Source organism: Aureimonas ureilytica DSM 18598 = NBRC 106430 (genome assembly GCF_000382705.1).
Classification (GTDB): domain Bacteria; phylum Pseudomonadota; class Alphaproteobacteria; order Rhizobiales; family Rhizobiaceae; genus Aureimonas; species Aureimonas ureilytica.
The window spans coordinates 561,393-617,569 of record NZ_ARQE01000001.1; the positions used below are offsets into that span (position 1 = coordinate 561,393).

Annotated in this window: 56 protein-coding genes; 27 read left to right on the plus strand and 29 right to left on the minus strand. The window is 68.0% G+C overall.

Features of this window, described 5'->3' with window-relative positions; translation table 11 throughout:
• The first annotated feature begins 438 nt into the window (after positions 1-438).
• Complete coding sequence (leuC, locus tag B146_RS0102695) at positions 439-1,854, plus strand: 3-isopropylmalate dehydratase large subunit (protein WP_019994873.1); 1,416 nt, start codon at positions 439-441, stop codon at positions 1,852-1,854.
• Between the two features lie 84 nt (positions 1,855-1,938).
• Here the strand turns inward: leuC and B146_RS0102700 are convergent, their stop codons facing one another.
• The gene (locus B146_RS0102700) at positions 1,939-3,123 is read right to left on the minus strand and encodes a GGDEF domain-containing protein (protein WP_019994874.1); all 1,185 of its coding nucleotides are present in this window, start codon (positions 3,121-3,123) and stop codon (positions 1,939-1,941) included.
• Between the two features lie 259 nt (positions 3,124-3,382).
• Between B146_RS0102700 and B146_RS0102705 the strand changes: the two genes are divergently transcribed.
• From B146_RS0102705 to B146_RS0102785, 17 genes are all read left to right on the plus strand, one after another.
• Positions 3,383-3,853 carry a GNAT family N-acetyltransferase gene (locus tag B146_RS0102705; protein WP_019994875.1) on the plus strand — a complete coding sequence of 157 codons (471 nt, stop codon included), beginning with the start codon at positions 3,383-3,385 and terminating at the stop codon, positions 3,851-3,853.
• 393 nt (positions 3,854-4,246) lie between these two features.
• Entirely contained in the window at positions 4,247-4,636 is a 390-nt protein-coding gene (sdhC, locus tag B146_RS0102710) for a succinate dehydrogenase, cytochrome b556 subunit (protein ID WP_026358267.1), read from the plus strand.
• Between the two features lie 11 nt (positions 4,637-4,647).
• Positions 4,648-5,025, plus strand: a complete 378-nt coding sequence (gene sdhD, locus B146_RS0102715) for a succinate dehydrogenase, hydrophobic membrane anchor protein (RefSeq protein ID WP_019994877.1) — start codon at positions 4,648-4,650, stop codon at positions 5,023-5,025.
• Between the two features lie 5 nt (positions 5,026-5,030).
• On the plus strand, positions 5,031-6,866 hold the full coding sequence (sdhA, locus tag B146_RS0102720) for a succinate dehydrogenase flavoprotein subunit (protein ID WP_019994878.1): 1,836 nt from the start codon (positions 5,031-5,033) through the stop codon (positions 6,864-6,866).
• A 118-nt stretch (positions 6,867-6,984) separates the two neighbouring features.
• Positions 6,985-8,145 carry an App1 family protein gene (locus tag B146_RS24810; RefSeq protein WP_060577649.1) on the plus strand — a complete coding sequence of 387 codons (1,161 nt, stop codon included), beginning with the start codon at positions 6,985-6,987 and terminating at the stop codon, positions 8,143-8,145.
• 145 nt (positions 8,146-8,290) lie between these two features.
• Entirely contained in the window at positions 8,291-9,070 is a 780-nt protein-coding gene (locus B146_RS0102730; RefSeq protein WP_019994880.1) for a succinate dehydrogenase iron-sulfur subunit, read from the plus strand.
• Positions 9,071-9,162: 92 nt separating this feature from the next.
• A complete protein-coding gene (gene msrA, locus B146_RS0102735; protein ID WP_019994881.1) occupies positions 9,163-9,786 on the plus strand; it encodes a peptide-methionine (S)-S-oxide reductase MsrA in 624 nt (207 codons plus the stop codon).
• Positions 9,787-9,921: 135 nt separating this feature from the next.
• The gene (dps, locus tag B146_RS0102740) at positions 9,922-10,425 is read left to right on the plus strand and encodes a DNA starvation/stationary phase protection protein Dps (RefSeq protein ID WP_019994882.1); all 504 of its coding nucleotides are present in this window, start codon (positions 9,922-9,924) and stop codon (positions 10,423-10,425) included.
• Between the two features lie 156 nt (positions 10,426-10,581).
• Positions 10,582-11,046, plus strand: a complete 465-nt coding sequence (locus B146_RS0102745; RefSeq protein ID WP_019994883.1) for a GFA family protein — start codon at positions 10,582-10,584, stop codon at positions 11,044-11,046.
• 150 nt (positions 11,047-11,196) lie between these two features.
• The gene (locus tag B146_RS0102750; protein ID WP_155897322.1) at positions 11,197-13,425 is read left to right on the plus strand and encodes a primosomal protein N'; all 2,229 of its coding nucleotides are present in this window, start codon (positions 11,197-11,199) and stop codon (positions 13,423-13,425) included.
• A 31-nt stretch (positions 13,426-13,456) separates the two neighbouring features.
• Positions 13,457-14,128 carry a hypothetical protein gene (locus B146_RS0102755; RefSeq protein WP_019994885.1) on the plus strand — a complete coding sequence of 224 codons (672 nt, stop codon included), beginning with the start codon at positions 13,457-13,459 and terminating at the stop codon, positions 14,126-14,128.
• An 86-nt stretch (positions 14,129-14,214) separates the two neighbouring features.
• Complete coding sequence (locus B146_RS0102760) at positions 14,215-14,613, plus strand: AGROH133_08824 family phage infection protein (RefSeq protein WP_019994886.1); 399 nt, start codon at positions 14,215-14,217, stop codon at positions 14,611-14,613.
• 211 nt (positions 14,614-14,824) lie between these two features.
• Positions 14,825-15,385, plus strand: coding sequence for a F0F1 ATP synthase subunit delta (locus tag B146_RS0102765; RefSeq protein WP_026358269.1), 561 nt, complete (start codon positions 14,825-14,827; stop codon positions 15,383-15,385).
• Positions 15,385-16,914 (plus strand): F0F1 ATP synthase subunit alpha, encoded by a 1,530-nt coding sequence (atpA, locus tag B146_RS0102770; protein WP_019994888.1) that lies wholly within the window; start codon positions 15,385-15,387, stop codon positions 16,912-16,914. Before B146_RS0102765 ends, atpA begins: the two co-directional genes overlap by 1 nt.
• Positions 16,915-16,973: 59 nt before the next feature.
• Positions 16,974-17,867, plus strand: a complete 894-nt coding sequence (locus tag B146_RS0102775; RefSeq protein ID WP_019994889.1) for a F0F1 ATP synthase subunit gamma — start codon at positions 16,974-16,976, stop codon at positions 17,865-17,867.
• Positions 17,868-17,974: 107 nt separating this feature from the next.
• Positions 17,975-19,426, plus strand: a complete 1,452-nt coding sequence (gene atpD / locus B146_RS0102780; RefSeq protein ID WP_026358270.1) for a F0F1 ATP synthase subunit beta — start codon at positions 17,975-17,977, stop codon at positions 19,424-19,426.
• A 144-nt stretch (positions 19,427-19,570) separates the two neighbouring features.
• A complete protein-coding gene (locus tag B146_RS0102785) occupies positions 19,571-19,972 on the plus strand; it encodes a F0F1 ATP synthase subunit epsilon (protein WP_019994891.1) in 402 nt (133 codons plus the stop codon).
• A gap of 528 nt (positions 19,973-20,500) precedes the next feature.
• Here B146_RS0102785 and B146_RS29690 read toward each other — a convergent pair.
• The 17 genes from B146_RS29690 to B146_RS0102870 form a co-directional block, all read right to left on the minus strand.
• Entirely contained in the window at positions 20,501-21,016 is a 516-nt protein-coding gene (locus tag B146_RS29690; protein ID WP_019994892.1) for an RNA pyrophosphohydrolase, read from the minus strand.
• A gap of 146 nt (positions 21,017-21,162) precedes the next feature.
• Complete coding sequence (locus B146_RS0102795; protein WP_019994893.1) at positions 21,163-22,341, minus strand: divergent polysaccharide deacetylase family protein; 1,179 nt, start codon at positions 22,339-22,341, stop codon at positions 21,163-21,165.
• A gap of 262 nt (positions 22,342-22,603) precedes the next feature.
• Entirely contained in the window at positions 22,604-23,974 is a 1,371-nt protein-coding gene (locus B146_RS0102800) for a S41 family peptidase (RefSeq protein ID WP_019994894.1), read from the minus strand.
• Entirely contained in the window at positions 23,964-25,553 is a 1,590-nt protein-coding gene (locus tag B146_RS24815; protein ID WP_019994895.1) for a murein hydrolase activator EnvC family protein, read from the minus strand. The genes B146_RS0102800 and B146_RS24815 overlap by 11 nt, the downstream gene beginning before the upstream one ends.
• A 170-nt stretch (positions 25,554-25,723) precedes the next feature.
• Positions 25,724-26,206, minus strand: coding sequence for a 23S rRNA (pseudouridine(1915)-N(3))-methyltransferase RlmH (rlmH, locus tag B146_RS0102810; RefSeq protein ID WP_019994896.1), 483 nt, complete (start codon positions 26,204-26,206; stop codon positions 25,724-25,726).
• Positions 26,207-26,282: 76 nt separating this feature from the next.
• Positions 26,283-26,678, minus strand: a complete 396-nt coding sequence (rsfS, locus tag B146_RS24820) for a ribosome silencing factor (RefSeq protein WP_407638534.1) — start codon at positions 26,676-26,678, stop codon at positions 26,283-26,285.
• 100 nt (positions 26,679-26,778) lie between these two features.
• Entirely contained in the window at positions 26,779-27,408 is a 630-nt protein-coding gene (locus B146_RS0102820; RefSeq protein ID WP_407638533.1) for a nicotinate-nucleotide adenylyltransferase, read from the minus strand.
• A 5-nt stretch (positions 27,409-27,413) separates the two neighbouring features.
• Positions 27,414-28,685, minus strand: coding sequence for a glutamate-5-semialdehyde dehydrogenase (locus B146_RS0102825; RefSeq protein ID WP_019994899.1), 1,272 nt, complete (start codon positions 28,683-28,685; stop codon positions 27,414-27,416).
• Positions 28,675-29,832, minus strand: coding sequence for a glutamate 5-kinase (proB, locus tag B146_RS0102830; protein WP_019994900.1), 1,158 nt, complete (start codon positions 29,830-29,832; stop codon positions 28,675-28,677). Before proB ends, B146_RS0102825 begins: the two co-directional genes overlap by 11 nt.
• Positions 29,829-30,899, minus strand: coding sequence for a GTPase ObgE (obgE, locus tag B146_RS0102835; RefSeq protein ID WP_019994901.1), 1,071 nt, complete (start codon positions 30,897-30,899; stop codon positions 29,829-29,831). The genes proB and obgE overlap by 4 nt, the downstream gene beginning before the upstream one ends.
• A gap of 138 nt (positions 30,900-31,037) precedes the next feature.
• Positions 31,038-31,616, minus strand: coding sequence for a DUF3833 family protein (locus tag B146_RS24825; RefSeq protein WP_019994902.1), 579 nt, complete (start codon positions 31,614-31,616; stop codon positions 31,038-31,040).
• Entirely contained in the window at positions 31,607-32,191 is a 585-nt protein-coding gene (locus B146_RS0102845; RefSeq protein WP_019994903.1) for a GNAT family N-acetyltransferase, read from the minus strand. Before B146_RS0102845 ends, B146_RS24825 begins: the two co-directional genes overlap by 10 nt.
• 126 nt (positions 32,192-32,317) lie before the next feature.
• On the minus strand, positions 32,318-32,587 hold the full coding sequence (rpmA, locus tag B146_RS0102850) for a 50S ribosomal protein L27 (protein WP_019994904.1): 270 nt from the start codon (positions 32,585-32,587) through the stop codon (positions 32,318-32,320).
• A gap of 133 nt (positions 32,588-32,720) precedes the next feature.
• Positions 32,721-33,092, minus strand: coding sequence for a 50S ribosomal protein L21 (gene rplU, locus B146_RS0102855; RefSeq protein WP_019994905.1), 372 nt, complete (start codon positions 33,090-33,092; stop codon positions 32,721-32,723).
• Between the two features lie 193 nt (positions 33,093-33,285).
• The gene (gene lepA / locus B146_RS0102860; RefSeq protein WP_019994906.1) at positions 33,286-35,100 is read right to left on the minus strand and encodes a translation elongation factor 4; all 1,815 of its coding nucleotides are present in this window, start codon (positions 35,098-35,100) and stop codon (positions 33,286-33,288) included.
• Positions 35,101-35,120: 20 nt separating this feature from the next.
• Entirely contained in the window at positions 35,121-36,248 is a 1,128-nt protein-coding gene (locus tag B146_RS24830) for a GGDEF domain-containing protein (RefSeq protein ID WP_019994907.1), read from the minus strand.
• 106 nt (positions 36,249-36,354) lie between these two features.
• Positions 36,355-37,542, minus strand: coding sequence for a YeeE/YedE family protein (locus B146_RS0102870; protein ID WP_019994908.1), 1,188 nt, complete (start codon positions 37,540-37,542; stop codon positions 36,355-36,357).
• A gap of 335 nt (positions 37,543-37,877) precedes the next feature.
• On the opposite strand from B146_RS0102870, the gene B146_RS24835 reads away from it, so the two are divergent.
• Positions 37,878-39,089 (plus strand): GGDEF domain-containing protein, encoded by a 1,212-nt coding sequence (locus B146_RS24835; RefSeq protein ID WP_019994909.1) that lies wholly within the window; start codon positions 37,878-37,880, stop codon positions 39,087-39,089.
• Between the two features lie 95 nt (positions 39,090-39,184).
• Here B146_RS24835 and B146_RS0102880 read toward each other — a convergent pair whose 3' ends face one another.
• The 3 genes from B146_RS0102880 to B146_RS0102890 all read right to left on the minus strand — a co-directional run bounded on the left by B146_RS0102880 (position 39,185) and on the right by B146_RS0102890 (position 41,619).
• The gene (locus B146_RS0102880; RefSeq protein WP_019994910.1) at positions 39,185-40,024 is read right to left on the minus strand and encodes a pseudouridine synthase; all 840 of its coding nucleotides are present in this window, start codon (positions 40,022-40,024) and stop codon (positions 39,185-39,187) included.
• Between the two features lie 125 nt (positions 40,025-40,149).
• A complete protein-coding gene (locus tag B146_RS0102885; protein WP_019994911.1) occupies positions 40,150-41,112 on the minus strand; it encodes a CHAD domain-containing protein in 963 nt (320 codons plus the stop codon).
• 39 nt (positions 41,113-41,151) lie between these two features.
• The gene (locus B146_RS0102890) at positions 41,152-41,619 is read right to left on the minus strand and encodes a CYTH domain-containing protein (protein ID WP_019994912.1); all 468 of its coding nucleotides are present in this window, start codon (positions 41,617-41,619) and stop codon (positions 41,152-41,154) included.
• 285 nt (positions 41,620-41,904) lie between these two features.
• Between B146_RS0102890 and B146_RS0102895 the strand changes: the two genes are divergently transcribed.
• Positions 41,905-42,402 (plus strand): YciE/YciF ferroxidase family protein, encoded by a 498-nt coding sequence (locus B146_RS0102895; protein WP_019994913.1) that lies wholly within the window; start codon positions 41,905-41,907, stop codon positions 42,400-42,402.
• A 216-nt stretch (positions 42,403-42,618) separates the two neighbouring features.
• Positions 42,619-43,500, plus strand: coding sequence for a manganese catalase family protein (locus B146_RS0102900; protein ID WP_019994914.1), 882 nt, complete (start codon positions 42,619-42,621; stop codon positions 43,498-43,500).
• A 38-nt stretch (positions 43,501-43,538) separates the two neighbouring features.
• Here the strand turns inward: B146_RS0102900 and B146_RS0102905 are convergent, their stop codons facing one another.
• The 4 genes from B146_RS0102905 to B146_RS0102920 all read right to left on the minus strand — a co-directional run bounded on the left by B146_RS0102905 (position 43,539) and on the right by B146_RS0102920 (position 47,372).
• Positions 43,539-44,003 carry an HPr kinase/phosphorylase gene (locus B146_RS0102905; RefSeq protein WP_019994915.1) on the minus strand — a complete coding sequence of 155 codons (465 nt, stop codon included), beginning with the start codon at positions 44,001-44,003 and terminating at the stop codon, positions 43,539-43,541.
• Positions 44,000-45,790, minus strand: coding sequence for a stimulus-sensing domain-containing protein (locus tag B146_RS0102910; RefSeq protein WP_026358272.1), 1,791 nt, complete (start codon positions 45,788-45,790; stop codon positions 44,000-44,002). The genes B146_RS0102905 and B146_RS0102910 overlap by 4 nt, the downstream gene beginning before the upstream one ends.
• A 32-nt stretch (positions 45,791-45,822) precedes the next feature.
• A complete protein-coding gene (locus B146_RS0102915) occupies positions 45,823-46,536 on the minus strand; it encodes a response regulator transcription factor (protein WP_019994917.1) in 714 nt (237 codons plus the stop codon).
• A 356-nt stretch (positions 46,537-46,892) separates the two neighbouring features.
• Complete coding sequence (locus B146_RS0102920) at positions 46,893-47,372, minus strand: pyridoxamine 5'-phosphate oxidase family protein (protein ID WP_019994918.1); 480 nt, start codon at positions 47,370-47,372, stop codon at positions 46,893-46,895.
• Between the two features lie 304 nt (positions 47,373-47,676).
• Here B146_RS0102920 and B146_RS0102925 point away from each other — a divergent pair, with 304 nt between their 5' ends.
• From B146_RS0102925 to B146_RS0102950, 6 genes are all read left to right on the plus strand, one after another.
• Positions 47,677-49,290 (plus strand): phosphoenolpyruvate carboxykinase, encoded by a 1,614-nt coding sequence (locus B146_RS0102925; RefSeq protein ID WP_019994919.1) that lies wholly within the window; start codon positions 47,677-47,679, stop codon positions 49,288-49,290.
• Positions 49,291-49,518: 228 nt separating this feature from the next.
• A complete protein-coding gene (gene arfB / locus B146_RS0102930; RefSeq protein ID WP_019994920.1) occupies positions 49,519-49,956 on the plus strand; it encodes an alternative ribosome rescue aminoacyl-tRNA hydrolase ArfB in 438 nt (145 codons plus the stop codon).
• A gap of 104 nt (positions 49,957-50,060) precedes the next feature.
• Positions 50,061-50,624: a fasciclin domain-containing protein gene (locus B146_RS0102935; protein WP_019994921.1), complete on the plus strand. Its 564-nt coding sequence runs from the start codon at positions 50,061-50,063 to the stop codon at positions 50,622-50,624.
• Positions 50,625-50,754: 130 nt separating this feature from the next.
• Positions 50,755-51,249 (plus strand): peptide-methionine (R)-S-oxide reductase MsrB, encoded by a 495-nt coding sequence (gene msrB / locus B146_RS0102940; protein ID WP_019994922.1) that lies wholly within the window; start codon positions 50,755-50,757, stop codon positions 51,247-51,249.
• Positions 51,250-51,418: 169 nt separating this feature from the next.
• Positions 51,419-51,856: an Hsp20 family protein gene (locus B146_RS0102945; protein WP_019994923.1), complete on the plus strand. Its 438-nt coding sequence runs from the start codon at positions 51,419-51,421 to the stop codon at positions 51,854-51,856.
• A 44-nt stretch (positions 51,857-51,900) separates the two neighbouring features.
• Positions 51,901-52,161 (plus strand): BQ00720 family protein, encoded by a 261-nt coding sequence (locus tag B146_RS0102950; RefSeq protein WP_026358273.1) that lies wholly within the window; start codon positions 51,901-51,903, stop codon positions 52,159-52,161.
• Between the two features lie 119 nt (positions 52,162-52,280).
• On the opposite strand, the gene ptsN is transcribed toward B146_RS0102950, so the two are convergent.
• From ptsN to lptB, 4 genes are all read right to left on the minus strand, one after another.
• Positions 52,281-52,739, minus strand: coding sequence for a PTS IIA-like nitrogen regulatory protein PtsN (gene ptsN / locus B146_RS0102955; RefSeq protein WP_019994925.1), 459 nt, complete (start codon positions 52,737-52,739; stop codon positions 52,281-52,283).
• Positions 52,740-52,877: 138 nt separating this feature from the next.
• Positions 52,878-53,453: a ribosome hibernation-promoting factor, HPF/YfiA family gene (gene hpf / locus B146_RS0102960; protein WP_026358274.1), complete on the minus strand. Its 576-nt coding sequence runs from the start codon at positions 53,451-53,453 to the stop codon at positions 52,878-52,880.
• Positions 53,454-53,683: 230 nt separating this feature from the next.
• Positions 53,684-55,207 (minus strand): RNA polymerase factor sigma-54, encoded by a 1,524-nt coding sequence (rpoN, locus tag B146_RS0102965; RefSeq protein ID WP_019994927.1) that lies wholly within the window; start codon positions 55,205-55,207, stop codon positions 53,684-53,686.
• A gap of 139 nt (positions 55,208-55,346) precedes the next feature.
• Positions 55,347-56,123: an LPS export ABC transporter ATP-binding protein gene (lptB, locus tag B146_RS0102970; RefSeq protein ID WP_019994928.1), complete on the minus strand. Its 777-nt coding sequence runs from the start codon at positions 56,121-56,123 to the stop codon at positions 55,347-55,349.
• Positions 56,124-56,177 lie beyond the last annotated feature (54 nt).

Genomic DNA, 56,177 nt, shown 5'->3' on the forward strand with positions numbered 1-56,177 from the left:
CGAACCCTTCCTTTCTTTTGGAACTTTTCCGAGACCGGGGAGGGCCGCTGGCCCTCTCCGGTCTCGGACAGAATCCAAACGAACGAGGGGTCCAGGGGAAATCATTTCCCCTGGCCGGGGTGCAGGGGACGGCGTCCCCTGCCATGCCCTCACCGCACCCACGCAACAGGCATTGCGCAGCCGCGCGGGCGGGCGTATTTTGGAACGATGCGAAAGAGCGCGATGCACACGGGCCGTCTGCCGACCACGCTGGGGTTCTCCCCGGTGGAGGATCGCGCGCGGATGCCCGGCCGCTTTTTCTACCGGCAGATTTCGGCCGTTCTCCTGACGCGCTGACGCCGCGCGGCCTCGGGGCCGCCGCCTTTTTGTTTTCCCAGTTGATGATGTCAGGCACGGTGGCTTTCGAAGCCGACCGGCCGTTTTGAAGACTTGAAGCCCATGAGCCAGACTGTGAAACCCCGCACGCTCTACGACAAGATCTGGGACGATCACCTGATCTCGACCGACGAGAACGGCGGCAGCCTTCTCTATATCGACCGCCATCTCGTGCATGAGGTGACGAGCCCGCAGGCCTTCGAGGGCTTGCGCGTGGCGGGCCGCAAGGTGCGCCATCCCCAGCGCACGCTGGCGGTGGTGGATCACAACGTGCCGACCTATGACCGGCGCGGCGGCATCCACAACGAGGAAAGCCGCATCCAGGTCGAGACGCTGGCCAAGAACGCGGCGGAGTTCGGCGTCGAGTATTTCAACGAGGTCGACAACCGCCAGGGCATCGTCCACATCATCGGGCCGGAGCAGGGCTTCACGCTGCCGGGCATGACGATCGTCTGCGGCGACAGCCACACGTCCACGCACGGGGCGTTCGGCGCGCTGGCGCATGGCATCGGCACGTCCGAGGTCGAGCACGTGCTCGCCACGCAGACGCTGATCCAGCAGAAGGCCAAGAACATGCTCGTCCAGGTGGACGGGGCGCTGCCCGAGAGCGTGACGGCCAAGGATATCATCCTCGCCATCATCGGCCAGATCGGCACGGCGGGCGGCACGGGCTATGTCATCGAGTTCGCCGGCGAGGCGATCCGCGCGCTCTCGATGGAAGGGCGGATGACCATCTGCAACATGACGATCGAGGGCGGCGCGCGCGCCGGCCTGATCGCGCCCGACCAGACGACCTTCGACTATATCGAGGGCCGCCCGCGCGCGCCGCAGGGTGCGGCCTTCGAGCAGGCCGTGTCCTACTGGAAGACGCTGCACACGGACGAGGGCGCGCAGTTCGACAAGGTGGTGCGCCTCGACGCGGCCAACCTGCCGCCCATCGTCTCCTGGGGCTCCTCGCCGGAAGACGTCGTGTCGATCGACGGCGTGGTGCCGAATCCGGACGAGATCGCGGACGAGGCCAAGCGCGACACCAAGCGCCGCGCGCTCGACTATATGGGCCTCCAGGCCGGCACCAAGATGACGGACATCCCGATCGACCGCGTCTTCATCGGCTCCTGCACCAATGGGCGCATCGAGGATCTGCGCGCGGTGGCCAAGGTCGTGGAAGGCCGCAAGGTGGCCGATAGCGTCTCGGCCATGATCGTGCCGGGCTCAGGGTTGGTGAAGCTTCAGGCCGAGGCCGAGGGGCTGGACAGGATCTTCCGCGAGGCCGGGTTCGACTGGCGCGAGCCGGGCTGCTCCATGTGCCTCGGCATGAACGAGGACCGCTTGAAGCCGAACGAGCGCTGCGCCTCGACCTCGAACCGCAATTTCGAGGGCCGTCAGGGCTTCAAGGGCCGCACCCATCTCGTCTCGCCCGCGATGGCGGCGGCGGCGGCGGTGGCCGGTCGCTTCGTCGATATTCGCGAGTGGAAATAGGCCAGGGCGGCGGCGGGGCCTGTCCCGCCGCTTCGCTCGCCTGAAAGGGGAAGGGGCGTGGCCGGGGCCGCGCCCTTTTTCGTGTCAGGAGGCGGGCGCGAAGGCGGTGCGCGCGGGCGCCGAGGCGGGCGCGATCGCATCGGCGATCACCCGGTCGCGGCCGTGGGACTTGGCGACATAGAGCAGCGTGTCGGCGCGGCTCGCCGCGTCCCAGAGATGTTCGCCGGGCGCCAGCGCGACGACGCCGAAGCTTGCGGTCACGCGCAGATCGGCCAGCGCGAAGGGCCAGCGCACGGCGCGAAGGGCGCTCTGGAGCGATTGGGCGAAGACCTGCGCGCCGGCGAGGTCGGAACTTGCGAGAAATACGGCGAATTCCTCGCCGCCGAAGCGGCAGACGCAGCCGCGCGTCCCGACCATGCGCTCCAGAAGCGTGGCGAAGCCGCAGAGCACGGCATCGCCGGCCTCGTGCCCGTGCCGGTCGTTGATGCGCTTGAAGAAGTCGAGATCGGCGAGGATGATCGCGCCCGGCGCGAGCGGCCCGGCCGCGCGGCGCAGCTCCGCGACGCGCCGCTCGAAGCCGCGCCGGTTGCGCACGAGGGTCAGCGCGTCCATGTCGGACGAGGTGCGGTGGTGCTCGATCACGTCGAGCCCGATCGCCGCCAGGATGGCGAAGGCGATCAGGACGCCCGTCACCGCGCCGCTGAACTGGAACACGAAGGCCCAGGGCGAGTCCCGCCAGTTGGCCACCGTCATCGGCTGGTCGAGCGGGGTGGACAGGAACACGAGATTCTGGAGCCCGAGACTGGCCGCGACGAGGATGCAGAGCCAGAACAGGACCTGATCCATCATGCGGCCGGAGCGCCGGCGGATCGTGGTGGCGGCCAGAAGCATGAGAAGCGAGCAGCCGGCCTGGATCGAGAAGATCTCGAACTGCGCGCTGCCGGTGAGACGGAGCGCGAGATAGGCGCCGAGGAGGCTCGCGCCGACGATCGCCGCGATCACGCCGTAGCGCGGCCGCCGCCCGGCGCGCGAGGCGAAGGCGACATTGGCGCCCGACAGGGCCAGGAGAAACAAGGAATCCTCGAACAAGGGCTTGGCGATCGCGCCCGGCGGCGTCGGGATCACCGTCAGCGCATAGGCGAGGGCGGCGAGGCAGAAGCACCCGCTCCAGGCGTAGAGGCCCGCGCCGATCCGCCCCAGGAGGGCGAAGCCGATCCCGAACGTCAGGAAGGTGGCCGGAACGGCCCAGGCCAGGATGTCCGCCTGCATGAAACCTCAGTCGCCGGGTCGGAAGGCGGTATCGCCATGCGGGTCGGACAGGCCGTCCCCGTCGGATCGCAAGGAGCCAGACTTCTGGGTGAGGAGACTAGCGAGGGTTTGATTAACGCGCTCTTAACGAACCTTATCGCGGCCTGACGAAAGCGCCGCTCCCGCCGGGCCCGACGACGCTGCGCGGGGCGGGAGCGGGGCGGGTCGCGGCCCGCGCTTGCGGCTTGACCCCGGGCCGGTTCCGCCGCACATGAAGCGCATGAGCGCGAGCGAGTCCCTTCCCGATGTCGAGATCGGCCTGTTGAGGCTGAAGGATGCGCGCGAGCTTGCGCCGCTTCTGTCGGCCTACAACCAGGCGATGTTTCGCGGGGCGCCGGGCGCGCCCGACACGTTCTATGCCGAGCAACTCCTGCAGGATCGCACCGGCGAAATCCTCGGCGCGCGGGTGAACGGGGCGCTGGTCGGCTTTCTCGTCTTCTACGATCTGCCCGATCCCTGGACGGGGATGCGCGCCGGCATGGCCGATCATGTGTTCGTGGACCAGGGCCATCGCCGCAAGGGCATCGCCAAGGCCATGGTGGACCTCCTGGCCGACGAGGCGGACGGGCGCGGCTGGTCGCGGCTCGTGCTGCACGCGCCGCGTCATGGCGGCTCGGGCCGCCATCTCTACGAGAAGGTCGCCGAGCCGGCCGACTGGTCGAGCTACGTCATCCGGTTCCTGGATCGCTGAGAGTCTGTTTGACAACCCGACCGGGTCGGCCCGGCGGGTCCTTTTCGCCCCTGTTTCGTTGCTAATCCTCGCCGATGCCGCCGGCATTGACTGCGTTTAGCGCCTTACAGAGACAAAAATTCCCTCGCCGGTCCTCTGCCGGCGAGTTGTCAAACAGACTCTGAAGGCTCGCCCCCGAGCGCCGGGGACGCCGCATCGTCGCAGGGTCCGCCAAGTGGCCGTGATATAATCGGTTTGGATCGTCCAGTGCCCCGAAACCTCCATTCTGCGGCTTGATTTCGCGCTGCGAAGGGGGTTTTAGAAAAACTCCAGATGCTGGGGACGGCCAAGCGCCGACCGCGGCCGAACCGATTCGCGACCGCAACCCCTTCGCGACTGCTTCAGGAGTCGTCCTTGTCCAAGATCCAATCCCAGCGGCCCCTTTCGCCGCATCTGACGATCTACCGCTTCCGCCCGACCATGGCGATGTCGATCCTGCACCGCATCACCGGCGGCGCGCTCTATTTCGGCACGGCGCTCGTGGTCTGGTGGCTCCTGGCGGCGGCGAGCGGCCCGGCGGCCTTCGGCCATGCCTCGGCCTTCTTCGGGTCGATCTTCGGTCGCATCATCCTGTTCGGCTACAGCTGGGCGCTCCTGCACCACGCCGCCGGCGGCGTGCGCCACCTGATCTGGGACACGGGCGCGGGTCTCGGCCGCGAGGAATCCACCCGCTTCGCCATCGCCACGCTGGTCGCCTCGCTTGTCGGGACGGTCCTTCTGTGGCTCGTCGTCGCCATTTTCTAAGGAAGAGCGCCATGGACATGAGAACGCCCCTCAAGCGCGTGCGCGGTTCCGGCGCGGCCGGCGAAGGCACGGGCCATTTCTGGCTGCAGCGCGTCACCGCGATCGCCAATCTGTTTCTGATCGCCTTCTTCGTGGTGCTCGTCATCTCGCTGCACGACGAAAGCTACGAGACGGTCCGCGCGGCGCTTAGCCATCCGATCGTCGGCCTCGTCACCGCGCTTTGCGTCGTGGTGCCCTGCATCCATATGCGTCTCGGCATGCAGACGATCATCGAGGACTATTTCCACGGCGCGCTGAAGGTGCCGCTGGTGATCCTCAACACGTTCTTCGCGTTCCTCGTCGGCGCGGCCGCCGTGTTCGCGATCCTCAAGATCAGCCTGGGAGCTTGACCGCCATGGCGACCGCACAGCCGCACCGCACCGCGCCGGCCCAGAACGGCAAGGCCTACGAGTTCATCGACCACGTCTTCGACGTCGTGGTGGTCGGCGCCGGCGGCGCCGGACTTCGCGCCACGCTCGGCGCGGCGCAGGCCGGCCTCAAGACCGCCTGCATCACCAAGGTCTTCCCGACCCGCTCGCACACCGTCGCCGCACAGGGCGGCGTCGCCGCCTCGCTCGGCAACATGGGCGAGGACAACTGGCGCTGGCACATGTACGACACCGTCAAGGGGTCGGACTGGCTGGGCGATCAGGACGCGATCGAATATCTCGTGCGCAACGCGCCCGCCGCCGTCTACGAACTCGAGCATTTCGGCGTGCCCTTCTCGCGCACGCAGGAAGGCAAGATCTACCAGCGCCCCTTCGGCGGCATGACCACCGATTTCGGCAACGGCCCTCCGGCCCAGCGCACCTGCGCCGCCGCCGACCGCACCGGCCACGCCATCCTGCACACGCTCTACGGCCAGTCGCTCCGGTACTCGTCCGAGTTCTTCATCGAGTATTTCGCGATCGACCTGATCATGGACGAGGAAGGCGCCTGCCGCGGCGTCGTCGCCCTCAACATGGATGACGGCTCGATCCACCGCTTCACCGCCAAGAAGACCATTCTGGCGACCGGCGGCTACGGCCGCGCCTATTTCTCGGCGACCTCGGCCCATACCTGCACGGGCGACGGCAACGCCATGGTGCTGCGCGCCGGCCTGCCCTTGCAGGACATGGAATTCGTGCAGTTCCACCCGACCGGCATTTACGGCGCGGGCTGCCTCATCACCGAAGGCGCGCGCGGCGAGGGCGGCTATCTCACGAATTCCGAAGGCGAGCGCTTCATGGAGCGCTACGCTCCCTCGGCCAAGGATCTCGCCTCGCGCGACGTCGTGTCCCGCTCGATGACGATGGAAATCCGCGAAGGCCGCGGTGTGGGCAAGAACAAGGACCACATCTTCCTTCACCTCGACCATCTCGACCCGAAGATCCTGCACGAGCGCCTGCCGGGCATCTCGGAATCGGCGCGCATCTTCGCGGGCGTCGACGTCACCAAGGAGCCGATCCCGGTTCTGCCGACCGTCCACTACAACATGGGCGGCATCCCGACGAACTATCACGGCGAGGTGCTGACCAAGAAGGACGGTGATCCGGACGCGGTCGTGCCGGGCCTCATGGCGGTCGGCGAAGCGGCCTGCGTGTCGGTCCACGGCGCCAACCGCCTCGGCTCCAACTCGCTGATCGATCTCGTCGTGTTCGGCCGCGCCGCCGCGCTGCGCTGCGCCGAGACGGTGAGCGCCGGCGAGGGACAGGCGCCGCTGCCGCAGGGCGCCGGCGAGAACTCGCTCGCCCGCCTCGACCGCTTCCGCTACGCCAACGGCTCGACCTCGACCGCCGAGCTGCGCGACAACATGCAGCGCACGATGCAGTCCAACTGCGCCGTGTTCCGCACGGGCGAAGTGCTGGAAGAGGGCCACGAGAAGATTCATCAGGTCTGGCGCTCGTCCGACGACGTGCGCGTCACCGACCGCTCGCTCATCTGGAACACCGATCTCGTCGAGACGCTGGAATACGACAACCTGATCTCCCAGGCCGTCGTCACCATGGACTCGGCGCTCGCCCGCCAGGAATCGCGCGGCGCCCATGCGCGCGAGGACTTCCCCGACCGCGACGACGCCAACTGGATGAAGCACACGCTGTCCTTCTGCGACACGCAGAACAAGACCGTGCGCCTCGACGACCGCCCGGTCCACACCTACACGATGTCCAACCAGATCGAGTACATTGCGCCCAAGAAGCGCGTCTACTGATCGGGCGATCCATCGCCGCCGCATCGAAGGCCGCCCCTCGGGGCGGCCTTTTTATTGAGCCGGGCGGCACGCCACCTTCCCGACGCCGGGTGTCTTCGCTATTTCGCGTGGAATGAGTGTGAGGGCGCTGAGCGCGATCGGTGAGAGTCTGCTGCGGCGAAGCCGAATCCTGCGCTTCGCGGTGAAGCAGCGCCTGCGGCTGACCGACCAGCCGACGCTCGTGGTCTATCCCGGCCATCTCACCGGCGGGCGGCTGACGCTGCTCGGGCGCGTTCTGGAAGACGAGGGCGTGTTCGGCGCGCCCCATTCCAACTCGACGTTCTGGAATCTCTATCTCACCTTCAAGCGCTACGAGACCGACGAGATCGGCGGCGCGCGCCTGCGTTGGGAGGCGCTCGGCCATTCGGGCGAGGTGGTGAGCCAGCGCGACGGCTATTTCCGCATCGAGGCGGACGGCTTGCCGATGCCGGAGGGCGAGGCGCCCTGGGTCAGCGTCCGCGTCACGCTGGACACGGCGCGCGGCTACGATTTTGCGCCGATGAGCGTCGACGCGCGCGCGCGCACCGTGTCGCCCAAGGCGCGCTTCGGCGTGATCTCGGATATCGACGACACGATCATCCACACGGGCGCCTTCAAGATGCTGCGCCATTGGCGCATCGTGACCGCCAATTCGCCCGAAGCGCGGCTGCCCTTTCCGGGGGTCTCGCGCTTCTACCGGGCGCTCGCCGAGGGCGCGTCGGGGCCGGACACGAACCCCGTCTTCTACGTCTCCTCCAGCCCCTGGAACCTCGCCGACATTTTCGAGCGCTTCATGGTGCTGCGCTCGATTCCGGTCGGCCCGATGCTCCTGCGCTCGCTCTCCTCCGACGCGCTCGGCTGGCTCCTGCGCCGCCATCACGGGCACAAGGATCGGATGATCGACGCCGTCATGGCGGCCTATCCGAACCTCTCCTTCGTGCTGATCGGCGACAGCGGCCAGAAGGACGCCGCCGTCTATGCCGAGGCCGTGGAGCGCCATCCCGGCCGCGTGCTCGCCGTCCATATCCACGACGTCCTGCCCGAGGGCTGGTCGATGGAGGGCGTGAAGGACGCGCTGCGGCGCATCGAGGCGGCGGGCGTTCCGACGACGCTTGGCCGCACGCTCGCGGACGCTGCCCGGCAGGCCGAAGGGGCGGGGCTGGTGGCCGACGGCACCGAGCTCGCCGTGCTCTCGGAGATCGAGGCGGAAGACGGCAAGCCGAGTCGCTTCGGCCGCTTCCCGGCCATGGTCCAGCCCTGAGACTGCGCCACCGGCAAAGATTCCGAAAGCTCGCTGCAGCTACAATCGTTTAAAGCGGGCCCGCGCGCATCGGCCGTGTTGCACCGCCGCGCTATTCGTGTTTAGCCCCATTCTAAAGAACTGACTTCGCAGCGGAACACGCCCCATGGTGGAACTCAGCCTTCCCAAGAACTCGGTCATCGGCAAGGGCAAGACCTGGCCCAAGCCCGATGGCGCCACGAATGTGCGCGAGTTCGGCATCTATCGCTGGTCGCCGGACGACGGCCAGAATCCGCGCGTCGACACGTTCTATGTCGACACCGACGATTGCGGCCCGATGGTGCTCGACGCGCTGCTCTGGATCAAGAACAACGTCGATTCGACCCTGACGCTGCGCCGCTCCTGCCGCGAGGGCATCTGCGGCTCCTGCGCGATGAACATCGACGGCTCCAACACGCTCGCCTGCACCAAGGGCATGGACGAAGTGTCGGGCGCGGTGAAGGTCTATCCGCTGCCGCACATGCCCGTGGTCAAGGACCTCGTGCCCGATCTGACCGTGCCTTACGCGCAGCTGCGCTCGATCGAGCCCTGGCTCCAGACCGAGACGCCGGAGCCCGAGAAGGAATGGCGCCAGAGCCACGAGGACCGCGAGAAGCTCGACGGGCTCTACGAGTGCATCCTGTGCTTCTGCTGCCAGACCTCGTGCCCGAGCTACTGGTGGAACGGCGACCGCTATCTCGGCCCCGCCGTGCTGCTTCAGGCCTATCGCTGGCTGATCGACAGCCGAGACGAAGCCACGGGCAACCGTCTCGACCAGCTCGAGGACCCGTTCCGCCTGTATCGCTGCCACACGATCATGAACTGCACGCAGGCCTGCCCCAAGGGCCTGAACCCGGCGAAGGCCATTGCCGAAATCAAGAAGATGATGGTCGAGCGCCGCGTCTGACGCTTTTCGCGCGATCCTTTTTCGCGAGACGCCTTGCATCCGCCGTCTTGGTCGCGCCGTATCTGGTGTGAACGAGACGGCGGAGCTTTTTCATGATGCGTTCGAATATCCTGCGGCCGGGTCTGGTCGCGCTTGCCCTTTTCGCCAGCCTCGCGCCCGTGGCGGCGCAGGCCGAGGAGGCGATCTTTGCCGGCGGCTGCTTCTGGTCGATGGAAACCGATCTCGACCGGGTGGACGGCGTGACCTCCACGACCTCGGGCTATATCGGCGGCACGCTGAAGAACCCGACCTATCAGGACGTGATCACCGAGCGCACCGGCCATTACGAGGCGGTGAAGGTGACCTACGACCCCGCGAAAATCTCCTACGAGAAGCTGCTCTCGGCCTATTGGCACTCGATCGACCCGACCGACGCGGGCGGCCAGTTCTGCGATCGCGGCCCGTCCTACCGCACGGCGATCTTTCCGCTCGACGAGGCACAGCGCAAGGCGGCGGAAGTCTCCGCCAAGGTTGTTGCCGCCGATCTCAAGCAGACCGTCGCGACGCAGATCCTGCCCTCCGCGACCTTCTATCCGGCCGAGGACTATCACCAGGACTATGCCAAGAAGAATCCCGGCCATTACAACGCCTATCGCATGGGCTGCGGACGGGATCGCGCGGTGCGCGCCGTCTGGGGCGACAAGGCGCAGATGGGCCTGAAGCCGGCTCATAGCTGACCTCCGCCGAGGGCGCGGGCGAACGCCTGCATTTTTTTCGGGAACCAATCGGCTCCTCGCGAACTTCCCTGCCCAAGAACGCCGGCGCCGCGTGAAACGCGCCGGCCAGCGCACGGAATTTCGCAGGAGCAGTTCATGTCCAAGGCGGGCGCCACGCAGATCCATCCGACCAAGAACTCGATGAACGAGAACCTCCGGGCCTCGATGATCGAGCTTCTTCAGAAGCACCTGGCCTCGTCCATCGACCTGTCCTATTCGGCCAAGCAGGCTCATTGGAACGTCAAGGGGCCGAACTTCATCGGCATCCACCTCCTGTTCGACCGCCTTCACGAAGAAGCCGAAGGCTATGTCGACACGATCGCCGAGCGCCTGACGGCACTGGGCGGGCAGGCGCGCGGCACGGTTCAGGCCTCGGCCGAGGCGACGCTTCTCGACCCCTATCCGCTCGATCTCGTGGATTCGATGGAGCACCTGAAGCGTCTGGCCGACAATTACGCCAAGTGGGGCGGCTTCCTGCGCGAGGCCGTGAAGGAGGCCGACGAGGCGGGCGACGACCTGACCGCCGATCTCTTCACCGGCATCGGCCGCGCCATCGACAAGTCGCTCTACTTCCTGGAAAGCCATTTCCAGCGCGCCTGACCCCGCGCGCCTGAGCGCGGCCCTGATCCGAAGCATCCGAAAGGCGTCCGCGAGGGCGCCTTTCTTGTTGAGGGAAGGGGGGGCGCGGATCGCCCCATTGCCCGCGCCGCCCGCGCGCCTCAGACTGCGGCCTTCCGACCGGAGGCCCTTTGTCCGATGAAACACCCCGACCTTCCGCTGGAGGGCGGTTGCCGCTGCGGCCGCGTTCGTCTGCGCATCTCGGCCCCGCCGCTCGCCACCTTCGCCTGCCATTGCACGGGCTGCCAGCGCATGAGTTCCAGCGCCTATTCGCTGAGCGCCATGGTGCCGGCGGCGGGGTTCGAACTCCTGTCAGGCGAGCCGGTGCGCGGCGGCCTGCGCGAGGGCGCCATCCATCACTTCTTCTGCCCGGACTGCATGAGCTGGCTCTTCACGCGCTGGGAGGGGATGGACGGGCTCGTCAACATCCGCCCGACCATGCTGGACGACACTGCCTGGTTCGCGCCGTTCATCGAGACCTATACGAGCGAGAAGCTGCCCTTTGCCGAAACGGGCGCGGCCCGCAGCTACCCGAAATTCCCCGGCGAGGCGGAGTTTCCGGGTTTGCTTCAGGCCTATGCCGAGGCCGTGGCCGGCGGCTGACTGCGCGGACTTCAGCCTGCTCCGGGTCCTGCTTTCTCCCATTGTCCGGGTGCGAAAGCCGCTCGGCTTTCGCTGGACATGCGCTGGAAGCGTCGCCATCTGAAGGCGACGCACCCGGGGCGGCGCTTGCATCGCGCGAACGTGCCTGCCATGCCGGGCCTTTCCGTTGCGCAGCCGAGCCGACCCGCCTTGTCCCTTCCCGGAGACCTCTTTCCGGCCCGCACCGTTCCGGTGCTCGTGCCCATGCCCGCCGAGCGGCCCTACAGCTACACCGTGCCCGAGGGGATGAGGGTGCAGCCGGGCTCCATCGTGCAGGTGCCGCTCGGGCCCCGGCAGGTCGCGGGCGTCGTGTGGGACGGCGAAACCGACGCGGTGGACCCCAAGAAGCTGAAGGCGATCACCCATGCCTTCGATTGCCCGCCGCTGCCCGAGGCGATGCGCCGCTTCATCGACTGGGTGGCGGACTACACGCTGTCGCCGCCCGGCCTCGTCGCGCGCATGGTGCTGCGCGTGCCCGTCGCCTTCGACCCCGAGCCCTTCGTGGACGGGCTGCGCCTCACCGACCACCGACCCGAACGCCTGACGCCCGCGCGCCAGAAGCTTCTGGAGACCGCGACGGCCGGGCTCGAATGGACGCGGCCGGGCCTCCTTCACGCGAGCGGCGTGTCCGCCTCCGTGCTCGACGGGCTGGTGAAGGCCGGCACGTTCGAGACCGTGAAACTGCCGCCGCACCCGATCGTCTTTCCGCCCGACACGAGCTTCGGCCGGGCGGATTTGAGTGAAACGCAGCGCGACGCGGCCGACCAGCTCTGCGAAGCCGTGGGGGAGGGGGGCTTCTCGGTCTCGCTTCTCGAGGGCGTCACGGGCTCGGGCAAGACCGAGGTCTATTTCGAGGCGGTCGCCAAGGCGCTGGAGGCGGGGCGGCAGGTTCTGATCCTTCTGCCCGAAATCGCGCTGACGCAGAGCTTCATTGACCGCTTCCATCAGCGCTTCGGCACCGAGCCGGCGCAATGGCATTCCGACGTGCCGCCGCGCAACCGCGAGCGCGTCTGGCGACAGGTGGCGGAAGGGCGCGTGCGGGTGGTCGCCGGCGCGCGCTCGGCCCTGTTCCTGCCGTTCCGCGACCTTGGCCTCATCGTCGTCGACGAGGAGCACGACCCCGCCTACAAGCAGGAAGACCGCACCTTCTACAATGCGCGGGACATGGCCGTGGTGCGCGGCCATATCGGCGCCTGCCCGGTGATCCTCGCTTCCGCGACGCCCTCGCTCGAAACCCGCGTCAACGCCCGCTCCGGGCGCTATCGCCATGTGCCGCTCACCGGGCGCTTTCAGGCCGCCGCCCTGCCGAGCCTGCAACTCGTGGACCTGCGCCGCCATCCGCCCGCCAAGGGGCGCTTCATCTCGCCGGTTCTCCACACGGCGATCGAGGAGACGATCGGGCGCGGCGAGCAGGCGCTTCTGTTTCTCAACCGGCGCGGCTATGCGCCGCTGACGCTCTGCCGCGCCTGCGGCCATCGCTTCCAGTGTCGGCAATGCTCGTCCTGGCTGGTGGATCACCGCCTGCGCGGCGTTCTCCAATGCCACCATTGCGGCCATTCCGAGCGCCGGCCCGAGGCCTGCCCGGCCTGCGGCACGCTGGATCACCTCGTCGCCTGCGGCCCGGGCGTCGAGCGCGTGGCTGAGGAAATGCTCCAGGCCTTTCCCGAGGCCCGCACGATCCTCCTCTCGTCCGACCTGCCGGGCGGCGCGCGGCGGCTGCGGCGCGAGCTCGACGCCGTGGCCGAGGGCGAGGCCGATATCGTGATCGGCACGCAGCTCGTCGCCAAGGGACACCACTTCCCGCTGATGACGCTGGTCGGCGCCGTGGATGCCGATCTCGGGCTCAACAATGGCGATCCGCGCGCCGCCGAGCGCACCTTCCAGCTCCTGCATCAGGTGACGGGCCGTGCCGGGCGCTCGGGGCTCCCCAGCCGGGGCCTGATCCAGACCTTCGCGCCCGAACATGCCGTGATGCAGGCGATCGCGGCCGGCGACCCCGAGCGATTCTACGAACGCGAAACGGCCGAGCGCGAACGCGCCGGCCTTCCGCCCTTCGGCCGCCTCGCCGCCATCATCGTCTCGGCCGATTCGCGGCGCGAGGCGGAGGAATACGGTCGCCTCCTGCGCATCGCCGCGCCCGAGGACGACGATCTCGAAGTGCTCGGCCCCGCCGAAGCGCCGCTCGGCCTCGTGCGCGGGCGCCATCGCTTCCGACTGCTGATCCAGGGCGGCAAGCGCGCGCCGATCCAGAGCTTCGTGCGCGCGATGATGGCAAGCGCCCCGAAGGCGCGCGGATCGGTGCAGGTTCAGATCGACATCGACCCGCAAAGCTTCCTATGAGGAACGAGCGGCGAGACGACGGGGCAGGGACATGAGCGAGCGGAAAGGCGGCGAGCGGCGGCGCGGGTTTCGAGGGATCGGCGCGCTGATTCTGGGACTGGCCCTGTCCGGCGCGGCGAACGCGGCGAGCGAACCGGCGACGCGGACGGCAACGGAGGCTCCAAGCGCCCAAGCGGGTGCTTCATCCGCCCAGACGAGTGCTTCACCCGCCCAGACGGGTGCTTCACCCGCCCCGGCGGCGGGCGCACAAGCGCCGACGACCGCTCTCGCGTCCCCCGCCGACGCGGCGCAAACCGCGTCCACCCTCCTTTGGTATCCCGCGCCCGCGCGCTGCGCCTTCTTCACGCCCGAGGATTGGGCGCGCTTTCGCCCGGGCGATCCCGCCACCTGGCGGTTCCGCTTCCTCGTTCTCGCCGGGCCCAAGCCCAGCGAATCAGCCGAGCGACCCGAACGTGGCTATGTCATGAAGGACGGGCTCGTGCGCGAGCTGGAGAAAGTCCGCAGCGGACCGGACGCGGAGGGCGCGAGCGTCACCGTCTGGCGCTCGGCCGGCGAGCCGCGCCTCAACATCACCACGACGCTGCGCCCCGCGCCGGACGACAAGGCCGAGCCCGCCGGGCGCCAGCGCCTCGGTGGCACGCTCGCCACGGTTCGGGGCGAAGGGCGCGACGTCACCGACATCGTCGGCACCTGCGAGGACTGACGCGGCTTGACCTCGTCGCCGCGCTCGCGTTCCTCGCAAACCAGACGCCCATCCCGGCCCGTTCACCTTTTCGCGAGCATTTTCCCATGAGCTTCGAGCTTCCCACCACTCTGCCCGATCTTCTGCCCTTCATCGCGGCCTGCGTTTCCGTGCTTTACGGGCTCTTCGCCCTCTTCGCGCCGCGCCTCTTCCTGCGCGCCCACGGGCTGATGGCGGTGGAAACGCGGCGCACGGGACTGGCGGAAATTCGGGGCACGATCGCGGGCTTTCCCTTGGGGCTCGGCGTCGCTCTCCTGACGCTCGGCTCCTACCAGACCTTGATTCAGCTCGCGATCGGCGCGGCCTGGCTCTTCGTCGCCTTCGGGCGCCTCGTCTCCATCCTCTCGGACAAGGGCGCCACGCTTCTCAACTGGGCGCTGTTTCTGTTCAACCTCGCCCTTGCCGCGCTCTGCCTCGCGCCCGCCTTCGGCCTCGTCGCGGCGTGAGGGCGCGGGGCGCGTAAAGCACGCCGAGCTATCGAAAAAATGGGCGCGAAAGCTCCATTGTCGTCCCCGGATCGCTGTGTTAGACGACCTTCATTCCGGCGCGGCGGTGCTTTGTTCCCCTCCGTCGCCATTTTTTTGACCCGTTTCAGGTGTCGCGCTCGGCTCTCTTTGCGAGGCGCCTCGAACCAGACGTGAAGAGAAGCGCTCGTCCGTGGCCCAATCATCCTCTCCGGTTTCCGGAGTCGCAGAACGCTACGCCCAGTCCCTCTTCGAACTCGCGCGTGACGAGGGTTCGCTCGAGACGGTGGAACGGGAACTCGTCCAGTTCCAGTCGCTGATCGAGGACAATGCGGACTTCCGCCGCTTGGTCGAAAGCCCCGCTTTCAGCTCCGACACCCAGCTTCAGGCGATCGAGGCGATCGTGGCCGCGACCGGCCCGTCGCCCCTGGTCGGCAATTTCCTGAAGGTCGTGGCCGGCAACCGCCGCCTCTTCGCCCTTCCCGCCATCATCCGGGGTGTCCGGGCGATGGCCGCCGCTCATCGCGGCGAGGTCGAGGCCGAGGTGGTGAGCGCCCACGCCCTGACCGACGAGCAGCGCCGCGAACTTGCGGACGCGCTCGGCTCCTACACTCACAAGACGGTGACGATGCGCGAGAGCGTCGATCCCTCGCTTCTCGGCGGCCTCGTGGTCCGCATCGGTTCGCGTCAGATCGACACCTCGCTTCGCACCAAACTCTCATCCCTTAAGCTTGCGCTGAAAGAGGTCGGCTGATGGACATCCGGGCCGCGGAAATTTCCGCAATCCTCAAGAACCAGATCAAGAACTTCGGCAGCGAGGCGGAAGTCTCGGAAGTCGGTACGGTTCTGTCCGTCGGTGACGGTATCGCTCGCGTCTACGGCCTCGACCAGTGCCAGGCCGGCGAAATGGTCGAGTTCCCCGGCGGCGTGCGCGGCATGGCGCTGAACCTCGAGTCCGACAATGTCGGCGTCGTGATCTTCGGTTCCGACCGCGACATCAAGGAAGGCGACACCGTCCGCCGCACCGGCGCGATCGTGGACGTTCCGGTCGGCAAGGGCCTGCTCGGCCGCGTGGTCGACGGTCTCGGCAACCCGATCGACGGCAAGGGCCCGATCGACGGCGTCGAGCGCCGCCGCGTCGACGTCAAGGCGCCCGGCATCATCCCGCGCAAGTCGGTGCACGAGCCGATGTCGACCGGCCTCAAGGCCATCGACGCGCTGATCCCGATCGGCCGTGGCCAGCGCGAGCTGGTCATCGGCGATCGTCAGACCGGCAAGACCGCCATTCTGCTCGACACGTTCCTGAATCAGAAGCCGGCGCACGACGCGGGCAACGAGAAGGACCGTCTCTACTGCATCTACGTCGCGATCGGCCAGAAGCGCTCGACCGTCGCGCAGTTCGTCCGCACGCTCGAAGAGCGCGGCGCCATGCAGTACTCGATCGTCGTCGCCGCCACCGCTTCGGACCCGGCTCCGATGCAGTACATCGCGCCCTTCGCGGGCTGCGCCATGGGCGAGTATTTCCGCGACAACGGCATGCACGCCGTGATCGCCTATGACGATCTGTCCAAGCAGGCCGTCTCCTACCGCCAGATGTCGCTGCTGCTGCGCCGCCCGCCGGGCCGCGAAGCCTATCCGGGCGACGTCTTCTACCTGCACTCCCGTCTTCTGGAGCGCGCGGCCAAGCTCAACGACGAGATGGGCGCCGGCTCGCTGACCGCTCTTCCCGTCATCGAGACGCAGGCCAACGACGTGTCGGCCTACATCCCGACCAACGTGATCTCGATCACCGACGGCCAGATCTTCCTCGAGACCAACCTGTTCTACCAGGGCATCCGCCCGGCGGTGAACGTCGGTCTCTCGGTGTCGCGCGTCGGCTCGGCCGCCCAGATCAAGGCGATGAAGCAGGTCGCCGGTTCGATCAAGGGCGAGCTCGCGCAGTACCGCGAAATGGCGGCCTTCGCGCAGTTCGGCTCGGATCTCGACGCCGCCACGCAGCGCCTCCTCAACCGCGGCGCGCGCCTGACCGAACTCCTGAAGCAGCCGCAGTTCTCGCCGCTGAAGACGGAAGAGCAGGTCGCGGTGATCTTCGCGGGCACGCAGGGCTATCTCGACAAGCTGAAGGTCACGGATGTCGGCCGCTTCGAGGAGGGTCTCCTCTCGCTGCTGCGCACCGAGCACAAGGCGATCCTCGACACGATCGCCACCGAGAAGCAGCTGTCCGACGACACGCGCGGCAAGCTCAAGGCCGCCCTCGAGCAGTACGCGAAGTCCTTCGCTTAAAGTCGCGACGGTTCTTTGACTGATATCGGCTAGCGCCGGATAGGAGACGCACCAGACCCATGGCTTCGCTCAAGGATCTGAGAAACCGCATCGCCTCGGTCAAGGCGACGCAGAAGATCACCAAGGCCATGCAGATGGTCGCGGCGGCCAAGCTCCGTCGCGCCCAGGAAGCGGCCGAGGCGGCGCGTCCCTATTCCGAACGCATCGCGTCGGTGATGCGCAACATCGCCGGTGCCATGGAAGGGGGCGATGTCGCATCGCCCCTCATGGCCGGAACGGGCAAGGACGACACGCATCTGCTCGTCGTCTTCACGAGCGATCGCGGCCTGTGCGGCGGTTTCAACGCCCAGATCGTGCGCCTCGTGCGCGAGCATGTCCGTCGCCTCGAAGCGGCCGGCAAGGTGGTGAAGATCATCTCGGTCGGCAAGAAGGGCACGGACATCATGCGCCGCGACTTCGGCTCGAAGATCGTGGCCCGGCTCGACCACAGCGGTCATCGCACGGCGAATTTCGCCGAGGCGGAAGCCGTGGCCGACATGGTCATGGACCTGTTCGCCAAGGGCGAATTCGATGTCGCGACGATCTTCTTCTCGGCCTTCGAGAACGTCATTACGCAGCGCCCGACCGCCCAGCGCATCATTCCCGCCGATGTCGGCGTGACGGATGGCGAATCGGCGGCCCCGGTGGCCGAGGGCGGCGCGCTCTACGAATACGAGCCGGAGCCCGAGGCGATCCTCGAGGATCTGATCCCGCGCAACATCAAGGTTCAGGTGTTCCGGGCGCTTCTCGAAAACGCCGCGTCCGAACAGGGCGCGCGCATGAGCGCCATGGACAACGCCACGCGCAACGCCGGCGACATGATCAACAAGCTGTCGATCTCCTACAACCGCCAGCGCCAGGCGCAGATCACGACGGAACTGATCGAGATCATCGCGGGCGCCGAAGCGCTCTAATCCTTTGCGGCCGGTACCGGATGCGGTATCGGCCAGTCTATCAGACGACGGACGCGGGAGGCTGGTAGCCGGGACGCGCCGACACCCTTATTCGAGAGGAGGCCGTGATGGCTGACACATTGGATCGGAACGGCATGACGGGCCGCGTCGCGCAGGTCATCGGCGCCGTCGTCGACGTCGAGTTCGACGGAAAGCTGCCGGAAATCCTGAACGCGCTCGAGACCGAGAACAACGGCAACCGCCTCGTTCTCGAAGTCGCGCAGCACCTCGGCGAGAACACCGTCCGCACCATCGCCATGGACCTCACCGAAGGTCTCGTTCGCGGCCAGCCGGTGCGCGACACGGGCGGCCCGATCGAGGTTCCCGTCGGCGACGGCACGCTCGGCCGCATCATGAACGTCATCGGCGAGCCGATCGACGAAGTCGGCCCGATCGAATACACCAGCAAGCGCGGCATCCACCAGCCGGCTCCTCCCTATGTCGAGCAGAACCCCGAGTCGCAGATCCTCGTGACGGGCATCAAGGTCATCGACCTTCTCGCGCCCTACGCCCGCGGCGGCAAGATCGGCCTGTTCGGCGGCGCCGGCGTCGGCAAGACGGTTCTGATCCAGGAACTCATCAACAACGTCGCGAAGGCGCACGGCGGTTACTCCGTGTTTGCCGGCGTCGGCGAGCGCACCCGCGAGGGCAACGATCTCTATCACGAGATGATCGAGTCCGGCGTGAACAAGGACCCGCACGAGAACGGCGGCTCCACCGCCGGCTCCAAGGCGGCGCTCGTCTACGGTCAGATGAACGAGCCCCCTGGCGCCCGCGCCCGCGTCGCGCTGACCGGCCTCACCATCGCGGAAAACTTCCGCGACCAGGGCCAGGACGTGCTCTTCTTCGTCGACAACATCTTCCGCTTCACGCAGGCGGGTTCGGAAGTGTCGGCGCTTCTCGGCCGTATTCCTTCGGCGGTGGGCTACCAGCCGACGCTGGCGACTGACATGGGCGCCATGCAGGAGCGCATCACCACCACCACCAAGGGCTCGATCACCTCGGTGCAGGCCATCTACGTGCCCGCCGACGACTTGACCGACCCCGCGCCCGCCACTTCGTTCGCGCACCTGGACGCGACGACGGTTCTCAACCGCGCGATCTCGGAAAAGGGCATCTACCCGGCCGTCGATCCGCTCGACTCGACCTCGCGCATGCTCTCGCCCATGATCATCGGTGAAGAGCATTACAGCACGGCCCGCCGCGTCCAGCAGATCCTGCAGAAGTACAAGTCGCTGCAGGACATCATCGCCATTCTCGGCATGGACGAGCTGTCCGAAGAGGACAAGCTGACGGTGGCGCGCGCCCGCAAGATCGAGCGCTTCCTGTCGCAGCCCTTCTTCGTCGCCGAAGTCTTCACGGGTTCGCCGGGCCAGCTCGTGCCGCTCGAAGACACGATCCGCTCGTTCAAGGGCCTGGTGGAAGGCGAGTACGACCACCTGCCGGAAGCCGCCTTCTACATGGTCGGCTCGATCGATCAGGCCATCGAGAAGGCCCAGAAGCTCGCCGCTCAGGCGTAAGCAACGCGCCGGCGCAAGCCGGCGTCCCGGCGGTAGGAGGTGGCGGGCGGTGTCCGCCATCGGCTCACAGACGAAAAGGCGGCACGGCATCTGGCTGCGCCGCCCGGCCGCTCCCCCGGCGGGAGCGCGGAAGGCAGGACCATCGTGGCAAGCGGCTTCAAGTTCGAACTGGTGTCCCCCGAGCGTCTGCTCCTGTCGGAGCAGGTGACATCCGTGCTGGCGCCGGGCTCCGAGGGCTATTTCACCGTCATGGCCGGACATGCGCCGCTGATGGCGACGCTGAAGCCCGGCATGGTCGAGGCGCAGCTCGCCTCCGGCGGCACCAAGCGCATCTACGTGCAGGGCGGCTTTGCCGACATCAACGCCGAGAGCTTCACGCTTCTCGCCGAGCACGCGACTCCCGCCGAGGAGATGAAGAGCGACGAGCTTGACCGGCAGATTGCCGAGCTCGAGACGACGCTCGCCAATGCCGGCGCGGACGACGAGGTTCGCTCCCGCAGCGAACAGCGCCTCGCGGACCTGCGCAACGCGCGCGGCTCGCTCTAAGCGCGTTCCAGACGACGAATTCCAAGCCCGGCCGCGAGGTCGGGCTTTTTGCGTTTGGGAGCGCAGGGAGGAGGGGGACGCTGCCACGCTGGCAACAGCAGTTCGACACGATGCGCAAGCTGGAGGATGGCGGCGCGTGGCTAGGGCGAGGGATGGGAGCGCAAGACTATGTACCGTGATCCTCCATCCGCCGAACTGATCGCCCGCGCCGCATTCGTGCTAACGCATATCGGCAACGCGACAGGTAGGTCAGCCGTTCTCACCCGCGAGTGTGGATCGGAGTTTTCAAGCCCGCCGCTTAGGCAGGCCAGCGCGACGCGAGTGAACGCCGATGACGAAGGCGCGTCCCGGAGCGGAATGCGATAAGGTGAAGAGAGACTTGGCGAGGCGGCAACGTCTCAGACCGCTCTCACTCGATGGCTGTCGAGCCGCCCGGATAATCGCGTGCCAGACGCAGCCAGCGGGCGGCGTCCGGTGAGATCATCGCTTTCAGCTAAAACGCGTCCTGAACCCGCCCTCAGCGAGCCGTCAGCCCTCGCGCTCCAGATGCCGGAACTCGGCGATGACCTGCTCGTAGACGCCGCGCTTGAACGGCACGACGAGGTCCAGCGCCTCGTCCATCGTCTTCCAGCCCCACTGGTCGAACTCGGCGGTGTGTCCACCCGGCGGCGGGTCGATCTGGACCTCGGAGTCCTCGCCGAGGAAGCGAAAGGCGAACCACATCTGCTTCTGGCCCCGGAACTTGCCCTTGAGCGCGATGCCGACGAGTTCGGGCGGAAGTTCATAGGTCACCCAGTCGCGCGTCTGCGCCGCGAGCGCGACGGTACGGATGCCGGTTTCCTCGTAAAGCTCGCGCTCGGCGGCAAGCCTCGGGTTTTCGCCCTCGTCGATCCCGCCCTGCGGCATCTGCCAGAGCTTGGCGGCGCCATCCATCTCGCCCTGCGGCTCGGGAATGCGGCGGCCGAGGAAGATCTTGTTCTCGCGGTTCAACACCATGACCCCGACGCAGGGGCGATAGGGCAGGCTCTGGGGATCGACGGGCAAGGGGCGGCTCCACGAATCAAACGTCACGCAACCTAACGCAGCGTCGCGACAGAAGGGAGACGGAGGGGCCGCTCGCGGGTGACGAAAGCACCGGGCCCGCCACCGGCCGGATCGAAGGACGCGGACGACGCCCCGCCGGGCCGAGGTCAGCTGCGCGCTTCCGGGTCGAAGGCGAGCGAGGAGATCGGGACGATCTCGATGCCGCGCGAGGCGGCTTCCTGCGCCCATTGCGCGATTTCGAGAACCGAGCCCTCGAAGGCGCTGGCGACGCCGATCGCCGTGCCCTTGGCGCGGGCGATCCGCTCCAGCGTGTCGAGCTGACGCCGGACGGCCTCCGGGCTGCGGTCGTCGTCGAGCACGAGATCGGACGACGCGAAGGGCGTGCTGCCGGCGAGCGCCACGTCGCGGCTGCGCGAGCGCGGCGAGGTGCCGTCGTCGAGATAGAGAAGGCCGCGACGCGACAATTCGCCAAGGAAGGGTTCGAGCGCGGCGGGCTCGGCGTTGAAGCGCGCGCCCATGTAATTCATGACGCCGACATAGTTGGTCAGCCGGCCCATCGCCCAATGGAGCGCGTCGAACTGTCCGGCCTCGGCGTCGGCGACGGTCTGCGTGTGCTCGCCGGGGGACACCTGAGGGAAGCCGAAAGGCTCCATCGGCGCCTGGAGCAGGAGTTCGTGGCCGTTGCGGCGCGCCGCCTGCATCCAGCGGTCGAGGCTGTTGCCGGCCGCCGCGAAGCCGAGCGTGACGCCGGGCGGCAGAAGCTCCACCGCCTTCTGCGTGCCGGTCTGGCTGATGCCGAGACCGCCGACGACGATCGCGACGCGCGTGCCGCCGGTCTGCGCCGGAGCGCCGGCATAGACGTCGAGCGGGCGTCGTCCGTCGGCTGCGCGTTTGGGGAGCGGGCCATAGGCGCCGGGCTCCACCAGCGCGTCGTCGGGGCGATAGGCGAAGGCGGCGGGCTGGCGCAGCGAGCCTGGTTCGAGGACGCGCACGGAGCCCGTCTGCAAGCCGTCGAGTTCGCTGCCCTGGCGCGTCACGCCGTCGCCATCGGTAATCGTGACCCCGCCGCTTTCGCTGGGGCGCAGGATCATCGGGCCGGCTGCCGGGGCCGCTTTCGCGGCGGGGGCGGCGACGGAGGCCACCTGGACCGGCGCGGGCGCGGGCGGGCGGAAATCGGGCTGGAGCAGGACGGTGGCCGTGGAGGCCGCGAGCAAACCGGCGCCGAGCACGCCATAGCGCAGGCGCACCCAGAGGCGACGCCCGTCCGAGGCCGCTCCGCTTTCCGACAGTTCCAGACCCAGTGGCCGATACAGCTCTTCCCGCATGCCCTATCTCTAGGCCGCAACGCTGGATCGAGGCTTTCAGCGCGCGATGCCTGACCCAGACGTTCGCCGCGTCGGGACGTCGGGTCTTTCCACCGCCGCAGCGGTGTCGAGCCTCGCAGATGCGTTCGGCTCGATTGCGTTCGGTGCGTCGACCGGGACGCAGCCCCTCTGATGTCTCCGTCTATGATGCGGTCAAAGCCTGCAACGAAAAAGGCCCCGGCGTTTCCGCCGAGGCCTTTCCCATGTTCGCGTCGCGCGACGATCAGTTCGCGACGGCCGCCGCGTTCTGCTTCGGCACGGCGGCCGAGTCCTGCTTGGGGGGGAAGGCGGCGTCCGTCTTCGTGCCGCGCAGGAGTTCCAGCGCGGTCTGGAGCTGGATGTCGTCCTTGGTCTCGGGCGGCACGTAGTCGAGCGAGCCCGAGCCCTCCTTGTCCTCTTCCGCGCCCTGGATATGGCCGCGCAGCGAGGATTCGCCCATCTTCAGGTCTTCGTCCGCGCCAAGGCCCATCTGTGCCTTGATCTCTTCGGGCAGCGGCTGTTCCACCACGATGTCGGGGCGGATGCCGCGACCCTGGATCGAGGAGCCCGACGGCGTGTAGTAGAGCGCCGTGGTGAGGCGCAGCGCGCCGTTGGCGCCGAGCGGGATGATGGTCTGCACCGAGCCCTTGCCGAAGGACCGCGTGCCGAGCACCGTGGCGCGGCGCTGGTCCTGCAGGGCGCCCGCGACGATCTCGGAAGCCGAGGCCGAACCGCCGTTGACGAGCACGATCACCGGCTTGCCGCCGACATCGTCGCCCGGACGGGCGTTGTAGCGGCGCGTTTCCTCGGCGTTGCGGCCGCGCGTCGAGACGATCTCGCCGCTGTTGAGGAAGGCGTCGGACACGCTGACGGCTTCGTCGAGAAGGCCGCCCGGATTGCGGCGGAGATCCAGGACGTAGCCCTTCAGCGTGTCGCCCGGGACCTTGGCCTTGATGTCCTTGATCGCGTCTTCGAGGCCGGTCGTGGTCTGCTCGTTGAAGCGCAGCAGCTTGATGTAGCCGACATCGTTCTCGACCGTGTGGCGCACGGAGGGAACCTTGATCTCGGCGCGCTCGAGCGTCAGGCGGACCGGCTGGGTCGCGCCCTCGCGAACGATGGTGAGTTCGACCTTGGTGCCGATCTCGCCCTTCATCTTCTCGACGGCCTGGGCGAGGTTGAGCCCGCGCACCTGCTCGCCGTTGATCTCGGCGATCAGATCGCCCGCGAGCACGCCCGCCTTGTCGGCCGGGGTGCCCTCGAAGGGCGAGATCACCTTGACGAGCTCGTTCTCCATCGTGACCTCGATGCCGAGGCCGCCGAACTCGCCGCGCGTTTCCGTGCGCATGTCCGCCGCTTCCTTGGCGTTCATGTAGCTGGAATGCGGGTCGAGCGAGGTGAGCATGCCGTTGATGGCCGTCTCGATCAGCTTCTGATCGTCGGGCACGTCGACATATTGCGAGCGGACGCGCTCGAACACGTCGCCGAAAATGGCCAGCTGGCGATAGGTGTCCGATCCCGCCGCGTTGGCGACGCCGCTGTGCGGGCCGACGAAGGCGGTCATGGCGGTGGCACCCAGAAGCGCTCCCGCGAAGAGAATGGAGAGCTTACGTATCATTCCTCGTCCTTCCAGATGATCCATCCGTCCACCAGGGATTCGGATCGACCGGTTTCCCGTCCTTGCGAAATTCCACGTAGAGCGAGGGTTCGGCACTCGACATGTCCGTTTTCGCGGCGCTCGCCACCCGCGTCGCGCCCATCACGGCCAGCGGCTCACCCGCTAGCACGGACTGCCCGACGCTGACGTCGATACGGCCCATGCCGGCCAGGACGATATGATAGCCGTCGCCCGCGTCGAGGATCAAGAGCTGCCCGTAGGAGCGGAAGGGAGCCGAGTACAGAACCGTCGCATCGGCGGGCGAGGTCACGACATCGCCGGCCCGCGCCGCGAAGGTCATGCCCGACGCCTGACGTCCCGTTCCATCGTTCTGCCCAAACCGTCCCGTTTCCCGTCCCGCGACCGGTCTGACGACGCTCCCTTTCATTGTCGAAAATGCGGCGGAAGGACCGAGGCGCGTCATTTCGCGCCGGAGCGCGGCGATGTCGTAGCTTTTCCCGGGGCCGGGAGGGGTGCCAGGGGCCACCGTCTCGCCGGGCGAGGCCGGCGCCGCTCCTTCGCTCGGGGTCGCACCCGAGGTCCCTTGCGCGGCGCGCGCCCGGGCGTCCTCGGCGGCGCGGCGGGCGAGTTCGGCGGCGGCGAGGCGCTCGCGCGCTTCGGTCTCGCGGGCGCGCTCGGCTTGCGCTTCCAGCGAGCCGATGAGGTCCTGAAGCGTCGCCGCCTTGGCGCCGAGCTCGGCGGCGCGGCGGGTTTCCTCGCCGATCCGGCCGCGCCCCTGCGCTTCCAGCCGCTGCTTTTCGTCCATGAGGCGCGACAGGCGGGCTTCTTCCTCGCGCGTCTTCGTGAGGGCGTCGGCAAAGCGCGCCTTTTCGCTGCCGAGCTGCGTGCGCACCGCCGCCAGCCGCTCCAGATCGCCGCGCAGGGCGTCCGTCTCTGCGCGGATCTCGGGCACGACGGCACCGAGCAGGATGGCGCTGCGCACCGAGCCGAGCGCGTCGTCGGGCCGCACCAGAAGCGCCGGCGGCGGCTTGCGGCCCATGCGCTGGAGCGCGGCGAGAACTTCTGCGAGGACGCCGCGCCGCTGGCGCAGCGAAATCTTGATCTGCGCTTCCTCCTGGCCGAGGGCGCCGATCCGGTCCTCGCTCCTCGTGACTTCGCCCGACAGGCGCTTCTGCTCGCTCGCGGCCTCGATCAGGGCCGTGCGGATGCGCTCGCGATCGGCGCGAAGCGCGGCGACTTCGCCGTCGATGCGCGCGACGGTCTCCTTGGACAGGGTGATTTCCTCGCCGATGCGGCGAAGGTCGGCTTCCGTGCGGGCGCGCTCGGCGGCGAGCGCCTCGGCGCGCGAGCGGTGCGGGCCGATGTCCTGCGTGGCGGACACCTCGCCGTCCATGCCGCGCGACAGGAGAATGGAACCGATGGGGGCCGGGTCGAGGACGGGGGTGGGGTCGAGATCGGCGTCGCTGCGCGCGAAGGCCGGCAGGGCGGCGGAAAGCGACAGCGCGGCAAGGGCGAGCCAAACCCGCGCGCGGCCGCGCCGCGCCGGTTCCCCCCATTCCCTTTGGCCCTGGCGCTGCAACGCGGCTCGTCCTTCGGCTTTTTCCGTATCCGATCCCGCGAAGCTAGGCGGGGATGCTTAACATTCCATCAACCATGCGGGCGAACCCCGCGGGCATCGGCGCGCGCGCCGCGCCATCCGCGAAGCGGGTGAGGCGATCCTTTCAGGGAACGCGGGCGGGCGATAGGGCGTCAGCTGCGATGATAGGGATGGCCGGCGAGAATCGTCGCCGCGCGATACAGCTGTTCGGCCAGAAGGATGCGCACGATCTGGTGCGGAAAGGTCAGCCGCCCGAAGGCGAGGACGCGCAGCGCGCCGCGGCGCATCTCGTCGGACAGGCCGTCCGGCCCGCCGATCACGAGGGCGAGGTCGCGCAGGCCCTCGTCGCGCAAGGTGCCGAGATCGGCCGCGAATTCCTCCGAGGAGGGCGTCTTGCCGGTCTCGTCGAGAACGATCACGCGGCAGCCCTCGGGCAGGGCGGCGGTGAGCCGCGCCGCCTCGTCCCGCTTGCGCTCGGCAACGGTCGAGAAACGGGATTCGGGCAGTTCCACGACGCCCGCGAAGTCGAGCCCCAGCGGCGGCCCGGCCTTGCGCAGGCGGTCGAGATAGCGCGCGGCCAGATCCTGTTCCGGCCCCGCCTTCATCCGCCCGATGGCGGCGAGCGTCAGTCGCATGGCGAAGCGGCCGGACGAGGCCGCCCGGCCATCGCGGCCGGACGAGGCCGCCCAGCCATCGACGAAGACACGCGGCTCAATGGAGCTTGGCGTCGCCGCCTTCGCTCACGCTCCACATCTTCTCGATATTGTAGAAGGAGCGCACTTCCGGGCGGAAGATGTGGACGATGATGTCGCCCGTATCGATCAGCACCCAGTCGCCGTTTTCCAGCCCTTCGACCTTGGCCTGGCCGAAGCCGCCTTCCTTCAGGTCGCGCAGGAGATGGTCGGCGACGGCCGAGACGTGGCGGTGCGAGCGGCCGGACGCGATCACCATGTGATCGGCGAGCGCCGAGCGGCCCATCAGGTTGATCGCGACCACGTCTTCGGCCTTGGAATCGTCAAGGCTCGCGGTCACGACGTCGATGACGGACCGGGCCGTAGACGTGTCGGCGGCGGTGACGTCGGAAGGGGCGGCGAGGCCGTCCTTCAGTTCAGCGGCAGAAGTCAGCGAAGTTCTCCTTCAAGAGTCGCGATCCGGGGCGATGAGCGCGCCCGTATCCTGGAAAAGGTGGCAAGGATCGATGTCGCTTTCAAGGTGACGCGTTCGCACGCAACATCGTGGACGAAAGCCGCGAGCGCGGCCCATGCAGAAACACCCAGGCGGGCGGGGGCTGGAAGGCGAGGCGGGCGCCTTCCGCTTCCGACATGCGAAAGCGCGACAGCGAGCGCGCCGCGCTCGCCGAAACGAGCGCCAGCGTCGAGCCCGGACGATCCACCACGGCGATCGGCAGGGCGCTCGCGATGGCGCGCCAGTCCTGCCAGCGGTGGAAGCCGGCGAGACTGTCGGCGCCCATCACCCAGACGAAGCGCGCGCGCGGGCAGCGCCGCGTCACGAGCCGCACCGTGTCGGCGCTGTAGCGAATGTGGTGCGCGGCCTCGAAGGCGGTGACGAGAATGCGCGGGTCTTCCACCAGCTCGCGCGACTGCTCCACCCGCTCGGCGAGGGGGCGCAGGTTGCGATGGTCCTTCAACGGATTGCCGGGCGAGACCATCCACCAGATCCGGTCGAGCTCCAGCCGCCGCAGCGCCGTTTCGGCCACCAGGAGATGGCCCTCGTGCGCCGGGTTGAACGAGCCGCCGAAGAGCCCGACGCGAAGGCCGGGCACCACGGGCGGAAGGGTCAGGTCGGCCTTGGCGAGGCCCGTGGTCTCGACGCGCAGCGAACTCACGGACGAAGCTGGCCGGCGCCGGACACGCGATAATTGAAGGTCGTCAGCTGCTCCACGCCGACCGGCCCGCGCGCGTGCATCTTGCCGGTCGCGATGCCGATCTCGCCGCCGAAGCCGAATTCGCCGCCATCGGCGAACTGGGTCGAGGCGTTGTGGAGAAGGATCGCCGAATCCACCGAGCGGAAGAAGCGCTCCACCGCGCCCGCATCCTCGGTCACGATCGCTTCCGTGTGATGCGAGGAATAGCGCGCGATATGCGCGATCGCGCCGTCCACGCCGTCCACCAGCGCGACCGAGATGATCGCGTCGAGATATTCGGTGCGGAAATCCTCGTCGGTGGCGGGCAGGGCCTTCGGATCGAGCCGGCGCACGGCCTCCGTGCCGCGCACCTCGCAGCCGGCCTCGCGCAGCGCGTCGAGGATCGGCACGAGATGCGTCTTTGCGACCGCCTCGTCCACGAGCAGCGTTTCCGCCGCGCCGCAGATGCCGGTGCGCCGCATCTTGGCGTTGACGGCGATGCCGCGCGCCATGTCGAGATCGGCCGCGCGGTCGATATAGAGATGGCAGAGCCCTTCGAGATGGGCGAAGACCGGCACCCGCGCTTCCGTCTGCACGCGCTCCACGAGGGAGCGCCCGCCGCGCGGCACGATCACGTCGATCGCGCCGTCGAGGCCCTTCAGCATCTCGCCGACCGCCGCGCGGTCGGTCGTGGGAACGAGCTGGATCGCGTCGGCGGGGAGACCCGCTTCGGTGAGTCCCGCCTGCAGCGCGCGATGGATCGCCGCCGAGGAGGCCGCCGAATCCGAGCCGCCGCGCAGGATCACGGCATTGCCGGCCTTGAGGCAGAGCGCGCCGGCATCGGCCGTCACGTTGGGACGGCTTTCGTAGATGACGCCGATCGTGCCGATGGGCGTGCGCACGCGGCGGATCACGAGACCGTTCGGCCGCGTCCATTCCGAGGCGAGCGAGCCGACCGGATCGGGCAGGGCGGCGATCTCGCGAAGGCTCCCCGCGATGGCTCTAATGCGCCCGGCGTCGAGCCGCAGCCGGTCGCGGAACGAGGCGGCCATGCCGGCGTCCTCGGCGCGGGCGAGATCGGTCGCGTTTGCCTCGACGATGGCGGGCGCGGCGCGCGTCACGGCCTCGGCCATCGCCAGAAGCGCTGCGGTCTTCTGCTCGGACGGGGCAAGGGCCAGAACCCGCGCGGCCTTCGTGGCGCGCGCGCCCATGTCCTGCATCAGCGCGGGAATGTCGGTCCTATCGAGCATGGTGGCTCTCCTCTGCCGCGTCTTCCGTGGGGAGGCGGCCCATCACGAGATCGTCGCGATGGATCATCGCCGTGCGGGCGCTCGCCCCCAGCTGCTCCTCGATCGCGGACGAGCGCAGGCCCGCCACGAGCCGCGCGTCGCCCGAATCATAGGCCACGAGCCCCCGCGCGATTTCCGCGCCCGTCTCGTCCAGCACGAGGATCGTATCGCCGCGCCGGAACTCGCCGTCCACCCGTTTCACGCCCGCCGGGAGCAGGCTCTTGCCGCCCTGGAGCGCGCGCACCGCGCCCTCGTCCACGGTGAGGCGGCCGGTGGCGTTGAGATGGCCGGCGATCCAGCGCTTGCGCGCGCGCACCGGGTCGGTCGCGGCGCGAAACAGGGTCTGCCGCTCGCCCCGGCGGATGGCGTCGAGCGGATTGGCGCGGCTGCCGAGCGTGATGATCATGGCCGTGCCGGCCTGGGTCGCGATCTTGGCCGCGTCCACCTTGGTCTTCATGCCGCCGCGCGAGAAGATCGACGCCGCGCCGCCGGCCATCGCCTCGATCTGCGGGGTGATGGCGTCCACGGTCGGGATGTGCCGGGCGTCCGGGTCCTGGGCGGGGGGCGCGGTGTAGAGCCCGTCGATGTCGGACAGGAGGATCAGGAGATCGGCCGACATCATCGTGGCGACGCGAGCGGCGAGCCGGTCGTTGTCGCCATAGCGGATCTCGGTGGTGGCCACCGTGTCGTTCTCGTTGATCACGGGAATGGCGCCGAACTGCAGGAGCGTGCCGACCGTCGCGCGGGCGTTGAGATAGGGCCGGCGCTCCTCGGTGTCGCGCAGCGTCAGAAGGATCTGCCCGGCTTCCAGCGAATGGCGGCCGAGCGCCTCGCTATAGGCGCGCGCCAGCGCGATCTGCCCGACGGCGGCGGCGGCCTGCGCTTCCTCCAGCTTCAGGGCGCCGGGCGGCAGCTTCATGATGGCGCGGCCGAGCGCGATGGCGCCCGACGACACGAGCATCACCTCGCGGCCCTCGCGCGCCAGGGCCGCCACGTCGTCGGCGAGCGAGCGCAGCCAGTCGGACTTCAGCCCGCGTTCGCGGTCGACGAGAAGCGCCGAGCCGATCTTGACGACGATCCGGCCATAGCCGTGCAGCGCGTCGCTCATCCCCGCCAGTCCTCGTCCGACAGGTTGGCGCCGAAGCGCTTGCGGTCTTCCACGGCCTGCTCGTCGGCGGCTTCCGAATCGAAATCGGCGATCTCGCGGCGCAGGCGACGCAGCGCCTCGGGCATGCCGTGGCGGGTGACGGCGGACAGGACGATGGGTTTCACACCCGACACCGCTTCCAGCTGCTCCAGCTTGTCGCGGCGCGTCTCGTCGTCCACCGTGTCGACCTGGCTGAGCGCCACGATCTCGGGCTTCTCGATCAGCTCGGGGTCGTAGAGTTCGAGCTCGCGGCGAACGGTCTCGTAGGCTTTCGCGACATCCTCTTCCACGGCCGAGACGAGATGGAGCAGCACGCGCGTGCGCTCCACATGGCCGAGGAAGCGATCGCCGATGCCGACGCCCTCGTGCGCGCCCTCGATGAGGCCGGGAATGTCGGCGATCACGAATTCATGCCCGTCCACGGTCGCGACGCCGAGGTTCGGATAGAGCGTCGTGAACGGATAGTCGGCGATCTTCGGGCGCGCGGCGGTGCAGCTCGCCAGGAAGGTGGACTTGCCGGCATTGGGCAGGCCGACGAGACCGGCGTCGGCGATGAGCTTCAGCTGGAACCAGAGCGTCAGCTCCTCGCCTTCCAGGCCCGGATTGGCGCGGTAGGGGGCCTGGTTGACCGAAGACTTGAACTGCCAGTTGCCGAAGCCCCCATTGCCGCCGGCGGCGATGCGCACTTTCTGCCCGACCTCGGTGAGATCGGCGAGCAGCGTTTCCTCGTCCTCGGCATAGACCTGCGTGCCGACCGGCACCTTCAAGGTCACGTCGTCTCCCTTGGCGCCGGTGCGGTTGCGGCCCATGCCGTGCATGCCGACCTTGGCGCGGAAATGCTGCTGGTAGCGATAGTCGATCAGCGTGTTGAGGCCCTGCACGGCCTCGATGAAGACATCGCCGCCGCGTCCGCCGTCGCCGCCGTCCGGGCCGCCGAACTCGATGAACTTCTCGCGCCGGAAGGACACGGCGCCCGCTCCCCCGTCGCCGGAGCGCACATAGACTTTGACCCGGTCCAGAAATTTCATCGTCGCGTCTTTCGAATCCTGCCGCCGGCGCGAGGGCCGGATGGGCGTGGGCGGGCTCGTCCGCCTCTTGCGTTGTCTCACCCCGGCCGCGAGGGCCTCGAGGGTATGGGATCGCTTTCCCGTCGGCGGGCAGTGATCCTACGGATGCGGCGCCGTGGCAAGGTGCCGCTTGAGGTCGCGCTCGCTCTTGGCGAAGGTGACCTCGGAGCGCGCCAGCGGCAAGCCGAGAAGGCGCACCGTCACGTGGTTTTGCAGCGTGCCGTCCGCATTCGCCACCATGCGGTGCCGGAAGGACAGCGGCAGAGCCCGCCCGCCCGGCGCATAGCCGACATAGCGAAGCTCGACGCCGGTGGCGCTGCGCTCGCCCTCGACGGGAACCGCCGCGCGCAATGTGCCGTCCCGCCCTTCGGTTTCCACCGTGCCCTCGACGCGCCCGCCCGCAAAGCGCAGGTGCCAGCGCTGGAGACGCTCGCCCTCGGGAAAGCGGAAGCGCTCGTCGAGCCGCAGCGTGTCGCCCTCCGCCACGCCTGTGAACCGCGCGGTGAAGGGCTCGGGCGCCGAGAACAGCGTCGTCACCTCGCCCGCGCTGACGCTGTGGCCGGCAAAGAAGCCGGCGAGATCGAACAGCCCGCTTTCGGCCCGCGCGGGGCCGGAAACGGCGAGTGACACCGCCAGCGCAAGGAGCGCGGAGCGGGCGAAGGCGGCGTTCATCGCCATCCGCGTCCGCCCCAGGCCTTCAGCGATTCCCAGGTGCGCCGGTCCATCGCATAGGTTTCGCTGGCGACGCGCCCGGCCACCAGAGAGGTGGAAAGGCCCGTGCCGCGATAGCCGAAGCCGCATTTCTGGATCACCCGGCGCGAGGCGCCGTTGACGACCCGGCAGCGCACCTCGACCGTGCCGAGCGCGAGCGCTTCGAACGCATAGTCGATCAGCGCCTGCGCGGCTTCGGTGGCGAAGCCCCTGCCCCAGAAGGGGCGGCCGAGCCAGTAGCCGAGTTCCGCCGTGTCGGGGCGCTCCAGCGCCTGGAGGCTGCACAGGCCGAGAAACTCGCCGCCCTCGCGCGCGGTGATCGCGAAGATCAGCTCGCCATCCACCGAGGCCAGGAAGCTTTCGGCATGGCCGAGCCCGTAGGGGTGGGGGATGCGCGAGGTCATCTCCGCGATCTGCCGGTCGTTGGCGTGACGGGCGATCGCGGGCGCGTCGCTCATGCGCACGGGGCGCAGAACGAGCCGCGCGGTGTCGAGTCGACTTTCGTCGTCGTCCTCGCCGGCGGAAAACTCGGCTGACAGCATGGGACCGATCCTTCGGATGGAAACGGAAAACGGGGAGATGGCGACCCATCTCCCCGCTTCGTTTCTGTCCCGTCGGAGCGGGTCAGAGGCCGGGTCGGTGGGACGCCGGCGCTCTGAAGCAACCGGTCACTCGGCGGCTTCTGCTTTCGGCATGACGGACACGTAGGTGCGGCCCTGTGCCTTCGCCTGGAAGACGACGGTGCCTTCGGACGTGGCGAAGAGCGTGTGGTCGCGACCGATGCCGACATTGGTGCCCGGGTGCCAGCGCGTGCCGCGCTGACGCACGAGGATGTTGCCGGCCAGAACGGCTTCGCCGCCGAACTTCTTCACGCCAAGGCGCTTGGACTCGGAATCGCGGCCGTTGCGGGAAGAACCGCCTGCCTTTTTATGTGCCATGGGAAGTCTCCTGAATTCGTCTGCCGCGACGGGGGATCGCCCTCAGGCGATCACGCGAACCGTCGCGTTGGGTTCAAATCTCGTGCAGGGGAGCCGCCGATGCAAGCCCGAACGGGGCTCGGCGGCACTCCGATCAAGCCTCGGCTTCGGCCGTGGCCTTCTTGGCGGCGCGGGGCTTCTTCTCGCCTTCCGAAGCGCTCGCGCCGCCCGTCAGGATCTCGGAGATGCGCACCAGGGTCAGGTCCTGGCGATGGCCGCGCGTGCGCTTGGAGTTCTGGCGACGGCGCTTCTTGAAGGAGATGACCTTCGGGCCGCGCGTCTGCTCGACGATCTCGGCGGTCACGGTGGCGCCGGCCACGAAGGGCGCGCCGATCGTGGTGCCGACCATCAGCACTTCGCTGAAGGAGATCTTGTCGCCGGCTTCGCCAGCCAGGCGCTCGATCTCGAATTCGTCGTTGGCGGCGACGCGGTACTGCTTGCCGCCGGTCTTGATCACTGCGAACATGAGTTCAACCTTTTCGGGTCCGGCTCTCGGCACGATGAAGCGCCCGGGCCGTCTTCTTTTGGTTCTTGGGATGCCCCGGCGCGACAGGCGCGCGAAGTTCGGGACGCGTGTGCCTTAACCGCGAAAGGCGGCTGCGTCAAGATTGCGCGGCCGCCCCGGAGAAAAGCGGCCGCCTTGGGAAGAGGACGGCCGATCAGCTGTCCATCTTGAGCGCGGCGATGAAGGCTTCCTGCGGAATGTCCACCTTGCCGAACTGGCGCATCCGCTTCTTGCCCTCCTTCTGCTTGTCGAGGAGCTTGCGCTTGCGCGAGGCGTCGCCGCCGTAGCACTTGGCCGTCACGTCCTTGCGAAGGGCCGAGATGGTTTCGCGCGCGATCACCTTGCCGCCGATCGCCGCCTGGATGGGGATCTTGAAGAGGTGGTTCGGGATCAGCTCCTTGAGCTTCTCGCACATGGCGCGGCCGCGCTTCTCGGCCTGCGTGCGGTGAACCAGCATCGACAGCGCGTCCACCGGCTCGGCGTTGACGAGCACCGAGAGCTTCACGAGGTCGCCCTCGCGATAATCGGCGAGCTGGTAGTCGAAGGAGGCATAGCCCTTGGAGATCGACTTCAGGCGGTCGTAGAAGTCGAACACCACTTCGTTCAGCGGCAGCTCGTAGGTGACCATGGCGCGCTTGCCGACATAGGACAGATCGACCTGGATGCCGCGCCGCTCCTGGCAGAGCGTCAGGATGTTGCCGAGATAGTCGTCCGGCGTCAGGATCGTCGCCTTGATCCAGGGCTCGTAGATCGCCTCGATCTGCATCGTATCGGGCATGTCGGCCGGATTGTGCAGCGGGATCGTCTCGCCATTGGTGAGCTTCAGATCGTAGACGACCGAAGGCGCCGTCGCGATCAGGTCGAGGTCGAACTCTCGGCTGAGGCGCTCCTGGATGATTTCCAGATGCAGGAGGCCGAGGAAGCCGCAGCGGAAGCCGAAGCCGAGCGCGGCCGAGGATTCCATCTCGAACGAGAACGAGGCGTCGTTGAGGCGCAGCTTGCCCATGGCGGCGCGCAGGTCGTCGAAGGCGGCGGCGTCGGTCGGGAAGAGGCCGCAGAAGACGACGGGCTGGGCCGGCTTGAAGCCGGGCAGCATCTCGGCCGTCTGGCGCTTGTCCTCGGTGATCGTGTCGCCGACGCGGGTGTCCGCGACTTCCTTGATCGAGGCGGTGATGAAACCGAGCTCGCCGGGGCCGAGCGAATCCATGTTGACCATCTTGGGCGTGAAGACGCCGACCCGGTCCACCGGATACTTGGCGTCCGTGCCCATCATGCGGATGGTCTGGCCCTTCTTCAGCTCGCCGTCGATGACGCGCACGAGGACGACGACGCCGAGATAGGCGTCGTACCACGAGTCCACGAGCATGGCCTTCAGCGGCGCCGAGCGGTCGCCGGTTTTCGGCGCGGGCAGGCGCTTGACGATGGCCTCCAGCACATCCTCGATGCCGAGGCCGGATTTCGCCGAGATCAGGACGGCCTCGGAGGAATCGATGCCGATCACCTCCTCGATCTGCTCCTTGACCTTGTCGGGCTCGGCGGCGGGCAGGTCGATCTTGTTGAGGACCGGCACGATCTCGAGATTGTTGTCGAGCGCGAGATAGACGTTGGCGAGCGTCTGCGCCTCGACGCCCTGCGCGGCGTCGACCACGAGAAGCGCGCCCTCGCAGGCCGAAAGCGAACGCGACACTTCATAGGCGAAGTCGACGTGTCCCGGCGTGTCGATGAGGTTCAGGACGTAGGTCTCGCCGTCCTCGGCCTTGTAGGTGAGGCGCACGGTCTGCGCCTTGATGGTGATCCCTCGCTCCTTCTCGATGTCCATATTATCGAGAACTTGCTCCTTGCCGGCCATCTCGCGCGCGTCGAGACCGCCCGTCAGCTGGATCAGCCGATCGGCGAGGGTGGATTTGCCATGGTCGATATGGGCGACGATGGAGAAGTTGCGGATGCGGGAAAGCGGCGTCTGGCTCATGACGCCCGCATATATTGAATTTACGCAAAAACCGGAAATAAATTCGCGTCGGCCTGCACGACGCGGTTTCGCCCCGCTTCCTTGGCCCGGTAGAGCGCGCCGTCCGCCGCCTCCAGCGCTTCGGGAAAGCTCATGCCGGGCGCGAATTCGGACGCGCCGATGCTGACCGTCGCGCGGATCGGCCGATCGTGCCAGAAGACCAGCTCCTCCGCGAACAGGCGGCGCAGGTCCTCGGCCAGAAGCGCGGCGCGCTCGCTCCGCGCGCCGTCCAGAATCAGCACGAATTCCTCGCCGCCGGTGCGGGCGAGACGATCGCCCGGCCCGAGAAGCCGCTGCGCCAGACGCGCGAAGCGGCGCAGCATCTCGTCGCCCGCCGCATGGCCGAATCGGTCGTTGATCGACTTGAAATGATCGAGATCGGCGGCGAGCACCATGCGCGGCCGCGCGCCCTCGTCCCTCAAATGCTGCTCCAGGCCGCTGCGGTTGAGCGCGCCGGTGAGGCCGTCGCGCAGCGCCCGGTCCTCCAGGACGCGGCGCGAGCGCTTCAAGGTGATCGCGAACAGGGAGACCACGACGACATTGGTGAGGATCTGGTCGCCCACCAGCACGATCTCCGCCCGGCCGCCCTCGCCGAGGAAGGCGCCGGCGATCGACAGGAGATAGATCGGCACATAGGCCAGAAGCCCCAGACCGCAGGCGCGCCGCGCGAGCGAGCCGCGATCCTCGCCATGGCGCAGGATGTAGAGGGCGGCGGAGACCATCGCGGCGATCAGGATGGCGAAGGCGAGAGTGGTGCCGAGCGCGGGCGACAGAACCATCGAAGACAGGAACTTGATCGGAACGCTGACGAGGGGAAGGATCAGGAGAGCGGGCTTGAACGCGCGCCGTCCGTCGAAGCTGCGCATGCCCATCGTCAGAAGCGAGACGCCGGACACGAGGCCCGAAAACAGAAGCGTGGTCAGCCAGGGGATCGAACGGGGCAGGGCGACAAAGCCGAGGACGCAGGCCGACGTCAGGAAGAGGCTCACGGCCCAGAACAGGAAATGACGCTCATGGCGCCGCCCGGCCCAGGCGCCCAGAAACATGACGCCATAGGTGCCGTTCATCAGGGCGTTGCAGACGTGGAGCGTCGTGCTGTCGAGTTGCAAGGGGGTGCCATATCGAGGAAAGGCGGCCCCCTGGGAGCCGCCTGCTTGTCCTTCTCGATTAGGTAGGGGAAGTCCCTTAAGGTTTCCCCAACGGCATGGCGCGGGCTTAACGACCGAGCGCGAAGAGGGGCCGCAGCCGGACGCCGACCATGTTGCCGGCGAAGGCGGCGACGAGCCAGAGCCAGCCATGCAGCGAGCCCGAGGCGATGCCGGAGAAATAGGCGCCGATATTGCAGCCATAGGCGATGCGCGCGCCATAACCCAGCAAGAGGCCGCCGATCACCGCCGCAAGGGCCGAGCGCAGCGGAATGCGAAGGCTCGGCGCGAAGCGGCCCGCAAGGCTCGACGCCAGCATGGCGCCGGCGACGATGCCGAAATTCATGACCGAGGTGATGTCGGCAAAGACGCTGTCCGACAGGGCGCGGGCATTGGCGGGCGTCTGCCAATAGCTCCACTGGCTCGGCTCGAACCCGAGAAGCACCGCGCCCTTGGCGCCCCAGAGCGCGAAGGCGGAGGTGATGCCCCAGGGGCGGCCGGCGAGCGCCAGCGTCACGAAGTTCAGGACCGCCAGCGCCAGCGCGCCCGCGATCACCGGCCAGGGGCCGCGCGCGAAACGGGCGAGGCCCTGCCGGGGCGCGGGGGCCTCGCGTTCGAGCGCGCCATGCCGGCGGCGTTCCACGAGGACGGTGAGCGCGGCGATCCCCGCGAAGAGGAGCAGCGACAGCGCGATGCCGCCGGCGGCACCGAAGCTCTGGACGAGCGACACGGGCTCGAGGGCCGGCAGCGACAGCCACCAGTCGAAATGAACGGTGCCGAGAACCGAGCCGATCACGAAGAACAGAAGCGTCAGCACCATGCGCGCATTGCCGCCGCCCGCCGTGAACAGCGTGCCCGAGGCGCAGCCGCCGCCCATCTGCATGCCGATGCCGAACAGGAAGGCGCCGACCACGACGCCGGTGGAAAGCGGCGCGAGCGAGCCCTTCACCGGCAGGTCGAACAAGGACCCGGAGGCGATGGCGGGGAAGAACAGGACGACGGCGAGCGCCAGCATGGCCATGTGCGCACGCAGGCCCCGGCCGCGCCCGTCCAGAATGAAGACGCGCCAGGCCGAGGTGAAGCCGAAGGACGCATGATAGAGCGTCAGCCCGAGCGCGCCGCCCAGAAGAAGAAGCGCGCCCTGGCGCGGCCCATAGGCGGCCCCGAGTGCAAGGGCGCCGAGCCCGAGCGCGGCGAGCGCGCCAAGGCCGGGAACGCCGGGGAGCGAGGCGCTCGGGCGGAAGGTTGCATCGGTCATCACGTCACTCCGGGCCGGCGGCGGACGCGGCGCGGCCGGCCTCCTCGCGAAACAGTGCGCGGAATATAAGTCTTGCGTATCATTGCCGCGAAGCATCGCCATGCGTTGTCGCGGCGGAAAGGGAATGTCTTTTTCGCGACAGAGGCGGGCCGCACAACATGGGCCTCTAGACCCATTCCGGCCTCGCCGCCTTCCCGCGAAGAACGACGCCCGGCTTTCAAGCTCTGTCCTGTCGCAGGATTTTGGGTGAAAGTTCATCGTGCCAAGATGTTTGGCCCTCTAAAGAGAATTTCACCTCTTCCGGTTACTCCTCTTTGAGAAACGGCGGAGGCCCCATGATTCAGGCGACGATTCAAAGGGTCTTCGGCCTCGGCGAGCGACCGGCCATCGGCCGATGGCTGCAATTCGCCCCGCCGCTCCAGGCACGCTACGACGCGGATCACGGGGCGGAGCGCGCGGCCGAGCTGCGTTCGGCCATCCTGCTCGGGCTCTGCTTCTACAATGTCTACAGCCTGACCGCCCTTCTCCTGATGCCCGATATCGCGGCTTTGGGGATCGGGCTGCGGCTCGGCCTTTTCACGCCTTTGATGGCCGCGCTCGCCTGGGCCGTCTGCCATTTGCCGCCCGTCTGGAACGAGCGCCTGATCTTCGGCGGCATCTTGGGCGCGCAGGGTTTTCCGGTCTGGCAGTTCTGGCTGACCGAGAGCCCGCTCGGCCTCCTGACCTTTGGCGAACTCTTTCTCTGCATCGTCTATGCCAACATGCTTCTGGCGCTGCGCTTTCGCTATGCCGCAGCCTTCAGCGCCTGCGCCCTCGCCATGACGCTCCTGGCGATCTTCCTGAAGCCGGGCCTTTCGCCGACCGTCCAGCTCGCCTTCACCGTGCAGATCGTCACCGCCGCCGCCTTCGCGCTGTGCGGCAATTATCGGGTCGAGCGGCGACGCTGCGAGGATTACGTGTCGGCGCTCGGCGCGACGCTGCTGGCGCAACAATCCGATGCGGCGCGCCGGACCTTCGAGGACCTGTCGCGCACCGACGCGCTGACCGGCCTGCCCAACCGGCGCCATCTGTCCGAGACGATCGACGCGTGGTGGTCGGCGCCCGGCGATCTGGCGCTGATGATGATCGATATCGACCATTTCAAGCCTTACAACGACAGTCTCGGCCATCCCGCCGGCGACGAATGCCTGTGCCGGGTGGCCGATGCGCTGGCCGCCGCGGCGCACGGCGGCGAGGCCTTCTGCGCCCGCTTCGGCGGCGAGGAATTCGCCGTCATCGTGAAGGTGGAGGACGAGGCGGACGCCGTCCGCTGGGCGAGGCGGCTGGTGCGCGCCGTGCAGATCGCCCGCATTCCGCATCCCGCGCGCCCCGACGGGCTGCAGATGGTGACGGTCAGCGTCGGCGCGGCGAGCGGGCGCCAGGCGGGCGTCACCTCGCCGGCCTCGCTTCTGGCCCGGGCGGACGCCGCGCTCTATGCCGCCAAGACGAAGGGGCGAAACGGGTTCGCGATCGGCGAGACCGTGGAGGACATGCGCCGAGCGAGCTGACGGCACGCGGTGTGGCGGCCGGGCGATCGCGGGCTTGGCGAGGGCCAAGTCGCTCGGCCACGGGATCGGCGCCGCTTTCGGGGAGCAGGCCGGCCCTAGCGGCCACGCTCCAGAAGCGCCCGCTCGGCCTCGCTCAACCGCCTCACCGCGCCCTTCGGCAGGTCGCCGAGCGTCAGCTCGCCGATCGCCACGCGCACGAGGCGCTGCGTTTCGGCGCCGAGCGCGGCGAGAAGCCGGCGAATGTGGCGGTTGCGGCCCTCGTCGAGCACGATCTCGGCCCAGGCGCTGCGCGTGCCCTCCCGCAGCCAGCGCGCCGAGCGCACGCCCAGCCATTCGCCGCGATCCTCGACGCCGCCCCGGATGGCGGCGAGAAGCGCCTCGTTCGCGGGCCGGTCGATCTGGACATGGTAGGTCTTGGGAACATGCGAGGCGGGGTCGAGCAGGCGCTGCGCGAAGCCCGTGTCGTTGGTGAGGAGAAGGAGGCCCTCGCTCGCCTTGTCGAGACGCCCGACCGGCGCGACATGGGGCAGGTCGAGACCTTCGAGGCAAGCGTAGATCGTCTCGCGCCCCTCGGGGTCGTCGCGCGTCGTCACGAGGCCGCGCGGCTTGTTCAGCATCAAGGTGACGGGCGCCTCCGCGCGCACCGGCTGGCCGTCCACGGCGACGCGCATGGAGGAAGGATCGGTCCGGTGCTCGGGATCGCGGATCACCCGCCCGTCGACGCTGACCCGCCCCTCGCGCACCAGCGCCTCGCCCTGCGTGCGCGAGCAATAGCCGAGCTTGGACAGAACGCGCGCCAGCCCATGCCCCGTGCGTGCGGGCTTCGACGCGGACTTGGCCGCAGACTGGCCGGCGCGCGGCGCATGCGAAGCGGGCGCGCCGGAGCGCGGCCCGGATCGGAGGGAGCCGGAACGGGGCGGCGGCGCGCGTTTCATGACGAGAAGACCGATGTCATCGCCTGTCTCGTATCGCGAAGCCGACGCGCGCGCCAGTTTCCGGCCGAACCCCAGGCGCAGGGCATACCCGCGACCTCGCTGCCATCCAGCGGAAAGGCCCCCGCTCAGCTTTCCGCGCGGCGGCGGGCGGCTTCCGGGGGCTCGGGGGGCGCGGCTTCGCTCGGCTCGTCGGCGCTCAGCGCGAGCAGCGACTGGAGGCGTTTGGCGAAGGCCTTGGGCTTTTCCTGAAGCAGGCGTTCGCAGCGGCGCACGGCGCTGGCGCGCAGCTCGCTCTGATGCCGGTCGAGAAGCGCCAGCACCACGTCGAGATCGGCCCGCGCGCCGAAGCTCTCGGGGTCGGCGGCCATCTCGGCGCGCAGAACCGAATAATCGTGGTCGCGGCCGAGTTCGTCGCCGGCCTGCTCGGCCTCCGCGCGCAAGGGGGCGAGCGCCTCGGGCCAGGCCGGCTCCAGGAGCTTCAGATGCATGGAGAGATATTTGACGCGCTTGCGCAGGTCGTGAAAGGCGGCGGCCTCGCCGCTCGCCTGGGCCAGTTCGAGATCGGCGACGGCGCGGGCGTAATTGGCGCGAAGGCTGCGGCGCAGAACCGTGTCCTGGCGCTTGGCGGGCAGGCGGAAGCTTTCCACCGCCGCGCGGCCTTCCTCGAGCGCCGCGACGGTTTCGGCCGTGTGCGAGCCTTCGGCGTCGAGCGCGGCCTGGGCCGCCTCGCGCTTCAGCTCCAAAGCCGTGCGCACCACGGCGAAGGACTCGGTGGCGACCTCGCCCTCGAAGCGCTGCTCCAGCCCGTCCAGCGCCTCGATCAGCGCGGTGCGGTCGCGCACGCCCGACAGGAGCCGGGCTGCGTCGCGGAAGCGGACATTCTCGCGCGCCGTGAAGCCGGGCGCGCCCGAGCGCACGAGCCGCAGGAGGCCGCGCAGCTTCTTCATGCGCTTGCGCGCCTCGTGGACGCCCTCGTGCCGGTCGCCCGCCTCGTCGGTCAGGTCGCGAATGGCCTTCTCGATCTGCTCGCCCGCGATGCGGCGCAGATTGGCGTCGAGGGGCGAGCGAGGATGGAAGCGGTAGGCCATGATCGTCCTGTGATCGTTGCGGTTCGTGAGGGCCGGCGGTCAGCCCGAGGGCGGGCGTCCGTGGAGCGCCATCGCGGCATTGGTGTAGCGGGCGTCCTCGCTGACCTCTTCGCCCAGCCAGTCCGGCCGCTCGAACGGATGGGCTTCGTCCGGCAATTCGATCTCGGCCAGAACCAAGGGGGCGAGATCGCCGGAAAACACGTCGACCTCGACGGTCAGCTCACTGAGCGGCACGCGAAACCGGCGCTTGGCAAGGACATGTCCGAGCCGGGCGGCTTCCATCTCGCGCGCATCTTCAAGCGGGATTTCGTATTCGTATTCGCCCCGGCTGAGGCCGACGCCGCTCTTCACGGTCAGGAGCGCCTTGGCCTCGTCCTTGATGCGAACGCGCACCGAGACGCCCTCGCGCGCCGCGAGGTAGAATTGCCGGATCTCGGTTCCCCGGTCCGCCGTCTCGCGCCAGCCATCGCCGCGCAGAAGGAACTTGCGTTCGATTTCGGTGCCCATCGACCCAGAATGGCGTATCGCGGCGCGAAGAAAAGAGGGAAGAGGCGGGAAAAGCCGGCGGCGCAAGGCGAAATCGACACGTTCGACGCGTGCGCGCCGGGATGCGTCCGCGGGACGATCGCGCAGCAGCGGGGCGCGGGGCGCCGGAAAGTCAGCCGGCTGTGCATAGCCTGCCACTCTCATTTCCGGGAACGGGCCAGGGGCGCGGCGATTGCTGAAGCGATCGTAACGACGGGCCGGCGCCGCCGCGCGGGCCCCCCTCCACCGAAAGAGGACGCGACCACCATGGCCAAGCCCAAGACCCTCGAAGACGCTTTCTACGAGACCCTCAAGGACGTGTACTACGCCGAGAAGCAGTCGGTTCGCGCGCTCAAGAAATCCGCCAAGGCAGCCCAGGCGGACGAACTGCGTCAGGCCTTCGAAGCCCATGCCGAGGAAAGCCAGGGGCAGGTGGAGCGGCTGCAGCAGGTCTTCGAGATGATCGGCCGCAGCGCCCGCGCCAAGACCTGCGAGGCCATGCAGGGCCTGACCTCCGAGATGGAGGAGGATCTGGAGGATTTCGGCCAGACCGACGCCGCCGATCAGGTGCTGATCGGATGCGCCCAGGCGATCGAGCATTACGAGATCGCGCGCTACGGCCTCCTGAAGACCTGGGCGACGAAGCTCGGCTATGACGACGCGGCCAAGCTGCTCGACGAGACGCTTCAGGAGGAAAAGGCGACCGACGAGAAGCTGACGGCGATCGCCGACCAGCTCGACTACGCGCGCCCCGAAGCCGCCTGATCCCCATGCCATGACGGTGGGGCGCTCTGGCGCCGCGAACTATGTCATAGTTTAAAACCCCGTCCGGCTCCATGCCGGGCGGGGTTTTTCGTGTCTGGCCAATAAACAAGCGACCGTTTCGTGGCTTCGTAAAAGTCGAACCGCAAAACCGGAACGCCGAGGTTAATAATTCCTTCCTTTGGGGACTTCCAAACCTGACCCGAAGGGCTGAAACCTATGTTCTATACCGATGGAAAGCTGCAGTTTCCGGTGCGCGTCGAACGTCCCAACCCGGTCTTCGCCAAGGCGCTGCAACAGGCGATCGGCGGCGTCGAGGGCGAAATTCGCGTCGCCATGCAGTATATGTTCCAGGCGTTCGGCGCGCGCGGCCCGGCCAAGTATCGCGACATGCTCCTGAACACGGCGACCGAGGAACTCGGCCATATCGAGATGCTGGCGACGGCCGTGGCGCTCAATCTCGAAAAGGCGCCGCTTTCGCTTCAGGAGGACATCTCGGCCGACACGGCGGCGGGCGCCGTCCTCAACGGCATGGACATGCGACACGTGCTGTCGGCGGGCCTCGCGGCCATGCCGGTCGACGCCAACGGCGTGCCCTTCGACATGTCCCACATCTATGCCTCCGGCAATATCGCGGCGGACATGTATTCCAATGTCTGCGCCGAATCGACCGGCCGGGCGCTCGCCGTGCGGCTTTACAACATGACGGACGATCCCGGCATGAAGGAGATGCTGGGCTTCATGATCGCGCGCGACACGATGCACCAGCAGCAATGGCTGGCCGCGCTGGAAGACATGGGCGGTGACGAGATGAACCTTCCGATCCCCAATTCCTTCCCGCAGGAGAAGGAAAACCAGAAATATTCCTACGCCTATTTCGGCCACATGGTGGACGGCTCGATCCCGCAGGGACGCTGGACCTCCGGCCCCTCGATGGACGGCAAGGGCGAGTTCACGGCCATGCAGTCCGAGCCGATGGGCGGCAAGCCTTCGCTCGCCCCGGCGCGGCCGGACGGCGGCGCGCAGTCGGCGCAGACCTCGAAATCCGGCACCGAAGGCGTGCTTGGCCGGATCGAGGGCGCGATCGAGCGCAATATCTGACGGCGGTCTCGCGAAGACAACGCGGCGGGGAAGCGGGGTCAGCCCGCTTCCCCGCCGTCTTCGTTTACGGGGGAGGCGAGAAGCGTCAGGAGGACATCCGCCCCGAAGGCCGGGTCGCGCTCGGGAAGGGCGATGCGGCGAACCGCGATCCCGGCGATCTCGGCGATGGCAGGTTCGGGCAGGCGCTCGATCTCCTCGCGGGCCGTGAGGTCCACCACGAGATCGATCCGCGCTTCGCTCGCGAAGGGCTGGCGCAGGAGGCCGACGCCGCGAATCTCGATCAGCCCGGCAATGGCCGGCGGGGGAGAGCCGAAGGCGGCGTCCCCTCGGGCTTCCACCAAAACCTGATCGTCGGCGACGAGCCGCGCCGAACAGCCGGCGCCCTCGGCGCGGCGCAGGAGCGAGACCGCGAGCGAGGACTTGCCGGCCCCCGACGCGCCCCGGATCAGGACGCCGCGCCCGTCCACCACAACCAGCGTCGCGTGGAGATTGGGCGGGCTCATTCGTCGGCCGGCAGCGAGACGGTGAAGCGCGCGCCGGCGAGCGTGCCGTCGGGTTTCAGGAGGTTCTCGGCCTCGATCGACCCGCCATGGGCTTCCACGATCTGGCGCGAGATGGAAAGGCCGAGGCCGGAATTCTGGCCGAAGCTTTCGGCGCCCGGCCGGTCGGTGTAGAAGCGCTCGAAGATGCGGTCGATCTTCTCGGCCTGGATGCCCGGCCCGTTGTCCTCGACGGTGGTCACGACGCGCCGGTTCTGCCGGCGCAGGCGCACCGTGATCGTGCCGCCGGTCTCGGGCACGAAGGAGCGGGCATTGTCGATCAGATTGGTGAAGACCTGGCTGAGGCGCAGGTCGTGCCCGGCCACGCGATAGGTCTTGCCTTGGGGCAGGGGGCCGAGCTGCAGCTCGATCTTCGTGTCGCGCCCTTCCTTCAGATGCGCCCGCGCCCCGTCCACCACCGAGCCGATCAGGGCGGCGAGATCCACCGTGCCGGCGACTTCGCGCGCAAGCTCCGCGTCGAGCCGCGAGGCGTCGGCAATGTCGGTGATGAGCCGGTCGAGCCGCTTCACGTCGTGCTGGATCACCTCCAGAAGCCGCTCGCGCGAGCGCTCGTTGCGGGCGAGCGGCAGGGTCTCGACGGCCGAACGAAGCGAGGTGAGGGGGTTCTTCAGCTCGTGGCTGACATCGGCGGCGAAGCTCTCGATTGCGTCCATCCGGGCATAGAGCGCGTTGGTCATGTCGCGGATGGCGGAGGCGAGATGGCCGACCTCGTCGGCGCGGTCGCCGAAATCGGGAATTTCCTCGCGCGCGTTGACGCCGCGCCGCACGCGGATCGCGGCCGCCGACAAGCGCCGCAAGGGGGTGGCGATGGTGGAGGCGAGAAGGATCGACAGAACCACGGTGACGAGGGCTGCGACCGCGAAGGTGCGCACGATCGCCATGCGCTCGGCCTGGACGATCTTGTCGATGTCGCCGCCCTGCGTCGACAGGAGAAGCACGCCGAGAACGGCGCGGAAGCGCTGGATCGGCACGGCGACGGAGACGATCAGCTCGCCGTTTTCGGTGGAGCGCACCACGGTGGACGGACCGCCGGTCAGCGCGCTCATGACTTCGGGATAGATCGTTCCCGAGCCGCCCGGCGTTTCCTTGTAGACCGGCAGGTCGCCATGGCCGAACAGGCGGGCGAGCTTGTTGCCCATCCATTCCAGCGTCGTCTCGTCTTCCTTCTCCACCGGCGGCAGCGCGTAGCGCAGGATCTGGCCGCGCGAATAGAGATGGCGCGAATCGAGGATGAGATTGGCGTCGCGATCGTAGAGGCGGGCCCGCGTGCGCGTCGGCGAGATCAGGCGGCGCAGGAGCGGGGCGACGCGCTCGGGATTGATCGGGAAGTCGAGCGATTCCGACAGGTCGGGATTGGGCTGGAGCGTCGAGCCCGCCTGCATCTCCAGAAGTCGCTCGGGATCGAGCGTGATGGAATTGGTCTCGACCGTCGCCGAAGACGCGATCGCGCCGGCGATGATCTCGCCTTGCGTCAGCAGGCTTTCCACCCGCGCGTCGATCAGGCCGGCACGGAACTGGTTGAGATAGAGGATGCCGGAGACGAGGACGATCAGCGCGACGAGATTGAGAAAGACGATGCGCCGCGTCAGCGAGGAGAAGATCGAATGGCCGAGCAGCCAGCGCAGCCGGATCAGGCTGCGCCGCACGAAGGGCACGCGGCGCCAGCGCGCGCGCGGGCTGCGTCGCGGGGAGGACGGCTGCGTGTCGCTGTCGGTCGAACCTGCGGACAAGTCGGCTCCCGCCTGCGTTGCGTCGCGCTCGCTCACACTTCGCGGAAGCGGTAGCCCACGCCGTAGAGCGTCTCGATCATGTCGAAGTCGTCGTCGATCGCCTTGAACTTCTTGCGCAGGCGCTTGATGTGGCTGTCGATCGTGCGGTCGTCCACATAGACCTGCTCGTCATAGGCGGCGTCCATCAGCGCGTCGCGGCTCTTCACGACGCCCGGACGCTGCGCCAGCGAATGCAGGATCAGGAACTCGGTCACGGTGAGCGTCACCGGCTGGCCCATCCAGGTGCAGGTGTGGCGCTCCTGGTCCATCACGAGCTGGCCGCGCTCCAGCGAGGATTCAGGCGACGGGCCGGTCTTGCCGCCGCCCGGCGCCGAGGCGTCGCGCGGCTGGCCGCGCCGCAGGATGGCGCGCACCCGCTCCACCAGAAGGCGCTGCGAGAAGGGTTTGCGGATATAGTCGTCGGCGCCCATCTTGAGGCCGAACAACTCGTCGATCTCCTCGTCCTTGGAGGTGAGGAAGATCACCGGCAGGTCCGACTTCTGGCGCAGGCGGCGCAGAAGCTCCATGCCGTCCATGCGGGGCATCTTGATGTCGAAGATCGCCAGATGCGGCGGATGGGCGGACAGGCCCTCCAGCGCCGACGCGCCGTCCGTGTAGGTCTCGACCCGATAGCCCTCGTTCTCGAGCGCGATCGAGACGGACGTCAGGATGTTCCGGTCGTCGTCCACCAGCGCAATCGTCGGCATGAAATCTCAACTCCATGTTCGTCATATCGACGGGAAAGCGCGCCGTCCGAACGGTTCGGCCGCGCCCGTCGCTTTGCCGCTTTTTCGAGGGCGCGCAAGCCCCCCCACCCATGACGGCAAGACGGGCGGCCGGGGCGCGACCCTCGATTCGCGTCATGCCCTTGCCTGTCAAATGTGGCGTTCGTGACACTTTTTCAAACGGTGCCGGCCGCACACCGGATTTTGAGCGCGCCCGCCGAGCCGCATCGCAGGCGAAAAGGGCGTCCCGAAAGACGACGTCACACGAAAAAGGCGATCGGCTCGCGCCGACCGCCTTCCCGGTTCAGGGGCTCCAGTTCAGCGGATGCGCGGCTCGCTCAGAGCTGCACCTTGACGTTCTCGGTCGTGTCCGGCTGGGGCTTGTCGCCGACATAGGCCTTGGCGAATTCCCAGGCCTGCTTGATCTTGTTGGAGGTCACGTCCCAGATCTCGGCCTGCGACGGCGAGACCACGAGAACGGCGACGTTGGGTCCGTCCTTGCCCTGGGGCATCCAGGCCTCGGCCTCGTCGTCCCAGATCTCGTCGATCAGCGCGCGGTCCTGCGAGACATGCGCGGTGCCCGACACGGCGACATATTCGTCGGTCTGCGTGAAGCTGCAGGCCACCTGCGAATCGGCCTCCACCTCGTCCACCTTGTGGGAGGTCGCGTCGGTCAGGAACAGGATCTGGCCGCGCTCGCGCGAGATGTAGGGCGCCATCGGACGCGAGCGCAGGCGGCCGCCGTCGCGCGTCGTCACCATGCAGGTGGAGAAGTCCTCGGCCATGTCCCAGAACTTGTCGGTCGCTTGCTCGGCCATGCGCTGTTCCTTTCCTTCGATCGCGAACCGGGCGCTTGCGCACCCTTGAACGTCTGCAACGCGGCTCGCCGGAAAAGGTGCCGGGGCCCTGGCCCGCCGGCGCGATAAAAAAACTTCGCGCCAAGGCGTCACGAAAACATGGGTTGAACCGATTTAGTCAGTCATCTCCCCGTCTTAAACCGATTAAACTACTGATTTTGCTATATTTTTATGTAGAACTCCGGTTGTCGGCGCGTCGGATCTGATTTATCTCGTTGCCGTGAAGCGGCGTTGCTTGCCGGTTCGTGACCAGGAGACGGACAGCATGGAAGAGATCGGAATCCGCAATCCCCGCATCGGGCTCGAGTCGACGGGTCTTTCGGGCCTTGCTTCCGTGCGCTGGAACCAGGGCGAGGCCGAACTGGTCGAGACCGCGGTCCGCAACGGCGAGGGCCGGCTGACCGCGCATGGCGCGCTCGTCGTCACCACCGGGCAGCACACGGGCCGCAGCCCGAAGGACAAGTTCGTCCTGCGCGACGAGAACACCGACCCGCGCGTCTGGTGGGACAACAACAAGCCGATGGACCCGGCGGCCTTCGAGCGCCTCTACGAGGACTTCAAGGCCCATGCGGCGGGCCGCGACGTGTTCGTGCAGGATCTCGTGGGCGGCGCCGACGAGGCGAACGCCATCCGCGCCCGCGTCGTCACCGAATTCGCCTGGCACTCGCTCTTCATCCGCAATCTTCTGATCCGCCCGTCGGCCGAAGAGCTCGAAAGCTTCGTGCCGGAGCTGACGATCATCGACCTGCCGTCCTTCAAGGCGGACCCCGAGCGCCATGGCTGCCGCACCGAAACGGTGATCGCCTGCGACTTCACGCGCAACATCATCCTCATCGGCGGCACGACCTATGCCGGCGAAATGAAGAAGTCGGTCTTCACCGTCCTCAACTACCGCCTGCCCGAGAAGGGCGTCATGCCCATGCACTGCTCTGCCAATATCGGCGCGAACGGTGACACGGCGGTCTTCTTCGGCCTGTCGGGCACCGGCAAGACGACGCTCTCGGCCGACCCACGCCGCACGCTGATCGGCGACGACGAGCACGGCTGGGGCGAGGACGGCGTCTTCAACTTCGAAGGCGGCTGCTACGCCAAGACGATCCGCCTGTCGGCCGAGGCGGAGCCGGAAATCTTCGCGACGACGCGCATGTTCGGCACGGTGCTGGAAAACGTCGTGCTCGACGAGAAGCGCGTTCCCGACTTCGACGACGGCTCGCTGACCGAGAACACCCGCGCCGCCTATCCGCTGCATTTCATCCCGAATGCCAGCGACACGGGCCGGGGCGCTCACCCGAAGAACATCATCATGCTGACGGCCGATGCCTTCGGCGTGATGCCGCCGATCGCCAAGCTGATCCCGGCCGAGGCCATGTACCACTTCCTGTCCGGCTACACCGCCAAGGTCGCCGGCACGGAAAAGGGCGTGACCGAGCCGGAAGCCACCTTCTCGACCTGCTTCGGCGCGCCCTTCATGCCGCGTCACCCGGCCGAATACGGCAATCTCCTGCGCGATCTCATCGCGCGGCACGAGGTCGACTGCTGGCTGGTCTCGACCGGCTGGACGGGCGGCGCCTACGGCACGGGCCGTCGCATGCCGATCAAGGTGACGCGCACGCTTCTGAACGCCGCGCTCGACGGCTCGCTGAAGAACGCCGAGTTCCGCACCGACGCCCATTTCGGCTTCCAGGTGCCTGTGGCGGTGCCGGGCGTCGACAGTGCCATTCTCGACCCGCGCTCGACCTGGAGCCATGGGGCGGCCTACGACGCGCAGGCCAGCAAGCTCGCCGACATGTTCCGCCGCAACTTCGAGAAGTTCGAGGCGCATGTGGACGAGGCGGTGCTGGGCGCCGCCCCCGCCACGCTGCCGCTCGCGGCCGAGTGAGCCTCTAGCGCACGAGACTTTCTCTGGGAGGAGAAGCGGGGCTCGCGTCCGAAAGGGCGCGGGCCCTTTTCGCTGTCGCTCTCGCGGCGGCTGGCTCCTCGGCTTGACAGGGGATCAGGCTTTGCCCGAACGAAGAGCCCGCGCGATGCTCCGCCCGGGCCTTTGTCACGGCTCGGCGCGTTCGGGACTTGGCGGCCGACTTGAGGCCTAGCGCGAGAAGGGCGCGTCATGGAACAGGAGATACGCGGGCTTCGGGTCAGCCATCGCACGATCATTCCCGAAGACGAGATCGAGGAAGTGTTCATCCGCGCGGCCGGGCCGGGCGGGCAGAACGTCAACAAGGTCTCGACCGCCGTGCAGCTTCGCTTCTTCGCCAGCGCCTCGACGGTTCTCGGCGAGGACGTGAAGGAGCGGCTTTTGAAGCTCGCCGGCCAGCGCGCCACCAAGGCGGGCGAAGTCCTCATCGAAGCCTCGCGCCACCGCACGCAGGAGCGCAACCGCGAGGATGCGCGCGAGCGTCTGGTCGCCCTGATCCGCGAGGCGCTCGTGCCGCCCGCCCCGCCGCGCAAGAAGACGCGGCCGACGCGCGGCTCCGTGGAACGCCGGCTTCAGGCCAAGAAGGGCCGCTCCGACACCAAGCGGATGCGCGGGCGCGTGTCCGATTGACGTCGATTCACCCTTTCGTGATCGCTGGCCGTGAAGCCGAACGCGTCTTGCGTCCGTACCTCCCGCGACTTCCGCTTGGGAAGCTCCACCAGAGGAAACGCGACATGCTTCACTCCCTCATTCGCTCCGCCGCGCTCGGTCTCGTGCTCGCCGGCAGCGTCGTCGGTGCCAGCCATGCTCAGTCGGGCGCGTCGGTCGAAGTCGGCGGTGCGCCGATGTATGCCAACAAGACGATCGCCGAGAACGCGCCGAACGCCTCGAATCTGACGACGCTCGTCGCCGCCGTGAAGGCCGCCGGTCTCGTCGACACGCTGAACGGCGCGGGACCCTTCACGGTCTTCGCCCCCACCAACGCCGCCTTCGAGAAGCTGCCCGCCGGCACGGTGGAAACGCTGGTGAAGCCCGAGAACAAGGCCAAGCTGACCGAAATCCTGACCTATCACGTGGTCCCGGCCAAGGCGACGTCGGAAGCCGCGATGAAGATGATCAAGGACGACGGCGGCATGCACAAGGTGAAGACCGTACAGGGCGAGGAGCTGACGCTCGCCATGAAGGGCGACAAGCTCACCGTGACCGACGCCAAGGGCAATGTGGCGACCGTCACGCAGGCCGACGTGATGCAGAAGAACGGCGTCGTCCATGTGATCGACACGGTTCTGATGCCCTGATCGCGGCCACCGGTCGCATCGAGAAAGGGCCGGGCCGCTCGGGATCGGCCCTCCCAACGCGGCGCCCCTGCTCCCATGTGAGGAGCGGGGCGCCGCACCCGTTTTTGCTCTGAGACCTCGGGAGGCCATCATGAATCGCCGCCGCTTTCTTCTTTCGGGTTCGCTCGCCGCGCTCGCGGTCGGCTCGGCCGGCGCCCTGTGGCGCGACGAGGCGGAAGCCGAGACCTTTTCCGTCACCTATAGCGAGCGCGAATGGCGCGCCCGGCTGAGCCAGGACGCCTTCGCGGTGCTGCGCCAGGAGGCGACGGAGCGGCCCTTCACCAGCCCGCTCCTCAACGTCCACGAGACCGGCCTCTTCCACTGCGCCGGCTGCGACAATTCTGTCTATTCGACCGAGGCGAAATACGATTCGGGCACGGGCTGGCCGAGCTTCTGGGAATCGGTCGCCGGCAGCGTCGGCACCAAGACCGACTACGTGCTCGTGTATCCGCGCACCGAGGTCCATTGCGCCCAGTGCGGCGGTCATCTCGGCCATGTCTTCGACGACGGCCCGCCGCCCACGGGAAAGCGCCATTGCATCAACGGCGTCGCCCTGCGCTTCGAGCCGAGCGACAAGCAGAGCTGACGCCCGCCCGTTAGCCCTCCGTCAAGCTTTCGGGTTCTTGATGGTGAGCGGAAAGGTCGCGCATTGAAGCGGGCCGCTTCCGCAACCATATTCGGTACGGATCGGCCGCGATCGCCGCGAATGTGGGGTTGCTGCCGATAAGTCGCTTGAAACAAGGGCTTGCCGAGACATGAACAGGTTCACGCCATTTTCCAGCCCGTTGCTGCTCGGCTTCGACGGGGTGGAGCGGACGCTCGAGCGGTTGGGGAAGGGCAGCGATGGCTACCCGCCCTTCAATATCGAGCGGATCGGCATCGAGGCCAAGGACGGGGCGCCGGGCGGACATGGCATCCGCATTACGCTCGCCGTGGCCGGGTTCCGACCCGAGGACCTGGAGATCACGACCGAGGAAAACCAGTTGACCATCCGGGGCTCGCAGAGCGACCGGGCGGACCGTGAATTTCTGCACCGGGGCATTGCGTCGCGCCAGTTTCAGAAGAGCTTTCTCTTCGCCGACGGGATGCGCATCCTCGGCGCCCAGTTGAAGAACGGGTTGCTGATGGTGGACTTGGTGAAGCCTGAGCCAGAGCGAGTGGTGAGGAAGATCGACATCGCCGTGGAAGAATGAAACCCGTCGAGCCGATCGCCCGTTTGTTTTCGAAGGAGATGTTCATGACCATCACGAACCACGTTTCGAACAGGCCGTCCCAGTCCGATCTCGCCGCGCTCGGCGAAGGCCATCTGGCCTATCTCCGCCGCATGTCGTCAGACGATATCCGGGCGCGCTTCCCGTCCGCGCAGTCCATCCGCCCCGGCCTGAAGCTCTGGGCGTTGTTCTCGGCCGACGGCACGCCGCTGGCGGTCTCCGACGACCGCGGCTCCATCCTGGCGAGCGCCACGGAAAACGAGCTGATGACGGTGAGCCTGCACTGACAGGCAAGACCTTCGCGCCGAAAGGCGCTTCATGAACCGACCGAAGCCGGCTCCTGAGCCGGCTTTCGTTTGTCCGGACCCTGCCGTCCGACGTTTTCTTGGAAGGGTCGCCTCGCCCCTCAAGGCGTGGGCTGGCTCTGCGTCATGACGTGATGAAGCGCGTGCGCGTCGCGCCCGGCGCGAAGGTCGGTCACGGTCTGCGGATTGCGCAGCATCCGCGCGATCTTGGACAGCGCCTTGAGGTGGTCCGCCCCGGCGGTTTCGGGCGCCACCAGCAGGAAGACGAGGTCCACCGGCTGGTCGTCCATCGCCTCGAACTCCACCGGCTTCACCAGCCGCGCGAAGACGCCGCGAATGCCGGGCAGGCCGTTCAGCTTGCCGTGCGGAATGGCGATGCCGTTGCCGATGCCCGTTGAGCCCAGGCGCTCGCGCTGGAGAATGGTCTCGAAGATGGTGCGCGCCGGAAGTCCGGTGAGCTCGCTCGCCTTTTCCGAGATGTCCTGAAGCACCTGCTTCTTGGATTGGGAGCGAAGGGCGGGAAGGATGGCGTCTTCGGCGATCAGATCGGCTAGATCCAAGATGAAAGGCCTTCCACTTCGCCCGGCCCCCCTAGAAGCCGGGAAGCCCGGCCGCGCATCGCCCGGCCGGGATCTGACAGATCGAGGCGCGGGAGGCCTCGCAAGACCTCCCGCGCCCGCTGGAGTTGCGCCCGATTATCAGGCTTTGACCCGAACTGTCGAGGGGTCGATCCAGCCGACATTCCCGTCGGGCCGGCGGTAGACGATATTGACCGTGTCATTGGCCCCGTTGCGGAAGATCACGAGCGGCCCGTCGCGGCGGTCGAGTTCCATCACCGCGCTGGCGACGCTCATCGTGCCGACGCGCAGCGAGGTCTCGGCGATCACCGCCGGCGCGAAATCCTCGGGGATCTCGTCTTCCTCGTCCGGCACCGCGCTCATGACGGTATAGGCCACTTCGCGCGAGCTGTTGGCGTTGGCCTTGTGGTCCTTCAAGCGGCGCTTGTAGCGGCGCAGACGCTTCTCGATCTTCTCCATGGCTTCGAGGAACGAGGATTCGGGATCGTGCGTGTCGGCGGTGGCCTGGAAATAGACGCCGCTGTCGAGATGCAGCGTGACGTCCGCGCAGTAGCGGGCGGAATCCTTGGAGATGACGACGGCGCCCGTGAAATTGCCGTCGAAATACTTGGCGACCTGCTCGTTCAGCCTTTCCTCGATTCGGGTGCGAAAGGCCTCTCCGACATCCATATGCCGGCCCGATACACGAACTGCCATCTGTTTCTCCTTCCTAACGTCCGGCGGCCGGTTCTCCCTTGGTGAACCGAAGCCCGCCATCTCTTCCAAGACGCTGCGCGAGCTTTGGTTCCGGCCTTACGGAACCGTCATATTCCAGCGCAAAACGAGGCCGGGCGAAAGACTTGATCTCGATGGCGAGTGGCGCGAAACTTCGCGCGCGAATGGGTGAGACAGGCCGCGCGAACAGGATGCGCGGCGCGGACCCGGCCTTACTCGGCGGCCGCCCGGCGGGCGTTGCGCTCGCGGCGGCGCTGCACGGAGGAGGGGAGCCCGAGCGCCTCGCGATATTTGGCGACCGTGCGGCGGGCAAGCTCCACCCCTTCGCCCTTCAGCCGCGCGGCGATGTCGTCGTCCGACAGAACCGAATCGGCGGTTTCCGCACCGATCATCTGGCCGATCCGCAGCTTCACGCTTTCGGCCGAATGCGCCTCGCCCCCGCCCGAGGCCGCGATCGCCACGGTGAAGAAGAATTTCATTTCCAGGGTGCCGCGCGGCGTCGCCATGAACTTGCCCGAGGTCACGCGGCTGACGGTCGATTCGTGAAGGCCGAGGGTCTCGGCGATGTCCATCAGCGTCATGGGCTTCAGCCCGGCGACGCCCTTGCTGAAGAACCCATCCTGGCGGCGCACGATCTCGCCGGCGACGTTGAGGATGGTGCGGGCGCGCTGCTCCAGCGAGCGCTGGAGCCATTGGGCCGATTGCTGGCAGGTGTTGAGAAAGCCGTCCTCGCCGGCGCGAAGGCGCGCGGCGGGAGCAAGGGTCGCCGGCGCGTGGACCCGGAGACGTGGAAAGGCCGCCGGGTTCAGCTCGGCCTGCCAGCCGGCGCCGGACGCATCCTCCCGCACCACGATGTCGGGCGTGACCGGCGTCGCCTCGTTGTCGGCAAGGCCGGAGCCGGGGCGCGGGTCGAGCGCGCGGATCTCGCGCAGCATGTCCGCGATCTCGGCCTCGCTCTCGCCCGTCAGCTTGGCGAGCGCGGCGAAGTCACGCCGCGCCAGAAGCGGCAAATGCGCGAGCACGCAGGCGATCACCGGATCGAATCGACCCTGGCGCCTGAGCTGGATCGCCAGGCACTCCGCAAGATCCCGGGCAAAGAGACCCGCCGGCTCGGCTTCCGCCTGAATGCGCAGGAGAAGCGCCTCCGCCGCCTCGCGCGCGAGGCCGAGTTCGCCGATGCGATCGTCGAGGCCCTCGTTGAGATAGCCCGCGTCCGTGAGGTCGCAGAACAAGGCCTCCGCCAGCGCGCGCTCGCTCACGTCGCGGATGATCTCGGCGATCTCACCGAGCGCATGGTCGCGCAGCGAGCGCGGCGCTTCGCCGAGGCGATCCGTGCCGTCGTCCTCGAAGCCGCCTTGCGAGACGACCAGACCCTCGCCCGAAAAGGGCAGGTCGGGCGAGGCGCGATCCTCGCCGTCGCCCGTGCGCTCCGCCGCTTCCGCAAAGACCGCCGCGTCGTCGCTGACGCCGGTGAGGGGAAGCGGATCGACGGACAGGGGGTCGGCGAGGGGGGCGTCAGCGAGGGGAGATGGGTCGAAGGCCTCGCCGCCATCGGGACCACCCGCGCCGCCCGCGCCGGGCTCCAGCTCGATCAGCGGATTGCCCTCGGCCTCGCGCTCCAGAAAGGCCTGAAGCTCGGCATGTTGGAACTGAAGAAGCCGGATGGACTGGAGCAGCTGCGGCGTCATCACCAGCGACTGGCTCTGACGCATCTGGAGGTTCACGGATAGATTCACGGTGCTCCCCTCCTGGCTCGAATCCCCGTTCGGACGCGGCGCGCGGGGCGGCGTTCAGGCCTCGTGCACGGCGTGTCGGATGGGCGTCAGGAAAATGGTCCGCAACTTGCTTGTCAAGGGGACGGAGCGGCGCGCCCGCTCAGTAGGTAAACTGCTCGCCCAGATAGATGCGGCGCACGTCGGCGTCCTCGACGATCTCCTGCGGCGCGCCGTGGGTGAGAACGGCGCCGGCATGCATGATATAGGCGCGATCGATGAGCCCCAGCGTTTCGCGCACATTGTGGTCGGTCACGAGAACGCCGATGCCGCGCCGCGTCAGGTGGCGCACGAGTTCCTGAATGTCGGCGACCGCGATCGGATCAACGCCCGCGAAAGGCTCGTCGAGCAGCATGAAGGTCGGGCGCGAGGCCAGCGCGCGGGCGATTTCGCAGCGCCGCCGCTCGCCGCCCGAGAGCGCCGTCGAGGGCTGCTTGCGCAGATGTCCGATATGGAACTCGTCGAGAAGGGCGGTCAGCTGGCGCTCGCGCTCGGCCTTGTCGGGCTCCACCATCTCCAGGACGGCGCGGATATTGTCTTCCACCGACAGGCCGCGAAAGATCGAGGCTTCCTGCGGCAGGTAGCCGATGCCGAGCCGCGCGCGGCGATACATCGGAACCTGCGTGATGTCGTGGCCGTCCAGCTCGATGCGCCCGCCATCGACAGGCACGAGGCCGGTGATCATGTAGAAGCAGGTCGTCTTGCCCGCCCCGTTCGGCCCGAGCAGGCCGACCGCCTCGCCGCGCCGCACGGCGACATCCACCGAATCCACGACGCGGCGGCCGCGATAGGTCTTGGTGATGCCGCGCGCCACCAGCGTGCCCTCGGACGGGTGACGAAGCTGGGCGGCGGAAGCGGTGGGGTCGTGGGAATCGAGCAAGCGTTGTCCGTCCTGAGACAAGAAGGCCCTTGAGACGAGAAGGGCCCTGAAACG

Bases quoted from the DNA above. Each gene is read 5' to 3' on its own strand.
- leuC (WP_019994873.1), top strand. From the start codon at position 439: ATGAGCCAGACTGTGAAACCCCGCACGCTCTACGACAAGATCTGGGAC.
- B146_RS0102700 (WP_019994874.1), bottom strand. From the start codon at position 3,123: ATGCAGGCGGACATCCTGGCCTGGGCCGTTCCGGCCACCTTCCTGACG.
- B146_RS0102705 (WP_019994875.1), top strand. From the start codon at position 3,383: ATGAGCGCGAGCGAGTCCCTTCCCGATGTCGAGATCGGCCTGTTGAGG.
- sdhD (WP_019994877.1), top strand. From the start codon at position 4,648: ATGGACATGAGAACGCCCCTCAAGCGCGTGCGCGGTTCCGGCGCGGCC.
- sdhA (WP_019994878.1), top strand. From the start codon at position 5,031: ATGGCGACCGCACAGCCGCACCGCACCGCGCCGGCCCAGAACGGCAAG.
- B146_RS0102730 (WP_019994880.1), top strand. From the start codon at position 8,291: ATGGTGGAACTCAGCCTTCCCAAGAACTCGGTCATCGGCAAGGGCAAG.
- msrA (WP_019994881.1), top strand. From the start codon at position 9,163: ATGATGCGTTCGAATATCCTGCGGCCGGGTCTGGTCGCGCTTGCCCTT.
- dps (WP_019994882.1), top strand. From the start codon at position 9,922: ATGTCCAAGGCGGGCGCCACGCAGATCCATCCGACCAAGAACTCGATG.
- B146_RS0102745 (WP_019994883.1), top strand. From the start codon at position 10,582: ATGAAACACCCCGACCTTCCGCTGGAGGGCGGTTGCCGCTGCGGCCGC.
- B146_RS0102750 (WP_155897322.1), top strand. From the start codon at position 11,197: ATGCCGGGCCTTTCCGTTGCGCAGCCGAGCCGACCCGCCTTGTCCCTT.
- B146_RS0102755 (WP_019994885.1), top strand. From the start codon at position 13,457: ATGAGCGAGCGGAAAGGCGGCGAGCGGCGGCGCGGGTTTCGAGGGATC.
- B146_RS0102760 (WP_019994886.1), top strand. From the start codon at position 14,215: ATGAGCTTCGAGCTTCCCACCACTCTGCCCGATCTTCTGCCCTTCATC.
- atpA (WP_019994888.1), top strand. From the start codon at position 15,385: ATGGACATCCGGGCCGCGGAAATTTCCGCAATCCTCAAGAACCAGATC.
- B146_RS0102775 (WP_019994889.1), top strand. From the start codon at position 16,974: ATGGCTTCGCTCAAGGATCTGAGAAACCGCATCGCCTCGGTCAAGGCG.
- atpD (WP_026358270.1), top strand. From the start codon at position 17,975: ATGGCTGACACATTGGATCGGAACGGCATGACGGGCCGCGTCGCGCAG.
- B146_RS0102795 (WP_019994893.1), bottom strand. From the start codon at position 22,341: ATGCGGGAAGAGCTGTATCGGCCACTGGGTCTGGAACTGTCGGAAAGC.
- B146_RS0102800 (WP_019994894.1), bottom strand. From the start codon at position 23,974: ATGATACGTAAGCTCTCCATTCTCTTCGCGGGAGCGCTTCTGGGTGCC.
- rlmH (WP_019994896.1), bottom strand. From the start codon at position 26,206: ATGCGACTGACGCTCGCCGCCATCGGGCGGATGAAGGCGGGGCCGGAA.
- B146_RS0102825 (WP_019994899.1), bottom strand. From the start codon at position 28,685: ATGCTCGATAGGACCGACATTCCCGCGCTGATGCAGGACATGGGCGCG.
- proB (WP_019994900.1), bottom strand. From the start codon at position 29,832: ATGAGCGACGCGCTGCACGGCTATGGCCGGATCGTCGTCAAGATCGGC.
- obgE (WP_019994901.1), bottom strand. From the start codon at position 30,899: ATGAAATTTCTGGACCGGGTCAAAGTCTATGTGCGCTCCGGCGACGGG.
- B146_RS24825 (WP_019994902.1), bottom strand. From the start codon at position 31,616: ATGGCGATGAACGCCGCCTTCGCCCGCTCCGCGCTCCTTGCGCTGGCG.
- B146_RS0102845 (WP_019994903.1), bottom strand. From the start codon at position 32,191: ATGCTGTCAGCCGAGTTTTCCGCCGGCGAGGACGACGACGAAAGTCGA.
- rpmA (WP_019994904.1), bottom strand. From the start codon at position 32,587: ATGGCACATAAAAAGGCAGGCGGTTCTTCCCGCAACGGCCGCGATTCC.
- rplU (WP_019994905.1), bottom strand. From the start codon at position 33,092: ATGTTCGCAGTGATCAAGACCGGCGGCAAGCAGTACCGCGTCGCCGCC.
- lepA (WP_019994906.1), bottom strand. From the start codon at position 35,100: ATGAGCCAGACGCCGCTTTCCCGCATCCGCAACTTCTCCATCGTCGCC.
- B146_RS0102870 (WP_019994908.1), bottom strand. From the start codon at position 37,542: ATGACCGATGCAACCTTCCGCCCGAGCGCCTCGCTCCCCGGCGTTCCC.
- B146_RS24835 (WP_019994909.1), top strand. From the start codon at position 37,878: ATGATTCAGGCGACGATTCAAAGGGTCTTCGGCCTCGGCGAGCGACCG.
- B146_RS0102880 (WP_019994910.1), bottom strand. From the start codon at position 40,024: ATGAAACGCGCGCCGCCGCCCCGTTCCGGCTCCCTCCGATCCGGGCCG.
- B146_RS0102885 (WP_019994911.1), bottom strand. From the start codon at position 41,112: ATGGCCTACCGCTTCCATCCTCGCTCGCCCCTCGACGCCAATCTGCGC.
- B146_RS0102890 (WP_019994912.1), bottom strand. From the start codon at position 41,619: ATGGGCACCGAAATCGAACGCAAGTTCCTTCTGCGCGGCGATGGCTGG.
- B146_RS0102895 (WP_019994913.1), top strand. From the start codon at position 41,905: ATGGCCAAGCCCAAGACCCTCGAAGACGCTTTCTACGAGACCCTCAAG.
- B146_RS0102900 (WP_019994914.1), top strand. From the start codon at position 42,619: ATGTTCTATACCGATGGAAAGCTGCAGTTTCCGGTGCGCGTCGAACGT.
- B146_RS0102905 (WP_019994915.1), bottom strand. From the start codon at position 44,003: ATGAGCCCGCCCAATCTCCACGCGACGCTGGTTGTGGTGGACGGGCGC.
- B146_RS0102915 (WP_019994917.1), bottom strand. From the start codon at position 46,536: ATGCCGACGATTGCGCTGGTGGACGACGACCGGAACATCCTGACGTCC.
- B146_RS0102920 (WP_019994918.1), bottom strand. From the start codon at position 47,372: ATGGCCGAGCAAGCGACCGACAAGTTCTGGGACATGGCCGAGGACTTC.
- B146_RS0102925 (WP_019994919.1), top strand. From the start codon at position 47,677: ATGGAAGAGATCGGAATCCGCAATCCCCGCATCGGGCTCGAGTCGACG.
- arfB (WP_019994920.1), top strand. From the start codon at position 49,519: ATGGAACAGGAGATACGCGGGCTTCGGGTCAGCCATCGCACGATCATT.
- B146_RS0102935 (WP_019994921.1), top strand. From the start codon at position 50,061: ATGCTTCACTCCCTCATTCGCTCCGCCGCGCTCGGTCTCGTGCTCGCC.
- msrB (WP_019994922.1), top strand. From the start codon at position 50,755: ATGAATCGCCGCCGCTTTCTTCTTTCGGGTTCGCTCGCCGCGCTCGCG.
- B146_RS0102945 (WP_019994923.1), top strand. From the start codon at position 51,419: ATGAACAGGTTCACGCCATTTTCCAGCCCGTTGCTGCTCGGCTTCGAC.
- B146_RS0102950 (WP_026358273.1), top strand. From the start codon at position 51,901: ATGACCATCACGAACCACGTTTCGAACAGGCCGTCCCAGTCCGATCTC.
- hpf (WP_026358274.1), bottom strand. From the start codon at position 53,453: ATGGCAGTTCGTGTATCGGGCCGGCATATGGATGTCGGAGAGGCCTTT.